At 44.0% G+C, this 55021-nt stretch carries 42 protein-coding genes and 1 pseudogene; 17 read left to right on the top strand and 26 right to left on the bottom strand.

Annotated features, from left to right (window positions below):
- Window positions 1–233: 233 nt before the first annotated feature.
- From dbpA to ACED45_RS15485, 9 genes are all read right to left on the bottom strand, one after another.
- Entirely contained in the window at window positions 234–1613 is a 1380-nt protein-coding gene (gene dbpA / locus ACED45_RS15525) for an ATP-dependent RNA helicase DbpA (RefSeq protein ID WP_017064348.1), read from the bottom strand.
- A 148-nt stretch (window positions 1614–1761) separates the two neighbouring features.
- Window positions 1762–2670, bottom strand: a complete 909-nt coding sequence (locus ACED45_RS15520) for an aldo/keto reductase (protein WP_146490890.1) — start codon at window positions 2668–2670, stop codon at window positions 1762–1764.
- 217 nt (window positions 2671–2887) lie between these two features.
- Window positions 2888–3475 carry a hypothetical protein gene (locus tag ACED45_RS15515; RefSeq protein ID WP_371714413.1) on the bottom strand — a complete coding sequence of 196 codons (588 nt, stop codon included), beginning with the start codon at window positions 3473–3475 and terminating at the stop codon, window positions 2888–2890.
- Window positions 3476–3684: 209 nt separating this feature from the next.
- Window positions 3685–4629 carry a PstS family phosphate ABC transporter substrate-binding protein gene (locus ACED45_RS15510; protein WP_371714412.1) on the bottom strand — a complete coding sequence of 315 codons (945 nt, stop codon included), beginning with the start codon at window positions 4627–4629 and terminating at the stop codon, window positions 3685–3687.
- Window positions 4629–5267 carry an OmpA family protein gene (locus ACED45_RS15505; RefSeq protein ID WP_371714411.1) on the bottom strand — a complete coding sequence of 213 codons (639 nt, stop codon included), beginning with the start codon at window positions 5265–5267 and terminating at the stop codon, window positions 4629–4631. The genes ACED45_RS15510 and ACED45_RS15505 overlap by 1 nt, the downstream gene beginning before the upstream one ends.
- Window positions 5267–6580 carry a TolC family outer membrane protein gene (locus tag ACED45_RS15500; protein ID WP_371714410.1) on the bottom strand — a complete coding sequence of 438 codons (1314 nt, stop codon included), beginning with the start codon at window positions 6578–6580 and terminating at the stop codon, window positions 5267–5269. Before ACED45_RS15500 ends, ACED45_RS15505 begins: the two co-directional genes overlap by 1 nt.
- Window positions 6581–6613: 33 nt before the next feature.
- The gene (locus ACED45_RS15495) at window positions 6614–7939 is read right to left on the bottom strand and encodes an HlyD family type I secretion periplasmic adaptor subunit (protein ID WP_371714409.1); all 1326 of its coding nucleotides are present in this window, start codon (window positions 7937–7939) and stop codon (window positions 6614–6616) included.
- A complete protein-coding gene (locus tag ACED45_RS15490; RefSeq protein WP_371714408.1) occupies window positions 7932–10091 on the bottom strand; it encodes a type I secretion system permease/ATPase in 2160 nt (719 codons plus the stop codon). The genes ACED45_RS15495 and ACED45_RS15490 overlap by 8 nt, the downstream gene beginning before the upstream one ends.
- A 34-nt stretch (window positions 10092–10125) precedes the next feature.
- Window positions 10126–19305, bottom strand: a complete 9180-nt coding sequence (locus ACED45_RS15485) for a T1SS-143 repeat domain-containing protein (protein WP_371714407.1) — start codon at window positions 19303–19305, stop codon at window positions 10126–10128.
- A gap of 252 nt (window positions 19306–19557) precedes the next feature.
- Between ACED45_RS15485 and ACED45_RS15480 the strand changes: the two genes are divergently transcribed.
- Complete coding sequence (locus ACED45_RS15480; protein WP_371714406.1) at window positions 19558–21405, top strand: M3 family metallopeptidase; 1848 nt, start codon at window positions 19558–19560, stop codon at window positions 21403–21405.
- A gap of 93 nt (window positions 21406–21498) precedes the next feature.
- Here the strand turns inward: ACED45_RS15480 and ACED45_RS15475 are convergent, their stop codons facing one another.
- From ACED45_RS15475 to ACED45_RS15465, 3 genes and pseudogenes are all read right to left on the bottom strand, one after another.
- Window positions 21499–21810, bottom strand: a complete 312-nt coding sequence (locus tag ACED45_RS15475) for a hypothetical protein (protein ID WP_146490899.1) — start codon at window positions 21808–21810, stop codon at window positions 21499–21501.
- Window positions 21811–21974: 164 nt separating this feature from the next.
- Entirely contained in the window at window positions 21975–23006 is a 1032-nt protein-coding gene (locus tag ACED45_RS15470; protein ID WP_146490900.1) for a porin, read from the bottom strand.
- Window positions 23007–23162: 156 nt separating this feature from the next.
- Window positions 23163–23240, bottom strand: a pseudogene (locus ACED45_RS15465) (DUF3187 family protein); the annotation flags it as partial.
- 219 nt (window positions 23241–23459) lie between these two features.
- Here ACED45_RS15465 and ACED45_RS15460 point away from each other — a divergent pair.
- Complete coding sequence (locus tag ACED45_RS15460; RefSeq protein ID WP_081090050.1) at window positions 23460–24254, top strand: response regulator transcription factor; 795 nt, start codon at window positions 23460–23462, stop codon at window positions 24252–24254.
- 71 nt (window positions 24255–24325) lie between these two features.
- Here ACED45_RS15460 and ACED45_RS15455 read toward each other — a convergent pair whose 3' ends face one another.
- Together ACED45_RS15455 and ACED45_RS15450 are read right to left on the bottom strand one after the other, a co-directional pair.
- Window positions 24326–25159: a RecX family transcriptional regulator gene (locus tag ACED45_RS15455; protein ID WP_371714405.1), complete on the bottom strand. Its 834-nt coding sequence runs from the start codon at window positions 25157–25159 to the stop codon at window positions 24326–24328.
- A 218-nt stretch (window positions 25160–25377) separates the two neighbouring features.
- Complete coding sequence (locus ACED45_RS15450) at window positions 25378–26982, bottom strand: mechanosensitive ion channel family protein (protein ID WP_371714404.1); 1605 nt, start codon at window positions 26980–26982, stop codon at window positions 25378–25380.
- Between the two features lie 252 nt (window positions 26983–27234).
- Here ACED45_RS15450 and ACED45_RS15445 point away from each other — a divergent pair, with 252 nt between their 5' ends.
- The 5 genes from ACED45_RS15445 to ACED45_RS15425 all read left to right on the top strand — a co-directional run bounded on the left by ACED45_RS15445 (window position 27235) and on the right by ACED45_RS15425 (window position 31880).
- Window positions 27235–27483 (top strand): hypothetical protein, encoded by a 249-nt coding sequence (locus tag ACED45_RS15445; protein ID WP_017062732.1) that lies wholly within the window; start codon window positions 27235–27237, stop codon window positions 27481–27483.
- 328 nt (window positions 27484–27811) lie between these two features.
- Window positions 27812–28300 carry a hypothetical protein gene (locus tag ACED45_RS15440; protein WP_371714403.1) on the top strand — a complete coding sequence of 163 codons (489 nt, stop codon included), beginning with the start codon at window positions 27812–27814 and terminating at the stop codon, window positions 28298–28300.
- A 95-nt stretch (window positions 28301–28395) separates the two neighbouring features.
- Entirely contained in the window at window positions 28396–30459 is a 2064-nt protein-coding gene (locus ACED45_RS15435; RefSeq protein ID WP_371714414.1) for a protein-disulfide reductase DsbD family protein, read from the top strand.
- 3 nt (window positions 30460–30462) lie between these two features.
- On the top strand, window positions 30463–31032 hold the full coding sequence (locus ACED45_RS15430; protein WP_137002327.1) for a protein disulfide oxidoreductase: 570 nt from the start codon (window positions 30463–30465) through the stop codon (window positions 31030–31032).
- A 128-nt stretch (window positions 31033–31160) separates the two neighbouring features.
- Window positions 31161–31880 carry a DsbA family protein gene (locus tag ACED45_RS15425; protein WP_371714402.1) on the top strand — a complete coding sequence of 240 codons (720 nt, stop codon included), beginning with the start codon at window positions 31161–31163 and terminating at the stop codon, window positions 31878–31880.
- A gap of 309 nt (window positions 31881–32189) precedes the next feature.
- Here the strand turns inward: ACED45_RS15425 and ACED45_RS15420 are convergent, their stop codons facing one another.
- On the bottom strand, window positions 32190–33209 hold the full coding sequence (locus ACED45_RS15420; protein ID WP_371714401.1) for a succinylglutamate desuccinylase/aspartoacylase family protein: 1020 nt from the start codon (window positions 33207–33209) through the stop codon (window positions 32190–32192).
- A gap of 377 nt (window positions 33210–33586) precedes the next feature.
- Between ACED45_RS15420 and ACED45_RS15415 the strand changes: the two genes are divergently transcribed.
- The 3 genes from ACED45_RS15415 (at window position 33587) to ACED45_RS15405 (ending at window position 36271) form a co-directional block, all read left to right on the top strand.
- A complete protein-coding gene (locus ACED45_RS15415) occupies window positions 33587–34540 on the top strand; it encodes a porin (RefSeq protein WP_060980515.1) in 954 nt (317 codons plus the stop codon).
- A 154-nt stretch (window positions 34541–34694) separates the two neighbouring features.
- Complete coding sequence (locus ACED45_RS15410) at window positions 34695–35585, top strand: DMT family transporter (RefSeq protein WP_371714400.1); 891 nt, start codon at window positions 34695–34697, stop codon at window positions 35583–35585.
- Window positions 35586–35653: 68 nt separating this feature from the next.
- Entirely contained in the window at window positions 35654–36271 is a 618-nt protein-coding gene (locus ACED45_RS15405) for a glutaredoxin domain-containing protein (RefSeq protein ID WP_371714399.1), read from the top strand.
- 158 nt (window positions 36272–36429) lie between these two features.
- Here ACED45_RS15405 and ACED45_RS15400 read toward each other — a convergent pair whose 3' ends face one another.
- From ACED45_RS15400 to ACED45_RS15390, 3 genes are all read right to left on the bottom strand, one after another.
- A complete protein-coding gene (locus ACED45_RS15400; RefSeq protein WP_279626256.1) occupies window positions 36430–36564 on the bottom strand; it encodes a hypothetical protein in 135 nt (44 codons plus the stop codon).
- A gap of 285 nt (window positions 36565–36849) precedes the next feature.
- Window positions 36850–37200: a hypothetical protein gene (locus ACED45_RS15395; RefSeq protein WP_017057980.1), complete on the bottom strand. Its 351-nt coding sequence runs from the start codon at window positions 37198–37200 to the stop codon at window positions 36850–36852.
- Window positions 37201–37300: 100 nt separating this feature from the next.
- A complete protein-coding gene (locus tag ACED45_RS15390; protein ID WP_371714398.1) occupies window positions 37301–38506 on the bottom strand; it encodes a multidrug effflux MFS transporter in 1206 nt (401 codons plus the stop codon).
- Between the two features lie 108 nt (window positions 38507–38614).
- Here ACED45_RS15390 and ACED45_RS15385 point away from each other — a divergent pair, with 108 nt between their 5' ends.
- Both ACED45_RS15385 and ACED45_RS15380 read left to right on the top strand, forming a co-directional pair.
- Complete coding sequence (locus ACED45_RS15385; RefSeq protein ID WP_146490910.1) at window positions 38615–39511, top strand: LysR family transcriptional regulator; 897 nt, start codon at window positions 38615–38617, stop codon at window positions 39509–39511.
- 161 nt (window positions 39512–39672) lie between these two features.
- Window positions 39673–41517, top strand: coding sequence for a putative bifunctional diguanylate cyclase/phosphodiesterase (locus tag ACED45_RS15380; protein ID WP_371714397.1), 1845 nt, complete (start codon window positions 39673–39675; stop codon window positions 41515–41517).
- A 106-nt stretch (window positions 41518–41623) separates the two neighbouring features.
- On the opposite strand, the gene ACED45_RS15375 is transcribed toward ACED45_RS15380, so the two are convergent.
- From ACED45_RS15375 to ACED45_RS15365, 3 genes are all read right to left on the bottom strand, one after another.
- Window positions 41624–42934 carry a peptidoglycan DD-metalloendopeptidase family protein gene (locus ACED45_RS15375; protein ID WP_371714396.1) on the bottom strand — a complete coding sequence of 437 codons (1311 nt, stop codon included), beginning with the start codon at window positions 42932–42934 and terminating at the stop codon, window positions 41624–41626.
- A 277-nt stretch (window positions 42935–43211) separates the two neighbouring features.
- The gene (locus tag ACED45_RS15370) at window positions 43212–43511 is read right to left on the bottom strand and encodes an isoamylase early set domain-containing protein (protein WP_009845720.1); all 300 of its coding nucleotides are present in this window, start codon (window positions 43509–43511) and stop codon (window positions 43212–43214) included.
- 124 nt (window positions 43512–43635) lie between these two features.
- Window positions 43636–44289 carry a hypothetical protein gene (locus tag ACED45_RS15365; protein WP_371714395.1) on the bottom strand — a complete coding sequence of 218 codons (654 nt, stop codon included), beginning with the start codon at window positions 44287–44289 and terminating at the stop codon, window positions 43636–43638.
- A gap of 32 nt (window positions 44290–44321) precedes the next feature.
- Between ACED45_RS15365 and ACED45_RS15360 the strand changes: the two genes are divergently transcribed.
- The 4 genes from ACED45_RS15360 (at window position 44322) to ACED45_RS15345 (ending at window position 49560) form a co-directional block, all read left to right on the top strand.
- Window positions 44322–44804, top strand: coding sequence for a GFA family protein (locus tag ACED45_RS15360; protein WP_170926836.1), 483 nt, complete (start codon window positions 44322–44324; stop codon window positions 44802–44804).
- A gap of 175 nt (window positions 44805–44979) precedes the next feature.
- Window positions 44980–45654: a YoaK family protein gene (locus tag ACED45_RS15355; RefSeq protein ID WP_017062746.1), complete on the top strand. Its 675-nt coding sequence runs from the start codon at window positions 44980–44982 to the stop codon at window positions 45652–45654.
- 228 nt (window positions 45655–45882) lie between these two features.
- Window positions 45883–47253, top strand: coding sequence for a YjiH family protein (locus ACED45_RS15350; RefSeq protein ID WP_017067418.1), 1371 nt, complete (start codon window positions 45883–45885; stop codon window positions 47251–47253).
- Between the two features lie 435 nt (window positions 47254–47688).
- The gene (locus ACED45_RS15345; RefSeq protein WP_102332673.1) at window positions 47689–49560 is read left to right on the top strand and encodes a methyl-accepting chemotaxis protein; all 1872 of its coding nucleotides are present in this window, start codon (window positions 47689–47691) and stop codon (window positions 49558–49560) included.
- Between the two features lie 118 nt (window positions 49561–49678).
- Here ACED45_RS15345 and ACED45_RS15340 read toward each other — a convergent pair whose 3' ends face one another.
- Both ACED45_RS15340 and ppiC read right to left on the bottom strand, forming a co-directional pair.
- A complete protein-coding gene (locus tag ACED45_RS15340; protein ID WP_371714394.1) occupies window positions 49679–51073 on the bottom strand; it encodes an alpha-amylase family glycosyl hydrolase in 1395 nt (464 codons plus the stop codon).
- Between the two features lie 283 nt (window positions 51074–51356).
- Window positions 51357–51638: a peptidylprolyl isomerase PpiC gene (gene ppiC / locus ACED45_RS15335; RefSeq protein WP_258185064.1), complete on the bottom strand. Its 282-nt coding sequence runs from the start codon at window positions 51636–51638 to the stop codon at window positions 51357–51359.
- 281 nt (window positions 51639–51919) lie between these two features.
- Between ppiC and ACED45_RS15330 the strand changes: the two genes are divergently transcribed.
- The gene (locus ACED45_RS15330; RefSeq protein ID WP_048662365.1) at window positions 51920–52834 is read left to right on the top strand and encodes a chemotaxis protein; all 915 of its coding nucleotides are present in this window, start codon (window positions 51920–51922) and stop codon (window positions 52832–52834) included.
- 72 nt (window positions 52835–52906) lie between these two features.
- Here the strand turns inward: ACED45_RS15330 and ACED45_RS15325 are convergent, their stop codons facing one another.
- The 3 genes from ACED45_RS15325 to hutX form a co-directional block, all read right to left on the bottom strand.
- Complete coding sequence (locus ACED45_RS15325) at window positions 52907–53464, bottom strand: ATP:cob(I)alamin adenosyltransferase (protein WP_146490918.1); 558 nt, start codon at window positions 53462–53464, stop codon at window positions 52907–52909.
- A gap of 162 nt (window positions 53465–53626) precedes the next feature.
- Window positions 53627–54157, bottom strand: a complete 531-nt coding sequence (gene hutZ / locus ACED45_RS15320; protein WP_060469343.1) for a heme utilization protein HutZ — start codon at window positions 54155–54157, stop codon at window positions 53627–53629.
- A 155-nt stretch (window positions 54158–54312) separates the two neighbouring features.
- Window positions 54313–54834, bottom strand: a complete 522-nt coding sequence (hutX, locus tag ACED45_RS15315; protein ID WP_371714393.1) for a heme utilization cystosolic carrier protein HutX — start codon at window positions 54832–54834, stop codon at window positions 54313–54315.
- Window positions 54835–55021: the final 187 nt, after the last annotated feature.

The following is a 55021-nucleotide window of genomic DNA, read 5'->3' as shown; positions in this document are numbered from 1 at the left end:
AGATGATCTGATCGTAGCTTTAAGCATTAGTTCCCTGATTTAGGAAACAAAGCCTGTTAGCGAAGGAAAACATATCAACGATCTTTATTCGATAAGACCCGATGAATAATGCTTTAGTATAGAGGACTAGGTCAATAAACCTAAGAGAAGAAGCTTGAGTGACATTTTGTGGAACACCCTTTACTGCAATGCCATTAATTAGACATATCGCAGCAAAGGGATTCAGTCTCGAATTACTTCAGGATTCGGGCGCGGAATTGACGACCCTTCATTTTACCTGATTCGATTTTGTTCAGTGCTTTCTTAGCCACAGATCTTTCTACCGCTACGTAAGCACGCATTGCGAACAGATTGATCTTACCTACTGATTTACCATCAATGCCGCCTTGACCCGTCAATGCACCAAGAATATCACCAGCACGAAGCTTAGCTTTCTTACCACCATCAATCTGAATGGTTACCATGTTTGAGTAGTACGGCTTAGCAATGGGTTTTGCTGGAAGCTCTGATGGCTCAATCGGCATATCCATGTACTCATCAATTTGAGCAACACGGTACATCTCTTTCTCGCTAAAGAAGCTGATAGCGACACCTTTACTTCCTGCACGGCCAGTACGACCAATGCGGTGTACGTGAACTTCAGGGTCGCGAGACAATTCAAAGTTAAATACAGCGTCTAGGTTATCAACATCAAGACCACGAGCCGCAACGTCTGTCGCAACGAGAATCGAGATCGTTTTGTTTGAGAACTGAACCAAAGCTTGGTCACGTTCACGCTGCTCCATGTCGCCATGAAGTTCGATAACGCTGAAACCACGGTGGCTTAGCTCATCGTTTACGTTCTGTACTTCTTTCTTAGTGTTACAGAACACAACCGCAGATTCCGGTTGGTGATGAAGTAGCAGCAACTCTAGGGCATCATCACGAGCTTCAGAACCTTCTAGCTTGTAGAAGTGTTGCTGGATGCTTGAGTGGTCGTGCGTTGACTCAACCTTCACCATTTCTGGGTTACGCATAATGCGATCTGCAACAGATTTGATCTGTTTAGGGAAAGTTGCACTGAATAGCAGAGTTTGGCGTTCTTTTGGCGCCGCTTCAATCACTGCATCCAAGGCGTCTTGGAAACCCATTTCTAACATACGATCAGCTTCGTCTAGCACAAGTGTGTTCAACTCAGACAGGTCGATACGGCCTTTCTCTAGGTGGTCAAGAATACGACCAGGAGTGCCCACAAGAATGTGTGCGCCATGCTCTAGTGAACCAATCTGTGGGCCCATTGGCATACCGCCACATAGTGTCAGCACTTTAATATTGTGGATACCACGAGCAAGAGTACGGATCTCTTTTGCTACTTGGTCTGCAAGCTCACGAGTCGGACATAACACTAAAGACTGAACACGGAAACGCTTAACGCGTAGGTTCTGCAGCACGCCTAAACCAAAAGCAGCTGTTTTACCTGAACCCGTTTTACCCTGACCAATAACGTCCTTGCCATTTAGGATAGTAGGAAGACTTAACGCTTGGATCGGCGTCATTTCAGTATAACCAAGAGAATCTAACGTATTTAGAAGCTCTGGTTTAAGGGCGATTGAAGAGAATTTTGAAGTGCTCAATGGAAATATCCAACTGGTGAAAAACAGAGTGCATTATGAGTGTTTTTGAAAATTATTCCACCTTAATCACAGTTTTGAAGAAACATGTTAGGCGAGCACAAAAAAGCCAGCTTTCTTAGCTGGCTTTTGCTTCTATACGAATTGCTTCCTATGGCACACCGTGGCCTTTAGAAGCTACCCACACGCGATACCATTGTTCGCGAGTCAGTTCAATTTTCAGTGCATCAACAGCTGTCTTAACGCGCTCAATCTTACCTGAGCCAATAATGGCAATTGGGTTAGATGGTAAACGGCGTACCCATGCGTAGATCACTTGATCAATGCTGTCTGCACTCACTTCTTGACGAATCGCTTCTAGCTCATCACGAACACGAATCGCTTGTGCTGAGTCACCACTGAAGATACTACCACCACCAAGACAAGACCACGCCATCGGGCGAATGCGGTTCATCTGCAGTTGATCTAGTGTGCCATCATGAGCCACTTCGAAGTTCAATGGGTTGATTTCAACTTGGTTGGTCACTAACGGCTTACCAAGGCGAGACTGAAGCAGTTCGAACTGACGCGGTGAAAAGTTAGAAACACCGAAGTGCTTAACTTTACCTACTTTGTGTAGCTCTGCGAACGCTTCTGCTACTTCATCGGCATCCATCAATACGTCTGGGCGGTGAATCAATAATACATCGAGTTCGGTTACACCCAAACGCTCTAGAGAATTATTTACCGATTGGTAAATATGGTGTGCGCTGGTGTCATAGTGATTGATCTTACGATCAGGAGTGTGGTCACCACATAGATTAATATCGCACTTGGTGACGATTTGAATATCATCACGAAGGCTTGGTTCAAGCGCCAATGCCTCACCGAATAACTTTTCACATTGGTAGTTACCGTAAATATCCGCGTGATCAACCGTTGTGATACCAAGATCAATGTGTTGCTTCAGGAAAGTCAGGCGTTGTTGCGGGGTCATACCCCATTCTGCTATACGCCAGTATCCTTGCACCAACTCAGAAAGTTCTGGGCCTTGTGGCGCTATCGTTACTTTTGCAACCATGGGTTGTCTCCTTTATCAATACTGAACGTATCCTAAGCTCGTTTTACCGAAGGCTCAACGTATAACAAATGGCAAAGGCAAACGCTTACTAAAAATGTGAGAGCCGCAGAAAAACGAACACTTAAATGAATTATAACTTGCCGTCTGCCCGCGAGCCGTTCTCCTGAAAGGCTTGTTTAGCCTAATAAATAACGAAACTATCTATAAATTTGAGCAATTAAAAGCGATTAAGTTCAACCGTTAAGTTGTCACCATCACTATGTAACTGAATCCAAGGAGAGGAAGATCCAGGAGAAGATAAGTTAGGAACATTCCATACACTCATTTGCTCTGATGAACCGTGTGGCGCGTTGATAAATTCGACCAGGTGTTTATCCACCTTATCGAAACCAACACCTTCATTTCGAGCTCGTTCGAGTTGAGCAGTAACATCGAATTCATCTTCGCCAATACGAATTGAACTGAGAGCAAAGCCATCTTGGCGAAGGTATGCCTGAAGCTTTGTGTAACTTAGGTTCGAATATGGCAGGTTTAAGCGCACTGTTTCAACACTTGAGTCCCCCAACTCCAGTTCAACATAAACGTCCAGATCGTAATATTGGGTTAAGTCACTACACAACAAAGTGCCTTCGGTCTCACCACAATCCATCAAGTCGATATCGTTAATATAGTTTTGAGAATTCGGCAGGCTTGGGCTGCTGTTAAATACTGTTCTTAGCCACCAGCTTTCGGTTGCTTGTGCGGAAAATGCAAAAGCATTAAGGGACAGCATTAAAGGCAAGATTAGAACTTGAAAGATTTTCATCGACTGGGCTTATTTAGCGCTATATGAAGTATCCATTATACGTGACCAATCGACAAACAACTGCTCGAGTCGCAAACTTTAGGCGAAAAAAAACGGGCATACATGCCCGCAGATAAATTCATCACCGAATAACGTAATCCGTCACGTTGAGAACCATTACGAAAGTAAGGATATCACTCCGCCAGCAAAATCACAAAACGCCGTACTCATTACTTATATCCACCTTCAATTGCAGGTTCTTCAAGCGACAATCTCACTTTGTTACGTTGAATCGCTTCTGGTGGTAAGCTGATGAAACCGTACTGATTTAGTACCTCTTGATGGTCTTCAGAAAGCGTTAGACCAATAAAGAACTTCTCTTGCTCAGTAAACCCTTTACGGTGTGCAGGGATGTTCAAGTATATGTAGTACACAGTCGCTAATGGGTAACGCCCAGAGAGGATTGTCTCTTTGTTAAGGTCGTAATTAACCCCTAAGTTATCGACAACACTCAACCATTTCACATCAGAAATTTTATCAGAGTATACGGTGTAACCAATAGCAGCTTCTTCATCTTCAATCTTATTTATAAGATGCGGTAAATCCGTTAAAAATTGAGTATGAGCGTATTCCCCGTCCGTTTCACACTCAACCCAACTTGAGAAGGTGGTGTGCCCCTTCAGGTTATGATCAATGGCGAAAGGCAACATGTGAGTATCTAGGCTTTCACCATTACGAGCATCACTACTAGCCAACCATTTCGGGTGTTTAGGATCGTTAGAACACCCAAACACATCGATGAGTTCAGCAACAGTGATCGATGTAGCAGGGTTTTCCTCATTGGCCAGAATCGCAATCACGTCAGCGGTAAACATCAGCTCTGTCGGTCTATAACCGTAGCGCATGTCAAACCTAGCCATCTCTTTGTCAGTCCATTTTTTGGAAGTGATACCAACACGCGAGCGCTGCATGATCATCTGTTCTGGGACGCTGTCACTCAACAAGATTTCTAAGTCGATCTCTTGGCTCTCAAGCAGGTCTTCAACAAGTCCCTGCATATTAGGCTCAATCGCGACCAAACCAATGTCACTGGCATCATTAGCTAATGTCGATGCAGATAGCAACGCAGGTACAGCAGCAAGCAGCAAGCCCGATTTATTAGATAGACGTTTCATTACTGGCCTCCTACTGGATCAATCGACGTTTTAGACTCAACATCGCTATTACTATCGAGCTGCATTTCTGAAGTGAAGATGTTCCAAGATGGATTCACTTCCATGCTTTCTGTTTTAATCACCGCAATCGTTCTGCGCTTACGTTTGTGAAGATGCTGAGTTAGGCTAGTGATCTGAGTAAACTCTTGTTCGAAAATACGCTCACCATCAACGCCTCTGTCAATCAATGCGTCTCGAATCACGCCAGTTCTTTTCTTGGCCAGTGCTTTGTTATAAACGTTTGTACCTTCAGAACTGGTATCACCTACCAAGGTAACCGAGGCGTCAGGTTGCTCTCCTAGTAAACGCACCAACTCATTTAATACAGCCGTATGATCAGGTTTAAGGTCATACTTATCAAAATCAAATGCCACGCTTAATACTTCAACGTCTTCGACAATTTTCCAATTGGCACACCCTTTAATGTCTACCGCTATACCTTCTGGCGTATCGGCACAAAGATCTCGCTGATTAATCACACCATCGCGGTCATTATCCGCTAAGTCATCAATTTGATGGCGTGTCATGGTCGTATCGGGCGTTTCTGCACATCCCATCAGCAAAATAGAACTAAGTAGCGCTAGTTTAAAATATCTCATTACTTGTTCTCCCCTTGCCACTCTTCTGGATGTTCAATCCTTAACGCATACGTCAACATGCCCATCGCATTCAATACTCGATAAGCCGCTAACGTTTGATCATATTCAGTGCTAATGAAGTTTCTTCGAGCCAAGAACACCTCGACCTTCGCATCAAGTACATCGAGTAGGCTTCGTCTACCAACATTAAATTGTTGGATATAGCCGAGCTCTGCAATTTTCGCTGCATCAACGTTCTGTTGAAGTAGGGATTTTTGCTGTTCTAGCATTTTGTATGCGTTCCAAGCCAGTTGTGTACCTTCTCTAACCTCACGCTCCGTTCGTAGTCGTATCGCTCTTGCTTCTTCAACTCGCCAAGCCGATGATTCAACTCTGGAATCGGTAGAGAAGCCATTAAACAGGTCATAATCCATCGTCAACATCAGTCGAGCATCTTCATCGACACCACCTGGAGGGTTAGATACGTTGTCATTCTTGTTAGCATGAAGCTCAAGTTTAAGCTCTGGGTAGTAATCTCCCTTCTCACGGCGCATCTCTTTACGAGCCGCGTCGATATCAAGCAAAGATGCCTTGATTTCTGGGTGATTCTCGACAGCCTGTTCAAGTGCGACTTGTGCTGAGCTTGGCAATAAAGCGTAATCAAAACGAGGATACACCAAGCTCACCGCAGGTTTACCAACCAAGCGTAGGTACTGTGTTTGCAAATCAAAAAGGTTGTTCTGAGCGGCAATGAGTGAGGACTGTGCTGTGGCAACACGGGCGGAGATCTGAGCCAAATCCGAGTTACTACTCAAGCCTTTGCTCTTTTTATCTTGGATATCTTGATAGATTTCTTGGTGCTCTTTTACGTTGCGCTTAGACAACTCAAGCAGCGTCTCTGCTTTAAGGATATCAAGATAATTTCTCACTACATCTAACGATACGTTTTCAGCGCGAGAAATCAGGGTTAATCGTTCAGCTTCAGCTTCGAACGTCAGTCGGTCGACATTCGACGTCGTTTTAAAACCATCGAATAGTAACTGAGAAACTTTAACGCCAATTTCCGTTCGCGTTAGGCCTCGATCATCAGTGTCGAGTTTGCTACCACTGTTGTAGCGCGTCTCTTCATAACCTGCCGCTGCGTACAAATTAACTTGCGGCATATACAAACCACTCGCCGCGTCACCGTCTCTAATCACCGATTGATATCGGGAGTATTGCGCCAATATCTCAGGGCTATAGTCGATGGCAAAGGCCACGGACTCTTCTAATGAAGCTGCTTGAGACAGCCCACTCATTAGTAAGCAAGAAGAGAGTAAGAATTTTGAATGCATTACACTTCCTTTTATATTCATGCTTAACGCACTTCATCGTTCGCGAAGTGAGTTTTCCTTAGCTCGTAAAATAGGTTTTAACCAATAACTCAATACTGTTTTCTCTCCGGTCAATATATCAACCGCGACTTGCATCCCTGGGATAATGCTAAAGGCAGAGTTTTGTTGCTGGTCTTCGTTTAACTGAATATGGGCGCGATAATAGGCGTTGCCGTCTTCCGTTTGTAAGGCGTCGGCACTCACGTAAATCACCTCGCCTTTAAGTCCGCCATAAATGACGAAATCATAGGCCGTAAATTTCACTGTCGCGCCCAGCCCCTTATGAACAAACGCGATATCTTGTGGAGAGATTCTCGCTTCAACAATCAGGTCACTGTTTGACGGGATAATCTCAATGATCGGCTCGCCGGGACGAACAACACCACCAATGGTACGCACAAAGATCTCTTTGACTGTGCCATCAACGGGCGCAACAATTTCGGTACGCTTGAGTTGGTCGGCAATTGCCTGCTGGCTTTCGTTCAGCTGTGCTATCTTGCTCGCCACTTCATTCAACTGACCTTGTACTTTGGTACGAAAATCTAAGGCAATGCTTCGATGATCCGCTATCGACTCTGAGTAGGCGGCTATCTGCTTCTGCGCTGCTACTTTTGAGCTAGCAATATCACCTTTGAGTTTGACCACATCACGGTTCAGTTTCAGCAGTTCAACTTCTGCTACAGCACCACTCGCCACCACGTCTTTCAACATGTTGTGCTCTCGAATTACAATATCTAGGCTGCTCTCTAACGTCTGAATATTATTAAGCGTATCGACTCGAGCCTGGTCTTGTTGTTCGATACGAAGTGCCGCCTCTTCCAGTTCAGATTTCAACTGTCCCAAACGCTCTCGATAGTTCGCCTTGGCATTCATTAACGCAGGGTGGCTTGATACATCAACAATGATATTTTGCGGTACTAAGACTACTCGCTCATACCACTCTTTTGCATCGTTATTTAAAACGACCGTCGACAGCTCCGCCTTTAATCTTAATTGCTGAGCAAGCAAGGTATCCGCTTGTTGAGCCGACTCTAAAAACGCCGCCTTAAAGCGTGTATCTTCTAACTTAGCGAGAGGTTGCCCTTTCACAACAGATTGGCCTTGTCGCACTATGATCTCTTGAACCAAGCCCCCTTCTAAGCTCTGAATCGTCTGTACTGAAAGGCTAGGCACCACCTTGCCCTCACCAATCACCACTTCTTCGAGAGTTGCCCACGTCGCCCAGCCAATGATCGACACAATCAACAGTGCACTTAGCCAAATCAGCTTTCGAGAGCGGAATGCTAAGTGGTTGTTGGTCCACTGAATATCGTTACTCATGACGGCCTCCCTTCACTACAGATACCGTCTTAAAACGACTCGCCCCTTTGGGTACACTTTTCTTCTGAAGCGAGAGAATATCTTTAGGCGCACCTTCCGCCACGATTTGACCTTTATCTAAAACGATCACGCGGTCACACATCATTAAGAATGAAGATTTGTGCGAACTGATCAGCATAGAAGTTTCTCTCGGCATACTTTGCAGTGCATTGAAGAACTGTATCTCAGCTTGGTTATCTAACGCGCTGGTTGGTTCATCCATGATCAATAACTTTGGACAACGGTATAGTGCTCTTGCAATGGCGACAGCTTGGCGTTGACCGCCAGATAACAACCGGCCACCTTCGCCAACTGGTGTCTCAAGACCATTACTCAAACGCCCCATATAGCCGTTCAAACCCGACTGTTGAAGCGCTTGTCTTAGTTTTACTTCATCAACATTGGTCGCACCAAGCGTAACGTTGTCGTAAACACTGCCAAAAATAAGATTGGTGGTTTGCCCCACCCAGCCCATGCCACTACGCAGAACACTGGTTGGCCATAATTGCCCATCAATCTCTTGATAGAAAGCTTGTCCTGTTGTTGGCATATACTGGCGAGCAACAATCGATAGTAGGGTTGTTTTGCCCGCACCTGTCGCACCAACAAGGCCAACTCGTTCACCCGGCTTTATCTCCAGTGAGATATCCTTCAATGCAGGGCTTTGAGTTTCTGGGTAAGTGAACGTCACTTCATCAAGCCTTACCCCACCGTCAAAATCCCCCTTGTCTATCACCTGATGTTTCGACTCTTCCTGAGGCAGTTCCATTATCTGGTTCAAGCCTTCGACTGCCGAACGGGTTTGTTGAAACCTCAGTAATAGAAGAGAAAGCTGATTCACTGAACTCGCTGCTCGCCCACTCAGCATCACCACTGCAATTAACCCCCCCATGCTGAGTAGGCCTTCAGAGATCTGATACACACCGAAGATAATCAAAGTGATGGTGACGATCTGTTGACTCGACTGAATAGAGTGCGTCACGATATTGGAGTAGTGTCGAGATTGAGTCTGCCATTGGGATAGCGAGGAAATCGTCTGCTCCCAACGCTTTTGAGTAATTCCTTCCGCGTTGTTTTGCTTGATATCCGGAAGGGTTGTTAAGCAATCAAACAGCTGTGCTTGTCTTTGTGTCGACAAACGTGCGGTTTCATCGAATGTTTTCTCGACTTTACCTTTCATCGCAATGCTCAGGACAATCAATACCAACATGATTGCGACTGGGATGAACATCATCGCGCCACCGAGCCAACCGATAAGAAACAGGAACAACAAGGTGAACGGTAAGTCGACTAACGTGACCAAAGATATGGAAGTGAAGAAATCTTTTACGCTATCGAAATCTTGAAGCTGCCTTGCGAATGCTCCCACCGATTGTGGTCGGTTTTCGAGTTTCATTCCGAGAACTTTTGAGAACAACTGAGAAGACAGCTTGTTGTCTATATAGCGCCCCGCCATATCAGTCACAGAGCTTCGTGAGCTTCTCAATACCCAATCAAAAACAACGACAATACCAACGCCTGCGGCCAGTACCCAAAGCGTGTTAAACGCTTGGTTTGGTACCACACGGTCGTACACGTTCATGGTAAAGAGTGGAACGACTAGCGCCAATACGTTGATCAAGAACGAAGCGATAAACAGGTCTCGGTACCAAGGTTTCACTTCTTTGACCACACGCCACAACCAGCGCGTGTTTGATTTACTGTCACTGCGTTCGTGCGATTGAACACGAGCATCATCGAGAGCTTGAGCGCCAACTAGCCAAACATAAGTTTCGACTTGTGCGACCAACTCTTTTAGCGAGATAGTCTGACTAGAATCACTTTCACAATCTAAAACATCAAAGTCATCACTAGCGCCTTGAGTAACAACTACGGGAGCTCCTGTCGCTGATTTCACAGCAACAACCGGAAACTGACATTGAGTCAGCAACTCTTTTTTTACATGACTCAGAGTCAAGCCTGATTTCTCAATCGCTCTTGGGAAAAGGGACTCATTAAGCCTTCCTTGGTCTAAAGGTAGGCCAGACACTATTTTGGACGGGTGGCTACGCACATTAAAATGCTCACACAACCACTCAACACAACCTAGCCAGCTGTCTTTTTGTTCTACCAATCTAAAACTTCCTTTTATAGACTGTACATCTAACTTACAGCGTTAAATTATTGTCTTCTATCATTTTTTGTAAAATTTGTGCTTCTAATGCACTGCTACTATCACCCTGATACAAATCATCATACGTCACCTCGGCGAGCAAGATATTTTGTTGGACGTCATCGTCTCCATTGGCCTTAATCGAAATCGTTACGCCTTCCGCTGATTCTTCTAGATCGAGGTACTGTGTCGCACCAATGCCCGTCGCGATACCTAAGCCACCCAGGATACCTGACAAATCAATCGCATCCGTGTCTGGTGAGGCATCAAAATCTTGAACCACATCGAAGCTCGGCGCATCTGCACTGCCTAAACCTGTAGATTCAAATACAAAGCTATCCGAGCCTGTACCACCAATTAGCAAATCATTGTCATCTGTTGCGGTAATCGTAGAGTCACCTTCAGCCACAAACTCAACCGATACGGTTTGTGGGAGCCCTACCGCTTGGTTATTACCGATTTCTGCTGATGGCTCAATCGTTAGATCAAATTGATCACCACTGTTGTAGCCCCCGGTAATCGCTACATTAGGCACATCCGCCAAGTTCACCACGTATTGTCCGCCGACCATCGAACCATGTGAGAAAGTCAAACCGGCAGGTATGTCATAGATGGTAATAAAACCCTCCTCAGAATCGGCAGGGTTAACGAGAGAAAGATCTAGACCAAGAGGAATCGTGCCGCTTGCTTCAGCGACAATTGATGGGTATTCGAGGCTTAACAACGGAGCATCGGGCTCTGGTGTAATCACCAAAGTCATATCTTGTGAACTTGGTTCGCCAGTATCTGTTACCAAATTACCAAGCACCGTATTTTGGTCAACCGTTTGACCAGTGAGCGTAATATCGAGGTTGCCCCAAGCGTCTCCAGCAAAGAACTCAAGCTCATCAACGGAGCTCGCAGTCACCAGAATAGTAGCGTGAACACCACCAACCCCATTAGAGATAAACTGCGCGGTTTCAGAGCCAATGCGAATTCTATCAAGCCCAATTAAACCTGAAGGATCCGAAGTCCCATTTACCGTGAGTGTAATTAATAAAAACTCGTCACTGTTGGTTTCAAAACTATTCGCATCGAGTGGAATAACAATACCTTCATCTTCACTACCAATCAGCTGTTCAGGTAGGTCGAAAAACTCAACTTTATCACCGATAGGATTCACACCGACGGTAAACTCAGATTCTGTATAACGAATATCTGTTGTACCAATTTCTTGAGTGATTGCCTCAAGAGCAAGATCCATATCTCCACTGAAATCCCTTGGCGGCAAAATAACTAGGTTCGCAAGCTGACTTGGATCCAACTGCCATTCATAGGTAGGGTTTCCATCGAAGGTACCGCCATCAGCGCCATTGTTTGGAACCAATTCATAGGTATCTCCTACTTTAATTGCGACAACTGCGCCTTCAGGAACTCCCTTTAATGAAAGTGACATATTTTCAGAGCCATCTTGGTCAATCAGCTCTGCGCTAAGTGATGACAATGAAATATAGTTGTCTTCGTCACCTACTATATTCTCCGTCACCAGGTTCGCCGCATCAGCGACAGGCTCAACAGTAATAGTCACCACCGTCGTTTTATCTTGCGTATCCGTTTCAGTCACACAATCCGCTTCATCGGTAATATTTGCTTTCACAGTGAGGGTAATTTCACCACTGTAATGTTCAGGTGGAGTTACCAACACGTCACTCAATCGGATAGGGTCTGTGACCGTCCAAGTGCCATCGCCATTGTCAACTAACAGCCCGGTGTCTGTTGGAGTTTCAGACAAGGTTGCTCCATTCGAAATGCTCACCGTTAGAGAGTTAACGGTTTCTTTACCAGTAGCGCTGTTACCTTCACCTGTTATTAACTGCCCTGTTTCAACGCTGTCACCAAGGACTAGCTCAAGATTAAGGTCTGTCGCGGTGTCTTCTTGAATGGTTGTAGCGTCAGTCACGACCGTAATGTCGTCCACAACGGGTAGAACTTGAATACTGATGGTTTGGTCTGTTGTAACGGTATCTCCGTTACAAGGAGAGGTCTCAATGGTTTCAATCGTAAAGTTGATACAGCCAGCAAAGTCTTCATCTAAGCCCGTTAACGTTAGTTTCGAGAGTCCATCTGCAGTAATTGAATAACCGACGATCTCACCAGAAGCATCGTATTCAGCAATCACACCATCACCGGAGATCTCAACGCCTTCAGGAAGTGAATCGGCAGGAATATAGAAAGAGATTTCATTGCCTGGATCACTGCCAACATCGGTGTTTAACAAACCAGTAAGATCAATATCTTCCCCTTCAGGTGTTTTAATTTCGCCATCGGGTTGAATCGGGCTTGGTGGACCAACAGGATCACAACTGCCGCCACCGCCATCATGACCAGTAATTTGCAGCGGGAAAGTCGCATCAATATATCTCGCATCTTCGCCATCAATCACACGAGCACGAACCACAATATCCAGTACCGGAGTATCACTTGGACTGGAAATCGTCGCATTATCTAAAATGTACGCTGCAAGCTCTTGGAAAGAGTCACTCGTTAGCCCATTCGCCGATATAATCCAATTCCCCGAGCTATCTTGCGCGGCACCATTAGGGTGCTCAACAATCAACGAATAGCCGTCGGGAATTTCGATCAAAATATAATCGAGGTACTCTGACCCATCGATATCCGCGTCGACGAATGTCACGGCGTTAGATATATCAACAGGCGAGCCATCTGTACTCTGTAAAAGCTCTGTAGAGCCTTCTAATCGAGTATCTAACTCGACACGAGCATCGACAGTCACGCTAATAGAACCAATAATATCTTTAATATCCGTGGCACCAGTTGGAGAGGTATCCGTGACTTCATAGGTGATAGGAATCGAGAATGTTCCGCTTAAATCTTCTGTCGCTGTAACAGAAAGCCTACCGCTGCTTAGAAGATCCGAAAGCGTTGGAGTTGTTGAGTCCAGTAGAGTGTCCAAATCTAAGCCTGAGGCTGGAATCTGAATAGCACTCCCATCAAAATAAAGAGTGAGATCTGCAGGTAGGCTATCAATGACATATCCCGTCAAGGATTCGCTGCCATCAATATCCTGATTCACTGAAGGCTCGAGGTTAAGGCCTATTTGACTATCTTCGATCCCTTGAGTACTCACCACTTGACCGTCTTTTTGGTCAACAATAGGGGCTAACTCTACTTTAAGTGTCATCAGAAACTCACCCGAATCACCATCGGGCTCAGTTGAGATAGCAATAACGGTGAGTTCTAATTCACCACTAAAGTCAGGAACCGGCTTGAGGTACAGGTCATTCAGTTGAGCGTTAGATACTTGGAATACAGGTCCTGTAACATCATCAACATACGCAATCGTCAGTGATACTGGCTCACCCAACGCATCCACCAGCAAAGTGCCTTCCGGAATGTTGGTAAGCAGTATGTTGATCTCTTCTGAAACATCGTCATCCGTCGTTTGTATGAGGAAGTCGAGTTGTATTAACCCATCTTCATTTAAGACCGATTGGTTGCTGATGACTTTACTGTCACTGTCGTATTGCCAATGACCATTACCGCCGTCTACCGCGATAGGTTCATCTACAACACCTTTCAAAAAGATGTTGATGGTTTTTGTATCACTTGACGCTTGCCCATTGATAGGAATAAGTGAATCGACCGTCGACTCGGTCGCTATCGCTGTTACGTTTATTGACAGGTCTTCAGTAAAGGAACTGATATCTTCTTTAGGCTGAATATAAGCAACACGATTGGCGATTGCTTCGGCAGTGACTGAATAGGAGTTGTTGCCTATCTTTGCGGTACCATCACCTTCAACAGACCAACCATCTTGAACTTGGATAATATAACTTAACGATTCAGAACCGTCGGTGTCGGTAAGAGTGCCTTCAATGACATCTTTGAGATAAATAGCTTCATCCTCTAGTCCCTTATAATCTTTCACTGATAAATGCGGAGTATCTGCATCCGGTGACATTTCGACCACTACGGTATTGACAATATCGGCTGTTTTATCACCTGGATCCGCGAAGGTATTACCCGATTCGGTTGCGACCGCAGTAATCTCAAATTCAAATCGACCCGCTAAGTTTTCATCAGCTCTGATTTCCATTTTGTCGATTTGATTCTTAGTGTACTCCTTACCCTCTTTAACGGCATTTCCGTTCAAGGTGATATTTAGCCCTTCTGGAATACCACTTATCGTATAAGTTAGTGTTTCCGACGAATCTTGGTCAACGAGTTGAGCGGTAATATCAAGCTTGATAGGGTCGACGTCATCTTCCACAGATTGATAAGTGAAAACCGAATCAGACCAATCTGGAGCGTCAGCTACAGGCAAAACAGAAACAGCAATATCAGCGGTAAGCTCTTTTGGTACCGTGTCGGTACTAATGATGGCATTGATTGCCAAAATAACCGTCGACGTAGTATTGGATTCATGAAGCGCAGGGCGATAGGTTAACTGCCCGTTCGGCCCCGTAAACTGGCTATCAATCATCGTCAGCTGGCTTCCAGATAAGGTGACCTTGCCGTCAACAACTTGAAGTAATACCCCATCAAGATACAAGCTACCACCATTTAATGATGCTTCGGAGAACTCGATAGCGGTAACGGTTTCACTTTGGTCAATATCACCCGTTGAGACACTGACGACAATAATCGCATCGTTATCTTCTGTGGTTTCAGAATCTTCATAACGAATAAAACCTTCGTTATCATCGAGGACAAGTGTCGCAGTACTATCGACTTCATCACCATCCGCATCTCGCACCAAGTAATCAATGTCATCAACGATCTTAGGATCATCTGGATCCGTCGTTACATTAGGATTTGTAGTTAGCTGGTAGCTACCATCAGGTGAAAGCGTAAACTGGCCGTAAGTTGACCCACCATCATAATCATTAATTAGATTAATCGTGATCGGTGTACCGACGTTATCAAAGGTATACGTGGCATTTCGATAAGTGAAACTAATGATTTCCGCGCCGTCTGCACCTGCGAACTCTTCGGTTAAGAATTGCCCTGTAAGGTTATCACCCTCCACCAACTCAATAGAGCCATCTCGAGCAGTCGGCACATCATCTTTTACGTTGACAGAATAGATAGCAGGGTCTGAACTGTCTCCATCCGCATCGTTAACCACCAGCTCGAAATTAAGAGCTAGGTTGTTTTCACCATCGCCATATGCGTGATCTAGTGGTGCATAGAGATCAAACTCAGTGGTCCCGTCAGTATTAAAGCGAATCCTAAATACGTTATTGCCGTCAGTATCTTGCCCGTAATACCAACCATCAGAATCAACAGCTTGGAGGGAGATCGCTTTCCCAGCGCTAGCGTAGCTTAGTGCATCAAATGCTGCGGTGTTGACCGTGACAGAGACAACATCATCAGAGCCCTCGATAATACCTAAAGATGGGCTGCTATCTTCTACTCCAACTTGCTGACCATCTCCTTGCAAACCATCTTCATCAACTGATATGCTTCCAGTCACCGAAATTTCAGGATCTTTACCGTCATAGATTTTAATATCAGACGCTTGCGTGTCTCTCGAACCATCGGAATCAATGGTGACGATAGAAGCAGGAATCGTCAGCTCGGTGTCTTTAGAACCTGAGCCATGATCAATGGACTGATACAGCTCAATAACGACATCAACGCTTGTTGAACCATTGGCTTCAAGGCTGAAGCTATCTGGTAGTTTGATTCTGAAAACAGCATCGCCATTACCAAGAACCGCATCAAAGGTACCATTGCCGTTATCACGCCAAGTAAGCGCTTCACCATTGCTGGTTACCGCTAAACCATCGCTATCAAGAACAGCTTGGCCCGTGGTCACATCCAGACCTAAGAAAACCAGAGGGTCATTGCCCGCGGTAACGGCTAAGCTCACGTTTGCTGTTGACCCAACTCCCGATGGAGTGTTATCAGCAACGGGAATTTCACTCAATTCCACCATTCCAGAGCCAATCGTTGGCTCACCACCATCAGTCACTGATACATTCAGGATTAATTTGGTTTCATCGTTATCATCATCTCTAGCGGTAACAACAAATGGAATTTGGTCCGAAGCAGAGCTTTGATCCAAGCCTTTGTTTAGAACAAATGTGTAAGTTACATTCGAGTCAACCTGGCTGTCGGTTTGAGGGAAACTAAGCGTAAAAGCAACGTTCTCCGCACTGACAGAACCAACGTAACCGGTGAGCAAGTTTCCGTTAGGGGAGACAGTGTAGACAATCTGTTCGCCTCCGCTAAATAACAAGGGTTGATCAGCTAAGTTGAAAAAAAGTGCCCCCTCATAGTCACTACCTAAATTGAGGCTGAAAACACCGGTGCTTGATGCAGTGCCACTTGAGAGATCAGATTCATCAATGACCGCATTGCTCACACTATCTAGGCTAGGATTCGCCCCATCTTTGACTACCCACTTAAAATTGCCGTCAGTTAATGCGGTACCATCCAAATCAGTCCCTTTAACGTTCAATGATAATGTGAGTGAATCTCGGACAAAGTCGTGGTTAAGCGGTTTATTCAACACTAAAGTAACGTCCGCCAAAACATCATCACCACTCGCGCTTGCTGCTAGCGTCAGTGTAAAAATAGTTTCGCCGCCAACTTGTGCTGTAATCACTTTACCGTTAGCTGACAAGGTGTAAGAGAGCGGTATCAGAATATCACTCGTAGTTATATTCAGTGCATCGAGTTGATTCAAAGTGCTAATATCAAAAACTAGTGAGTCTGGATCAGGGTTATCAGAACCTCCCAAAACGGAGAACTGACCCACTACCGTTTGGATACCATCTGCAACATCTGTTTCTATTGTTGTCGTACTACCATCTACAATGTGACCACCTGCACCATCAATAATATCGATAATAGCAGTACCACTACCAAAGTCGTTGCTGATATCCCCAGCGACGTAATTAAATGTAATATTTTGGCTGACCGTATGATCAAGGTTTCTATCAGCAACAAAATTCCAATGACCATTCGCAAATACAGTCAAGGTGCCTTCGCTAGTAGTAAATGAAACTGGAGAACCACCGACAATCGTCTTGGTCGTGCCATCAACTTCAACACTTTTTATCGTAAGTTGAGCATCTAGGTCTATATCGTTATTAAGGACGTTGCCAGATGCAACTTCCCCCTCAACCATTTGATAAGATTCATCAAAAATAAGTGGTTCAGAATCTTTAATGATAATAGGCAAATGGCCGATGACCAGCTCCGTAGTGCCATCAGCGTCCGTTTGCAAACCTTCAATAACCAAAGACGTTTGAATAGAATTTAAACCTGTCTCTTGGTCAATCGCCTTATAGAAGTTGATGTTTACGTTACTGCCAGAAATAGCAGCATCGAATACAATTTCGCCATCGCTTCTTGTTCCGGTTAGGCTTTGTTTGTCACCTGATACGGTAATCGTTATCGACAAGCCTTGAGAAGTTAGCGACTCAGCTATAGTTTGATCTTCGCTAAACGAGAAATCTGCAAAATCGATCCGAATATCAGAAGTTTGTGTTTCGTCTCCAAAAATACCGATGATGTTTTCCGAAAACACAACAGATTCAGGAAGAATAATCGTTGGCATATCATCGATGGCTTCGTTGCCGACTGTATTGAAAACTTTTGCGTCGATCGTCCATTCTGCCGACGAATCCAATGCAGAGATGTCAATGTTCTCCACCTGCCAATTACCCGCGGAATCAACTACGCCCTCAAAGACTAGTGTCTGAGTTCCGTCGCTTACTTCAATGTAAACCGGTAAACCTTCTGCAACATTGGTTGTACCCTGCATGGTGGTAAGTTGGCCACTACGAAATGCCAAAATACTAAAACCATCTAACGTATCAATATCAATAACAGACGAAACGGTATCAATAACAATGACCCCGGCACTATTTACTGCATTCGCTGGGTTACCAGCGATATCAATAGTGTCAGCCTCAATGGTAATACTGCCATCAGCAAAACTCGTTAAATCGACGCCTTCGACAGACCAAGCACCGTTCACAACCGTTGCCGTCAGCGCGATAACGTTGGTGGTGCTGTCTGAAATACGGATATTGACCGTTTGACCATCCTCAACATTTTGGACGGTACCGAAGAACTTGGCAGACTGAACTTCGAAACTGTTGAGAACACCATCGCCGCCATCATCAACACTTGCGGTGATGCTCGCTAACGTATCTTTGATTATGGTGTCTGTCGCTGTGGTTGGGTTTCCGGCAATATCGATGGTGTTAGCAATCACCGTCAACTCCCCTTCCGCAAAACTTGAGTAGTCTTGTAGAGTGAGAGTCCATGTACCACCCGATACGGTCGTTGTGTATTCTTGGGTGAGGCCTTGGCTATCGGTAATGGAAATGCTTATCATCTGACCATCTTCAACATTGGCTACGGTGCCGACTAGCGCTCCGTTGGCAATTTCGAATTGGTTGTAAAACTCATCACCAAAACCATCAAAATCAACATCGATTGTAACTAGGGTGTCTTTGATTGTAGAGTCGTTGGCCGCAATGCTGTTACCAAACTCATCAGCAATGACCGCATCGACCTTAAGATCCCCCTCAGCCAATGAAGAGAGATCAACACCGTTCACAACATAGGTTTCATCGCTTGTGATTGCTGTTGTGGTCACCGTATTACCATTAATGTCAGTGATCGTTAGCAGAACGGTACGCCCGTCTCGAACATCAACAGCGGTACCCGTTATCGTGACTGAAGGTACTTCGAACTGGTTTTCGTAACCGTCACCACCATCTAAAATATCTACGGTTAACGCAGCACTCGGTAAAAGTATGTCGAGGTTACCTTCATTCGATGTTGCGTCGTCTTCAAAGTATTCTGTTGGTCGAGTATCAAAACCGGCTTCTGCCAGGGTTTCGTTTAGTGTAGATCGGACATAGGCAATAAAAGAGGCACTAGCGCTAGGTTGGTCGTTTGAAGCACTCGGCTGTTCTGGCGAGCTTTCAATGTTGTTTACAAGCTGTGTCACAACCTTTTCCAACTGTTGTTCTACAGCTTCTATTTGTGGTTCTGTCAGAGGTTGAGTCTGGTCCAAGTTTTGAGGTTCAATACTCACCACTTGCACGCCCTCAACCTTCGCTTGCGTAGCGGGTAATGGCTGCCAAGTACCGTCAGGAAACACCTGCCAAATTACCCCGCCAACTTCGATATATAAAATAGGATCCATCCTAAACCTCTTCCTTACAAAAACGCTGACCTTGAGAACATCAATTTACTCAATAAAAGGCTGGAGAAATCAGCGAACTCTCTCATAAATACTAGCAAACAACAAATCATTAACAGTTAATTAATTACCATTGATACGCTGTAAAGTAAACCGATAGGCTGTGACTTGCATTCAGTTATATCTATCGTCACAAAATACATTCAATGAATGTGTCATAATGTTGAAATTACTGGTTAATTTTCAAGGAATGTCATGACTGCAACGAACTATCTCAACCAATTGAATCAAAAGTATCTTGCGACTCATAAAGCGAAAGAGGACTTCTTTTGGGATACCTATATGGGAATCAGTGACGACCATGATGGTTCGACACTCGCGCAGACTCAGTGGACCGAGTTTCTAAGCTCTGCCGAACAGATTACCGCTATTGAAATGCAACTTGCTGCTATCGATGAAATTCAAGACCCCCAAGAAAAAGAAAGTACGTTTACAGGCTTAAATGGCTGGTTGGCGACCTTTAGAGCTCACGCTATTGAGTCTGAGCAGTCACAGAAGCTTAAAACAGACCTCATAAGATTTGAGGCTGAACTGTTTGAGAAAAAACAAAATCACGTAATGACTTACGTCAATGAAACGGGTGAAGAAACAGAGGGCTCCTTGCCAGTTCTAGGCTCAGCAGTTAGAAGTAATAGTAATGAACAAGTAAGGTTTTCTGCACACCAAACACTATTAAATTTAGAGCAATGGCTGCTGGTTAACGGATTTATTGAGCTGATCAAAAAGCGTAATAAGTTTGCCCGATCTCTAGGGTTCAAAACATTTTTTGATTACTCAGTCGTTAAAACTGAACAGATGACCACTGAGCAACTGTTCTCGATTCTGGATGACTTTGAAACACGTACCCGTGATAGTCACCAACAAAGCTTGAAGAACCTAGCAGAGCAAAAAGGTCAGAGCGCCCTCGAAGGCCATAACTTCACCTACTCTTTTGCTGGTGACGTGATGAATGACCTCGACCCTTATGTCCCTTTCTCAAAGTCATTAAGACGCTGGATTGAATCTTTTGGTCGCCTGAATATCGAATATTCACAAGCCACACTGAAGTTGGACTTGCTTGATCGCAAAGGTAAATACCCAAACGGCTTCTGTCACGGGCCTATTCCTTCGTTCTATGACCAAGACACCTGGGTGCCTGCTCAAGTCAACTTCACTAGTAATGCTAAGCCCGATCAAGTAGGCAGCGGCTATGATGGGATCAACACACTGTTTCACGAAGGTGGGCACGCTGCGCACTTTGCTAACGTGAAAATGAACGCGCCGTGTTTCTCTCAAGAGTTTGCACCTACCTCGATGGCTTATGCGGAAACCCAGTCTATGTTCTGCGATAGCCTATTGAATGATGCCGATTGGCTAAAACAGTACGCACTTAATGCAGAAGGACAACCGGTGCCTAATGAGCTCATCAAAGCAATCATCGATAACAAACAACCCTTCAGAGCTTATCAAGAACGCAGCATTTTAGTGGTTCCCTATTTCGAGCGAGCACTTTACGAATTGGCAGATGAAGATCTGACGCCTGAAAAGATCACCGCTCTCGCTCGTAATAGTGAGAAAACGATTCTTGGATTGGCTTGTAGCCCTCGCCCATTAATGGCGATCCCGCATCTATTGTCGGATGAAGCGTCTTGCGCGTATCAAGGTTACCTACTGGCTCATATGGCGGTGTATCAAACTCGTGCATATTTCACCGATAAGTTTGGCTACTTAACGGATAACCCAGAGATCGGCCCTTTGTTAGCTAAGCACTATTGGTACCAAGGAAATAGCGTGAATCATAATGGAACAATCGAAAGCCTAACTGGGGAAGGTTTTAATGCCAAATACCTCGCTGACGAGTGCAACTTATCGCCAGAGGAAGCATGGGCTATTGAAGAGCAAAAAATCAAACAGCTATCAACAAGAGAGCGTGCACCAGTTGCTGATTTGAATGCGAAGATATCGATCGTTGATGGGTCAACCGAGTTGGCGAATAATGATAAATCAAACCATCATATGTGTGATGAGTTTGAGCACTTTATCGTTGGGCAATACGGTCGATAGATTGTGTTTAAGCCTCTGTAACAAAAATTGAGTTCAAAACTAAAATGAAAAAAGGACGATAAGTTATCGTCCTTTTTAGATCCAGCTTGGGATCTATATCGTGAAACATGCTGAGCGAATTTTGCTATTAAACTCAACATCAACAGAATCAACACTTCTTAGTGATTTTCGATGAATGCCGAATACCTGCCCCGTCAAAACAATATAAAACTTTTCTGTTTTGAGTAAATTCCAAGCTTCATCAAGAGATTCAGCATAAACCTTGTTCTTGAGATCTTGTGGGCGAGTACCTGCGACTCTTCCATGTTTACGTGCCAATTCAAATAGTCCGTTTCGATTCGGTTTACATGTAAACAGGGTATCATTTCCGTAAATAACACCCTTGGCAGTAATGCTTTCAACCATTACATTTCTCCAAATAATAATTCCACTCGTAACACTTGAGTGGCATACCACATGTCGATTTGTGGATGCTTAAACTGCGAAAAGAAGAGAACATGGTGTAACGACCGGGCAAGCTATTACACCATTACCATCAAATTTCTTAGAAGCTCTAAGAGTTCAAGTTCTTAGAAGTAGTAGTAAGCTGCTGCGAATACGTGAGTTTCTTCATCGTATTGCGCACTAGTTTTGCCTACACGGTAACCATCCAGGTCTTGCTTGATATCAATGCCCATGTCAGCGTTGTCAGCAATACGGTACATTGCCGCGATGTTGATGTAAGAAGCATCGACATCGGCTTGGCCATCAAGTTCATTGCTGCTAGATGCGTAACCCGCTGCGATTGTTAGGTCTTCAGAAAGTGTGTAGCCACCCGAAACGTAGTAACCCGTATTCTTAACAGAGTCACTCTCTTCAATCCAAGAGTTCACGCCTAGTTTAAGAGCACCAACTTTAACGTTACCTGTCACTGTGTAAACTTCGTAATCAGCATCGTCATCACGAGCTTCATAACCAGCGTATAGGTTGAATACTTCTTGCTCTAAACCGATGTAACCATTAATGCCTTTATCCGCATCATTATGATCGTCACCTGTTTCAAAGTAAGAAATACCGTAAGCGATACCATTGGTTGCACCCTGGAACTTAACCACGTTGAAGCCGTCTGAAGCATCGCCAGCAGAAGCACCAAACTCATAGGTGTTGTCGCCAGCGCCATCGACTTTGTCTAGTGCTGTATCATTTTCCCAACCGAATGAAGCGATACCAAAGCCAGTGTCGAAACCAATCCATGCTTTGTCTACGTCGGTTGCCGGGCCAGTATCAATACCGTTTGTCCAACCAGCAGTTGCTGCATTCGCTGAAACGTTGTTATCAGTGGTGTAGTTGACCATCATGTCAGTTTCAAAGTAACCAACAATACGGTTGTTACGGTAGTTTACCGCAAGAGTAAGACCGGTTGCCCAGTCATCGTAGAATGCTTTAGAACCCGTATCGTAGTAACCACCAACACCGAAAGAGCCTGATACTGAGAATTGATCTTTGTGCATTGAGTCAAATGCAAACATGTCTTCATTTTGGCTATTTTGGCTGCTTGTGTTTACAGCAAAAGCTGAAGTCGAGATGCTTGCAATCGCAAGTGCTACTAATGTCTTTTTCATGATAACCACTACCTATATATTGATTCGGCCTTGTTAGTCCGGCCTTTTGGAGTGGCGCTATTGTTCAAAAAAATACGTTATTGATATACCGTAAATTTACTGAAAATTTTATAGCTTTGGTGAATTAAATTACATAATGATATGTTGATATGGCTTTTATATTGAGAATCGCAAGCCGAGCGTAAACTCGATATCCGTGCTGTTATCCATATTACGGATGTTCTCAATCATCACGGGGTTTGTTAGGCAGAATTAAAAGCCTGAGCCTATAAAAAACATCGTTCAATTAATGCAGTAAATATACTGCTTATCACTCTGTAATATAGAACCAAGAGTTATAAAAAAACGGAGACTAGAACCTCTGATATATATCAGAATCTTATCTTGCACTGAGCTAGTTGAACGAATATCTTCTGTGCATTGACCCAATGAATGTATCGAGTAAGGAAAAACGTGTCTGCTTTAAACCTAAGTTTTGAACAACTATTAATGAAACAATCGACCTCACTTATTAATAGCGATCCTAAAAACTTTCAAACAACTTGGTCAGAAGCAAGTTTTGACGTACTCGATTGGTTTGGGATCGATCGTTTAACGCTATACCCTAATTCAATGGTTTTACTTGAAGATGGGAAAACGTGCTCGGTTTCCAAAGCAAACATACCTCCTGTCGATAAGAAAAGTTTGGTTGGCGGTAACTATCTTGATTACCTAAAGCTCTTGAAAACCAATGAAACTTATCTCACTTTTACCAGTGACGAGCTCGTTTCAACCAAAAACTATGTGTTAAAGAAGATCTACAAAGAAGGAGGAAGGTGGCATTGCATCATTCCTTTACAGCTGTTTAACCAACGCTGGGGAGCATTGTCTTTCACTAACTTTCACGACAACGATACCACCTTCGATCTCGAAGATATCCAGCGCTTAAAGTTAGTCTGCGAGCTTTGGCTCTGTTATTGGCAACATTCAACGTTAGCCAGAACGCTAAAACAAAATGAGAACTTGTTAGAAGATGATAGTGAGAAGCTATTGTTACTCACAAAAAAACAAACCAAGGTTCTGGCTCTGATTGCTCAAGGGTTTAGTGCAAAAGAGTGTGCCGATAAGCTTCACTTAAGCTCGAGAACCATTGAGTCACACAAGTACCGCATGCTAGGTATGCTGAATCTAAACAGCCATAATGACCTTATTCAGTTCGCCTTACGCAATGGTTTAGGTATTGCAGAGAACCTGCATACAACACGTTAAAACAAGGTATTCGATGCCCTTCTGCTCTTTATATATTAACGTTCGATGTTTCTTGAGATCAATAATACCAGTTACTCGTTACCTTCACTCAGAGCAAATTTGATCTCGTCTGAAGAGAACCCCTTTCGACTGAGCATTGCGTAAGCCTTGGATCGTTCTTTATGATCATTTAGATCGTAAGATTTCTTCTGTAACTGTTCTAAACACGAAGAATAGAAGTCTAGTTGCTCTTCGTTAATCAATCGTTCGATTAGCGATGACAGTTCACTTGTGTCGATTTGTCGCTGCCTAAGCTCTTGCTGAATGGCAGTCAGGCCCTTGCCTTTACGAGCATACTTCAACACCTCTTTTTCCAAATCGGCTTTCTCGGCCTTAATTTGAATGTTACTTTTCAGTTGATGCGCTTGTGGGTGCTGGTCAATCGCTACCTTAACTTGTTGATAGCTAAAGCCACGCTTTTGCAGGGTCGCGACTAGCTTTTCACGGCTCATAGTAAAGCTTGAGTAATAGTGGTTGATTCGTTCTATCAAGATGGTTTGTTCATCAATAGACTTTTCGAAGGACACCTTATGAATCGCATCAGAAATCACAGAGTCCGTCAGACCCTTCTTCTTCAGTTTTTCGACAATATATCGAGAACCAAATTCACCAGAAAAAGCTTGTTCCACGAATTGTTCTGCAAACACTTGGTCAGACTTGAGATACCCAAAGCCTTTCAGAGTCCCTAAAGTTTCATCGATCCATTCTTGATTGTCGGTTTTCACTTTGAGCTTCGCAACCAACTCACTTTCCGTCATATCCCTCTGAGTTAAATGCCACATCGCAGAGTTCATAACACTTTCAATTCGCGTCGCTTTTCTTACCGTTGTATTTCTACTATTCGTTTTTTGCTGTGAATCATCCATTCGCTTTCAACTGTCCAGATTGAGCCTACTCCATCATAACTTATTCTAAGATGGGTGGAATGACATAAAGAATGAGGCTCAATATAAACGACAGCCAAAAAAAATGGACGCTTATTCAGCGTCCATTTGATATCACATTAAGAATGATGGCTCGAAGCCACACTTAGCTTTTACGTAATCGCTCTTTTCGAAATTGCTTCTCGTACTAGCTCTTTCGCTTAGTTCTCTTCGTGATTGTAAATATGTACATCTCGTTGAGGGAATGGAATCGTGATGCCTTCTTCATCGAAGCGTTTCTTCACGGTTTCCGTCACATCCCAATACACATCCCAGTAGTCATCAGTCTTAACCCAAGGCCTTACGACAAAATCTACAGAAGACGTATTCAAGGTATGAAGCTTGATCATATGCTCTGGTTTTTTCAACACTAGAGGGTGCGCAACAATGATGTCGTTCAATACCGCTTTCGCTTTATCGATATCATCTGAGTAACCAATACCGAAAACCATGTCAACACGTCGCACACGCTCTGCCGTGATGTTGTTGATCACGTCACCCCAGATTTTGTTGTTTGGGATCACCAAGCGTTGGTTATCGATAGTTTGAACGGTCGTCGACACTAAGCTCATATCTTTTACCGTGCCTTGCACGCCCGCCACTTTAACCATGTCGCCCACATCATAAGGACGGTAGATCAAGATCATCAAGCCAGAAGCAAAATTAGATAGCGTATCTTGCAATGCGAAACCAATGATCACACCGGCAACACCGAAACCTGTTAGTAGTGGTGCTAGCTCTATCCCGATTTGCGACAGCGCGATAAGCAAACCAATAAACACGACCGCTTTAGATGCGATTGATACAAAGAAGTCCTGCATCAATACACTAAAGTCCATTTTCGAATGCGAAACGCTCTTACGAACGGTTTTGCGTGCGACGTTTGACAGCAAACGAGTCACATACAAAATACCCAAGAACAGAGCCAGTTTGACAATGAATGAAGGGGTATTTTCAAAAGCCCATGAACTGAACGAACGAAGCCAACCATCCAACAACTCAAGTGCAACATCAACATCCAATACATCGGCGTTAATATCTCCCGTCGTTGCCAGCAACACTCGCTTGTAAGAAGTCACGTCGACGCCAAACGGTTCCATTAGTGTGATGGTTTCTTCTAAGCTCGCCACCATTACACTAGTACGCTCGCTGAAACGCTCAAGCTCCTTTTTAATGGTCGCTTTCTCTTCTTCATTCACGAAAGACAAACGCGCTTCTAGATCTTGTCGCTGTGTGTCTGTGTAAAGAATGGCATTAGTCAGGTATTTAGAGCGAGACACCAAGTCAACTTTTAGAGCTTTTTCCGGTACAGCTACATCAACACCACGCTCTTTTGACCACTCTAATGTTTTAGCGAGCTGTTGGTAATAGGTGTCCATCATTCCGATTCGTTTCTGAATGCGTAATTCAAGACGTTTCTTAACATCACCTTCAGCTGAACGATTTTCTTTGCTCAATGTAACGATTTTAACTTCATTCAATGCCAACAGTTTTTCTAAGAGTTCAACCTGCTGAGAAAGAATGACATCAAGTCCATCTTTTTTGTCAGATGATAATTGAGAGAATATCTCTTCACGTAAGGCTTGATTCTTACGCCTTAATATATCCTCAAGAAAGGGCTTCTCTGCATCATGCGCCGTTTCTAATGTTGCCAGATCGAGCATTAATTGATCTTGTACTTCTGCTATTTTATCGACACTTTGTGCAAAACTTCCAAATGCAACAAACGCCAACATTAACAATAGACAACGCCAAACCTTCATCATATTAATTCCTATTACTGTCTAAATTGACCCTATAAATAGTAGTAAAAAGAAGATGGATAACAAGCATTTAAACGTATGTTATGTTAAAACTTCGCAAATTATCAGACAGCTTCTAATATTTGAGAGTTCCAATCCCCACTTATGACCTGTAGAGTACGCATCCAACAAAGAACAATGGCCAATATCTTCACTCGGGCACATGCACTAAAGCGCCTTAAATACGATGTTGGCTCACAGCAAGAGAGCATAAAAATGAACAACGAACTTGATATTATTGAGTCTCTAGAAGAACTAGAGCAATTCCTAATTTCAGTGGAAGCTGGCGGTTTAGGCCTTGAAGGCGTTGAAGGTGTAGGCATGGCAACCAATAATTCTGATGGCCGTCACTTCGTTGCTGTATTCAACAGCAGCCATAAAGTTCTACTTGCTCGTTGGATCACCAAAGAAGTCTTTGATAACGGTAAAGACTTGGTACGTAACGGCCCTCGCCGCACTCACTAAGTTTTTCCAATAGTCCTAATGATTAAAGCCCAACACGTTCATCTACGGCCTGTTGGGCTTTTTTGTATCGCCTCTTGGAAAATAAACCACTCGATACACAATAAATTCGCGATAACTGCCGATTGTTGTGAACTTTAACTAGAGCTCAATGTCGTATTCGCGTGAGTTGGTGATTATACGGCGTTTATCCTATATCTGCTGTTTCCCGCACTAATACATAGTTTCACTTTAACAATTTTATGACTTGTGGCGCGAAGAGAACTTATCTAAGCTAGCCACAATCCAACGAGCTCGCTTTAGCTACTAACTGATTCGATTACTGACTGATTTGCTAAATACACCATTACTTTTCTTATCTACACAGAATCGCCGACAAAAGCATTCGCTTTGGGCGCTCTTTCTTACCGGACTGGTTATCGTAACCTGTCTGGCAAGTACGCTATCTGTAAAGAAAGTATCGATTTCAACTTCTCTCATTGGTCAATCTATCCTAGTTGATGCACAAACTCACACGGAAGCCAGTAACCCTCAAACCGACATCGCTTCTTCAGAAAAAATGACCGCTCTATACGCCAGTGTTTTCGGTTTAGAAGCTTTTAAAATGTTAACTTCACCCAATTCAAGTTCATGCAGCCTAAGTTCAAAAATGCTGACCTTTGCCGCCCCAAAAACCGGCTGGCTGATCCCACTCGTACTTATTATTGCTGTTGCATTTAATTTACCGCCTCACATCTCAAGGTTATCTAGAGATAATCATCGCTCTACTCGACCTACAAAACACCGATTGCATCTAAAGCACTGTATATTTAGAGAGTAAATAACCGGGCTACTACACCCTTTTATTTATTTTTTGGAGATACATTTGTGTACAACACACTACTAACTAAGTTTGTCGATTCATTGGCATTCTCTATGCGTACATGCGCGAAAACCTTAGTCACTGCCCTTTTGGTTATGACGTCATTTACCGCCTTGGCACAGACAACGGGCTGGCTTAGTGTGCCTGAGCATCCGCCTGTTAAGATGCGAATGATGTCGACAGGTGAACAGTCGGATGACGGCTCTAAGATCCAAACCGTGCTCGATGTCGTGCTCGACGGCGACTGGAAAACCTATTGGCGTAGCCCAGGCGAAGGTGGCATTCCGCCAAGCTGGGACTGGTCTGGTTCAACAAACATTGAGTCAGTAGATTGGCATTGGCCGATACCTAAGTATTACGAGCAGCTTGACGTCATGACGTTAGGTTACAAAAAGCACGTCAGCTTTCCTGTCACGTTAACCCTGAAAGACAACACAAAGCCTGCAATATTCAGGGCGTCGTTTACCTTTCCGTCGTGTACCAATATCTGTGTGTTAACCGATTACGATATCGAACTGCCGATTGACCCACAAACTTTAGCGCTCGATGAAGAAGCGATGTTTTTGTTCAACCAAGGCATGAGCCAGTCGCCACGAGAAGCTAACCGCACTGCGGTGAACGGTCTGTTTTGGGATAAGAGCAAGCAGCAATTGGTTACTCAGCTGACAAGTAAAGATGGCTGGGATAAGCCTATGGTGTTGATTGACGGGCAAGAAGTGATTGATGACTTCTTCTCTCAACCAAGCGTCCACATCACAGACAATACAATGACAGCCGTATTTGATGTGAGCAACTGGATCGGTGAAGTCGACTTAACGGACCGTACAGTGAGTGTCACTGTTTCAGACAGTAATTTTGCCGAAGAGATGACGGCTCAAGTTGGGTCACAACCGATCACTTATCAAACAAGCAACAACGGTTTTCTGGCAATGATTGGCTTTGCTTTAATTGGTGGTTTGATCCTCAACATCATGCCATGTGTGTTGCCAGTATTAGGAATGAAGTTAAACAGCATCATTCAAAACCAAGGTGCATCTAATCGTCATATTCGACTGTCATTCCTAGCTTCTGCTTCAGGTGTCATTACATCATTTGCGCTGTTAGCCCTAGGTATGACAGCTCTAAAAATGGGTGGTAATGCGATTGGTTGGGGAATCCAATTCCAAAATGTTTGGTTCATCGGATTCATGCTGTTCATCACTTTGCTGTTCTCGATTAACCTGCTTGGGTTATTCGAATTCAGACTACCATCAGGCTTAAACACTTGGATGGCAACCAAAGGCGATGACTCACATTCAGGCCACTTTGTTCAAGGCATGTTTGCGACGCTGTTAGCAACGCCGTGTAGCGCGCCATTCCTAGGAACCGCAGTCGCGTATGCACTCGGAGCAAGCTACCAAGAGTTATGGGCTATCTTTATCGCGCTCGGTATTGGTATGAGTGCGCCTTGGTTGATCTTTGCGCTATTCCCAAGCCTAACCAAGTTGCTTCCAAAACCTGGGGCGTGGATGTTCAAAGTTAAGCTGGTATTTGGCTTAATGATGTTCATTACCAGCCTTTGGCTAACAAGCCTTCTGAATCCATTCATTGGTAAATTCCCGACTATCCTGCTGTCGCTATTTATCGTGATTTCAGTGCTAGTTTGGATTGGCATGAAACTGGGTCGCAAGGTACTGATTCCTATCATGGCAACCACAACCTTGGTGTTTGGTGCTGCATTGATCGTCGGTAGTGTCACCGCTGATAACTGGGCGACACCCATTGTTGACGATCTCACTTGGCAAAAGCTGGATGCGAAGCAAATCCCTCAGCTCGTTGATGAAGGCAAAACGGTCTTTGTCGATGTGACGGCTGATTGGTGTATCACCTGTAAAGCCAACAAGATCGGTGTCATCCTTCAAGATCCGGTCTACAGCCACCTACAACAAGAAGACATAGTTTTGATGAAAGGCGATTGGACGACACCAAGTGAAAGTGTCACCCAATACTTACAAAGTAATGGGCGATTTGGTGTGCCATTTAATATCGTCTACGGTCCAAGCTATAAAAGCGGTATTCCACTTCCTGTCATTCTCAACAGTGACACTGTCGTGCAAGCCATCGATGCTGCGAGATAACTGATGAAGACTCCCAACAATGAAGAGAGATCTAACACGGCTGAAGACAGCACTATAAAGAGTGAGGCCAAAAAGCCAAGTCGTCTTAAGAAGTGGGGAAAGGAACTGGTTTCAATGATACTTATCGTTGGCGTGGTTTCATTTGCCATGGACTTTTATCACAGCAGAAGTATGCCTCAGGGCGATGCGATTCCAATTGTGGGTCAATCGCTCCAAGGCGAAGATATTGATGTTATCGAGCTAAGCAAAAATGGTAAGCCAGTCATTGTCTATTTTTGGGCGACTTGGTGTGGTGCCTGCAAATTTGTGAGCCCAACCGTCAATAGCTTCAACGACTCCCATCAGGTGGTTTCGGTCGCTCTATCGTCTGGCCCAGACGAGCGTGTCCAGCGCTACTTGGATGCAAAAGAGTATGACTTCCCTGTTATCAATGATCTTTCTGGATCAATCAGCAGAAGTTGGGGCGTTAATGTCACTCCAAGCATCGTCATCATCAAAGACGGAAAGATCAGCAGTATCGCAACAGGCGTTACTTCTCCTATAGGGCTGTGGTTAAGAACCTACTTTGCCTAACTCGCTCACAAAGAAAAAACAGAGCAAAGCTAAGTGAATAAAGCGATTCAGCCCGTTTAACAAACAACATTAATGTGAGCGCAACCCAATAAGCGCTCACGATTATCACGAATTTGAGAAAAGACAATATGAAAAAGCATCTGATAAGCGCACTGATTTTAGGCTCACTATTGAGTACTAATGCCTTCGCAGAATTAAACAAAGAGCAAACTCAACAACTTGAAGAAATTAATCAATTCCTGAAAGATAACCCTTCAACAATCTCTGGGTTGCATACCAGTTTAGAGCAGTACGTAGCAGGTCAAGAGCAAGCGAAGAAAGCCCAAGCGGAAAGCCATGATTGGTTATACAACAATGACGCTCACCCAATCACGGGCAATCCGGATGGCAAATCGGTCATTATTAATTTTACAGACTATAACTGTCCTTACTGTAAGCGCTTGGAAAAAGGCTTGGTTCAATTAGCCTCTGAAAACAGCGATATTAAAGTGATCAACGTGTACTTATCGTTTAAGCAGCAACAGGTTTCGGGTCTAAACACCAACGCAGCGCTATACGCGATGAAAGTATGGAAAGATAACCCAGAAGCATTCCCTGAAGTTGATAGATTGCTGATGGCGAAAAGCGGCATTCACTCGAAAAGCTCACTAGAAGCAGTCGCCAAGAAGACGGGAACAGAGGCGGAGCTAAAAACAACTCAAGAACAAAACCAGGTTCTAACCACTAACCATCAAACGTTCAGTGCTCTGGGCTTAACGGGCACTCCAACCATGATGATGAACGGAAATGTTTTACCAGGATATGTGCCTTATGACCGACTTAAAGATATCGTGGACGACGCTTTTTAATCGAGTTTAGATAGAGATAAAAATTCGAAAGAGAAGTGAATAAAAAGCCGACTCGTAGTCGGCTTTTTGATGAGCTTAAAATAATGTTTTCAATATTATTTTTGAAACAGAAAAGCAGTCGAAGTGTCACTATCTTGCAATGGATTCTTAATCTACACTCGCTACTCTAAAAGCAGTTCTGTCGATGAGTCCAAGACGTGCTTACTCTAGACAACTGTCTTTTGACCGAGCCCCTTGCTCGGTCTTTTTTTTGCGTGTTTTAGATGGCGACACAGCGCCTTAACACGGAAACGTCCAATCAACTGAACCCTAACTCAGCAAGCGACAAACAAGTGCACCCGGTTCCCTTAACGCATCCACGTTATAGCTAAGGACACATCCAGCAGATGGCGCGTGATAGCGGCGACACTCATTACCAAAAGCGTCATATTGAATTGCTAACAAATCATCTTGCTCCACGCTTTGTAAAAGCTCGATCTGAGGCAGAACAAAACCACCAATATCAGCACGAATAGACACCACATTATTACCTTCAATCCAATCCATACTCGGCAACTGGCTTGTCCCCAACGGATCTTTTCCCTCAACTTCAAGCATCTCGTAATAGGAGAGCATATTCAAAACGCCGCCTACTGCTCTTTGAATCATTTCAGGCTGAGTAAACTTACCCATGCCTACTTCCACCGTGATACTTGGTATTCCACTTCGATTCCAAACCGTTTCAAGAATACCCGGGTCGCCAGGATCATTAAGCACACAATCAGGTTGCATCAACCTTGCCATCTCCAAACATTGTTCAATTCGGTAATCAGCAAACACATAAAGTGGGTAGACCGCGCCACGAGTTTGAGTATGGAGATCAACAGCGAATGTCGCATTGAGCTTAAGTAAGCGATCCCACAGAGACGCAACAAAGCGCTCCGCAGCTAAACCATGTGCATCACCCGGAAAGAGTCGATTAAGATTCGCAGGACATGAGCCAGGATCTGAAGAGACGAAGTCACGACTATGGTTCAACAAACCTGACAAGTTCACCGTAGGCACAATCGTTACCGAGCCTTTTAGGGTTTTACCCACTAAGTCACGGATAATTTGCTGAGCAGCCAACACACCGTTTAGCTCATCACCGTGAATGCCGGCAGTGATCATCAATTTAGGGCCATCTTGGCTGCCTTTGAAAACAGAAACCGGCATATTCTTAGGCTGCCCTAGTCCATCACTGGTTACTTGAAACCAAAACTGATGCTCTCCAACGGGTAAGTCTTCAACATTCAAAGAGCCAATAACCTGTCTGCCTTGTAAAACATCGCCTAAGTACTCTGTTTTCATCCAACGTCTCCATCTTGTTGAGCAAAATCTATTCTCTTCTAAGTTTTTGCATCATAGAGGATATCTTAACCAGTACAAGCAGTTAATCAGATTAACAAGCTCTAAAGCGCTCCCAAAATTCACCAGCATCGACATACGTGATTCCAAGGTAAAACTTGTCAATGTGACCTTTGAAATACACGCAACTTGTATAACTATTCACAGAACACTCAGTCTCATGAAATAAAAGTGCAATAAAATCAACACTTAAAAAAGTTCCCCATTCACGAAAATGTAATTTTATAGAAATGAAAGCTTAATTTAGCTGTTCTAAATTAGCTTCATATCGAAACGGAGAGCACATTGCTCACGGATTTTAAAATACAAGGTAAGTGATTATGAAAAAGGCAGTTCTAGCTTCTGCAGTGGTAGCGGCACTAGTTTCAGGTTCATCTCTAGCAGCAACAGTTTACAGCTCGGATGGTACGGAACTTAAAATTGGCGGTCGTGCGGAAGCTCGCTTCAACGTCTCTGATAACAACGAAAGTGCGTCTGACAGCTCTTTTAAAGACAAGTCACGTGCCCGCGTAAATATCTCAGGAAAAACTCAAGTTTCTGATGAACTATACGGCTTTGGTAAATATGAAGCTGAGTTTACAGGAGACACAGCTGTTGGTGTTAACGGAGAAAAAACTGACTCACTTACTAACCGTTACTTCTTTGCTGGTCTTGGTACCAACTTCGGAGAATTTTCTTACGGTAAGCAAGACTCAGCTCAAGTAATGTTGACAGATATTACAGATACGATGGCTACATTTGGTGCAGATGCCGCTGATGCTGTCGCTGGTAACAAAGACAAACGCGAAAACAACTTCCTTTACTCTGGCGAATTTGACGCGTTGACAGTTCAAGCAAACTACATCGCAGCCGATGAAAAAGATGCGGACAGCTTTGGTCTTGCTGCTATGTACAACCTAGGCGCTTTTGACCTTGGTGCTGGTTACGTTTCCCAAAAAAATGGTAACTTCGATGATGACCAGATTAACCTTGTAGCTCAATTCTCGATGGATGCGTTTACTGTTGGTGGCTTATACACAATGGCTTCAGTTGCAGATGAAGATTACACTGGCTACGAGCTTTCAGCTATCTTCAAAGCAACTAAGCAGTTATCACTAATTGGTGTATACAACTACGGTGAGTTCGATAAAGCGGCTGACGAAGAAGCAAATAACTTTGCTATTGAAGCAGTATATAAGTTTAACGGCCACATCCGTACCTATGCTGGTTACAAGTTTGAACAGCTAGACAATAAAGATGACCAGCTACAAGCGGGCATCCGTTACGACTTCTAATCTAAATCGACTTTAGATAGAGACTAAAAAGGTTGGGCAATGGCTCAACCTTTTTCTTGTTCAAATATTCTGACTAACTTCATCGATGCTTTTTCTGGTTAAGTCTTGCTAAATCCGTATCATAGGTGGACCATATCAAATAATTAGAAGCATCATGTCACAACACCATCCGATCCAAGGCGCTAGCTGGATGCTAACCGCAGGCCTAGCCTTTGCCATTATTAATAGCCTAACCCAAATAGCTAGCATTCACTTCGGACTGACTTCTACTACCGTTGCCGTCATTCAATACGCTATCGCGTTGTTCGCGATTCTTCCTTATCTGAAAACGCTGGGGATTCGCCGCGCACTAAAAACCGACAACCTAAAATTGCACGTATTTCGTGTCTTCTTGTCTGTTATTGGTATTCAACTTTGGATATGGGCACTGGCTTACCCAGTACCTATTTGGCAAGGCATTGCCCTTCTCATGACATCGCCACTATTCGCTACCATAGGTTCAGGGCTTTTTCTCAAAGAGAAAGTTGGGGCTGCTCGTTGGGGAGCGACCTTAGCAGGCTTCGCTGGTGCGATGGTTATTCTCGAGCCATGGGCTGAAGACTTTAACTGGGCAACACTGTTACCAGTTGGTGCCGCTTTCTTTTGGGCATGCTACTCACTGATGGTTAAAAAGCTCTCTTCACAAGACAGCCCTTCAACCATGGTGGTCTACCTTTTACTATTGATCACGCCATTTAATATCCTACTTGCCGCGCCTGATTGGCAGACTCCAAGCGGCGGTACTATTTGGGGAATATTAGTTGTTATTGGTGTAATGACAGCACTCGCTCAGTGGGCAATTGTAAAAGCTTATTCCGTCGCTGATGCTTCATTTGTTCAACCGTTTGACCATGCGAAATTGCCGCTAAATGTTCTAGCTGGTTGGGTTGTATTTAGCTGGGTTCCACCAGGTCGCTTATGGTTAGGGGCTGCTATTATTATTGCGTCAGTTGCGTTTATTACCCACTGGGAAACTAAAAAGCCTTCGAAACTGAAGAAAGTTTAGGGGTGGTGAAATAAATAGTTCGACTGTCCGTTCTATATGGATAATAGAATTCAAACGAGGCCGTAACCATGAAGAAACCAGTCAAGATTATACTATACCGTTGGGCAGGCAGCTGGGGTCCATTTACAGTGAACATCCCATGTGGAGAATGTACTTTGACCAAAGATATTCTTAAAGATACTTTTGAGAATGAGTTGGCCGATGTCGATGTCGAATTGGAAGTGAAAGATTGGTTATCTCACTGGTGGGAACCTTTAAAGCTGGGATCTTGGCATGCTCCGATCCTTGTTGTTGAAGGCAAGGTAGTAAGCCAAGGCGAAGCACTAAATCGCGGTGTTCTGATTCAATCGGTCATTAAAGAGTGGACCAAAAGAGATACCCTAACAGGCAATATTGTTTATGGTAAAGCAACCTGCCCATTCTGCGTTAAGGCGAAGAAAATGCTTGATGAAGCGGGTGTTGAATACCAATACCATGATGTCGTAAAAGACAGCGCAGCTTTGTATCGTATGATTCCAGAGGTAAAAGCGCACATTGGTGAGAAAACACCAGTAACTGTCCCTCAGATCTGGCTCGATGGTAAATACATCGGTGGAGCAGACAACTTAGATGCATGGATGAAAGAGAATGGCTTAGATAGCATCCCAAATAATGTTGTCGATCTGTCCAACCAATCAGCAGGCTAAACTCACACAGAGCTATAAATCCAATCGTGAATTAATCAGTGTTTTTTGTGTCCATCCACAACAAAACAGGGCGATGAACTTCATCAATCGCTAAAACGACAAAGGCCTTAAACATCATAGATGTTTAAGGCCTTTTAAAATTCCGTTTTTTAAAATGCTTATTTAGCCATTTTCTTCATCATTCGCTTAAGGAATGATGTTTTTTTTGGCTTTGGCTTGCCATACAATGCTTCGTGCATCATGTTTTTTGCTGCCATTTGACCAAGGTATGCATGGCCTAGTTCGTAATTCATGCTTATCTCCGCACATAATCAACTTTCCTTAGCGCGGATTTTACACTTAAAACGCCCAAAAACAAGACTCACATCACACTTTAATGCAATAAAATCCATTGATTTGCAACAAACCTAATTTTGTCTCTGTGCTAATCAGCACTGTCTATGTATATCAATGAGTTAACCTGAATTCTGGTTTGAGCTTAATGCTCCATTCCTAATAACAGTCCAACACATTGATTTAGACGCTTATAAAAAAAAGCAGCTCAGAGAGCTGCTTTCTAAAATACTTTACTAAGAACCCTAGCTGCGCTTTGGCTGTCTGTAAGTTTTACCAGCAATTTGGTATGTGTCTTTTTGCTTCAATTCAAACATTGTTTCAAAGAACCAAGCTGCAAATTTGATTAAGTCATCGCCTTCATTCATGACATGTTCGATGTACTCTTGCTCTTCGCCTTGTTCATTTTCTTGAAGCGTCACGTGGTAAATACGCTTTTCGCCTTCCACTTCAGCTAGTGCAAATTGACCAGTCAGTGATGCAGCAGCCTCAGCGACTTCTGTATCCTCATTGGATTTCAATAGCTCAAGCGCTTGAGGCAGGCCATCTAGTGCGCAGATAGCTTTTACCAGTACTTCAAATTCATTTTGCTGCATTTTGTTTTTACCTATTCAATGGACCGAAGCATTGTAGAAAACCATCAGCACAAATACAACGTATTAACGATGGTGCATTGGACGGTAGTGGACTAGGCATTTAGCTATATTCCACTTCAACAGTATCATCTTTCTTGTTCATTTTGGTTGAAGACCAAAGCACGCCCCCCATAGCTCCTCCTATAATCAAGTAGAACACACCTAACTGTAGGTAAGTCGTCACCCAACTCTCGACGAGATACCCACCAAGTAAACCCGCCAAACACATCTGAATTGAACCCGACAATGCAGAGACCGCACCAGCTTGTTTCTTATGTGGTTCCAACAACATACTAATAGAGAGAGGAAAAGAGATACCCTGCGCAATAGTCAGCCAAGTAAACGCCCAAACTAAGTTAAAGATGGATAACTCATGAGTCAAAAGCCAAGTTCCCGACGCCAAGATAATCAAGATAGCTAGGCTCATCAGTTGAGGCGTACTAAACCTACGATTGAGCAAGTTTAAAGCGACGCTACCTACCAGCAAGCCTGCCGAAGGGACAATCATCAATGTGCCGTATTCTGCGGCAGTCAGCCCTAACTGCTCTTGCATTAAGAATGGAAACAGCGATAAAGATACCAAACTTGCCATGTAGCTCATCCAGTTGTAACTGGCGCTGGTTAACACTTGTCGATTGGTCAACAAACGTCCGTAGTTCTTCACCACTTGGCAGGCATCAAAGCGACTCTTTCCGTATGGCAATGTTTCATGAAGAACAAAGTAACCTAGCGTAAATATCGCCAATAAATACATCAGAACAAACAGGAACACCGCTTGCCACCCGAGGTGAAATGAAATCCAACCACCAAATACAGGCGCAATGATAGGCATGATCGAAGCGGTGATCGAGATATAAGACAACGCTTTGGTCAGTTGAGGGCCATCATAACTGTCGCGGAGCACACTTCGTCCGAGAACCGAAGCACTACCCGCTCCTAAACCTTGCAACAAACGGCCAACCTCTAGCGCCAGCATGTTGTCAGAAAACACGACACAAACGATAGTACCAATCAAATAAACGCCCTGGCCTAACAAGAAGATAGGCCGTCTTCCCACCGCATCAGACATAGGTCCATAAAATAGCTGAGACAGGCCAAAACCCACAAGGAACAGCGTGACGATCAGCTGTACATCTACCTGAGTCACACTTAAGTCAGAAGCAATTAACGGCAAAGATGGCAAATAGATACTCACACCTACCTGCCCCGTAGCAATAATCATCATTGCTAAGAGTAACGGCGTTTTTTTAAAGGTCGATTGGCTCAAAAAATTCCCTATTCGTTTGATATTTGTTCATGATATAAGTTTATATTCAAAACCAGTAATTGATAATTAACCAAATTGGAATTTAATTAAGTCCTAATAGGAAACAATATGGATTGGATTCTCAACGTAAAGAGCTACGTTAGAGTGGTGGAAGAAGGCAGTTTCAATGGTGCTGCGCGTAAACTCAATACCACCAGCTCAGCGATAAGCAAAAGGGTAAACTGGCTCGAAGAACGCATCGGGACTCAGCTACTGAAGCGTACAACCCGCTCGATTAGCCAAACCGAAGCGGGCGCGCTGTTTTACCAACGAGCCAAAGATCAGCTCGATAACTGGCAGTCAATCATTGATGAAACTCGCTCAGTTAACCAAACTCCCGCAGGCTTACTGAAGATAGGTGCGACCATCGCGGTCGGCTCTAAGTTTCTGGTTCAGCACATGGACGACTTCCTTGAAAAGTATCCGGATATTAAGGTACAGCTCATCACCACCACTTCAGGACAATTACCTGAACTTGGATTGGATCTGGTGATCAGTCGAGAATTGGAACAGCTCAACTCTTTAAGCTTCAAGAAAACGCCCTTGTTTGAGCACAAAGCGGGGTTCTATGCCGCACCGAGTTACCTCGCCAAACACGGTTACCCCACCTGCGAACAAGATTTAGAGCAGCATAATTCTTTAATCTGGGGAGAGCGTCCAACCCGTGAAGTCACGCTAACCAAAGGGCAACGCATCACTTTAAACGGCAACTTTGCTACCACTAATCCAGAAGCTTTGTTTCATGCTGCGAAGCGAGGAATGGGAGTGTTGTTAACCATCAAAGCGATGATCAAAGAAGATCTTAAACAAGGGACGTTAGTTCCAGTATTACCAAATATAACCGCCGACGAAGTGATGGTTTACGCGTATTACCCTAAGCTTGATTACTCACATACGCGAACCAAGTTATTTCTGGATCATTTAAAAGAGAGGCTAGACAAAGAGCGCAGCACTCAGGCTCTGTGAAATAAGTCACATTTTAATTTGAAAAGTTATACAACACGAACAATAATAAACTAGACGCATATAAGTACTAAAACTTAAGACTGCGTAGTGCCAAAATCGTATAGACAAGATCATACACATACAGCTTACACAGTGAATCTGGTTAACTAAGGATGGTGACTATGACTCAACATACGCATAACAGCATGATAGACACAGAGCGCATTGGTCGTTTACTGAAATTGGAAGGTATCGACCTTTTAGAGTCAGCCGTACTTACTTTACATCAAACCTTTGGTACTCAGTACACCAGCATCATTGAGAAGAAGCATTTCCCAGATCAAATCGTTCCTTTGGTGATCGCCCACTCTGACCATGTACTGCATGATAAAATCAACGCACGTCATGGGCAGATCTACCAACAAGCAGTCAATCAAAGGCACCCGGATTGCTCGTTTGCTCAGCATGTCGTCCAGTCATTGCCAACATCGGCATTTAGGCAGGAAATCACCTCACAAAACTCCATCGCGATCCCTACTCGTACTCAAAGTGGTGAAGTGATGGGGGTGTTGTTCTCAACGTTTACCTCGCCTCTAAGTCCAGTTCAACAACAAGACGTGATAAAACACCACCAATTGTTCGCTGACATCATCATCCACACCTTGCGTGAAATGTGGTTCAACGACCGTTCTGAACAACTGGTTAATCAACTCAGTTACGAAGTATCACACGACAGCTTAACGGGGGTACTAAACCGAAGCTGCTTGTCTGATACCTTGGAATCGATCACTCAACAGAGCGTCACTCCATTCTCGCTCGCCCTGCTCGACATCAATAGCTTCAAAGCCATCAATGACATGCACGGCAATTATATTGGCGATAAGGTACTTCAATTTGTCGCAGAAACATTGCGTAGAACCTTACCCGAAAGCAATCTGACTTTCCGGACTGCTGGCAATGAGTTTGCTTTCATTACCTATCATTCGGACCCAATAGCAGTTTGCGAGCAAATCCTAGCCAAGATAAAACAAGGTTACAGTAATGTTGATATTAAAATCGATTTCGACGTTAGTATCGGCATCGCCCGTTCAGATGGGGGTGACAAGGATGTAGAACAGATCATCTTCAACACTAGCTTGGCACTTAAAGAGTGTAAACACAGCCAAGATACACACATTCAATGTTACGACACTCACTTGAGGGTCCGTTATCAAAGGAAAACCGAGTTAATCACCGCCTTACGAAGTGAGCTTGAGAGTCCTATTTCAGGCAGTTATGTACCCAATGGTAATGGAATGTACGTAGTGGTACAGCCGATTGTGGGTCAAGGTGAAACGCAATGGGAATATTTCGAGGTACTGACTCGCTGGAAAACCGCCAGACATGGAGACATCTCACCCGTAGAGTTTATTCAAGTGGCAGAAGAGTCAGGGCTGATTGTCGAATTAGGTGAACGCATTATTGAATTGGTGTGCCGCGCTAAAACCACACTAGAGCAAGGCTTGGGCTACAAGGTTAAACTTGGAATCAACTGCTCTGCGCACGAGCTTACTGATTCGAAACGTTATATATCCTACCTGACTCGAACCATTGAACAGCACCATTTTAAGGCGAATGAGTTTGTTATCGAGTTAACCGAAACCGTTCTGTTATCGCCAACACAAGATACAAAATCCGCGCTTAACTTTCTGAGAGGACAAGGCTTCACGATTGCACTCGACGACTTTGGTACAGGCTACTCCAGTTTGAACTACATCCACAGCTACCCTATCGATTGCATTAAAATTGATGCGACCTTTATTCGAGACTTGTTAACTAGTTCGACCTCAGAGAGCGTAGTATGGCTGATTGTTCAACTGGCCCATAGACTCGATGTATCTTTGGTTGCGGAAGGTGTTGAGAAGCGTGAGCAATTAGAAAAGCTGCACGCGATGGGATGTGACAAGATCCAAGGTTACCTCTACTCACCTCCAATGCGACCTGAAGCTATCGTTAGCTATGTCGCGCACTCAGAGCCTTTAGTTTAAACCCTTACCGAACCTTCTATTGAGAACTAAAAAGCCGCAAGAGCATCACTTAACACTGACTGTGCTTTGTGATGCTCTTGCGGCTTTAAAACAGTTTAATGGCTAGCTACTTACTAGCATTATTAACCATTGCTAGATCGCGCGTTTCTAACGCTGCCTTCAATAGCTTGTCGGCTTCATCTCTCGCGGCTGTGAATGTCGCTTTTTCCTTTTTAGGCACAGAATCGGCCATTGGGATATTCGCTTTCATCGCATCAACAGGGCGACCACGTTCGATCAGTTCATAGTGCAAGTGAGCACCTGTCACTCGACCCGTTTTACCCGTTAGGCCAATACGTTGACCACGAGATACCGTTTGTCCTTTACGAACAAGGATCTTGCTTAAGTGCAAGTAGCGCGTTTTATAAGTGCTACCGTGTTGAATCACCACATAGTTACCCGCATAAGGGTGTTTACGCGTCATGATCACTTTGCCATCACCCGTTGCTTGAACAGGTGTGCCAATTGGTGTCGCGAAATCCGTACCGTTGTGCGGTGAGATTCGGCCAGTCACAGGGTGTAGACGTTTAGGGTTAAATTGAGAACTCTGACGCCAGCTGCTGCTTACAGGATAACGTTGGAAAGCACGTTGAAGGCTATCGCCATTAGCATCGTAATATTGTCCGTCAGTGTGTAAGTATGCTGACACAACGCGGTTACGATTCATGATCTTAATTGCTTCAATTTCACGTTTTCCGGTTGCAACACCATCAACATATTGCGCTTTTTGAAGCACTTCAAACTGATCGCCAGCACGTAGGTCGCGGCTGAAGTTCAGCTTGTCTTTAAGAAGAGTCACAATATGGTCAATCTCGAGGCTGTTCAGGCCAGCTTTATTCGCCGACATTGAGAAGCTGCCATGAATATCACCCACGAGAGGTCGCTGCTTCCACTCGCCCGGAATAGAGATATCTTCAAACTCGTATGTACCATCTTCAAGCAGTCGGTAAACCACTTTATCTGCAACACTAAATTGAAGTTCCATTTTGGAAAGGTCGCCCGTCGCTTCATCACGCCAAAAGCGTAATGTATTACCCGGACGAAGCGTATCTAAAGCAAGGAAGTTCAAATCAGTTTCCATCACGCTCATCATCGATTTATAAGAAAATCCAAGTTGCGTGAAGATGCTACTCAAGTTATCGCCAGATTGAATTTGATACTCAAATGTCGGCGGCTCAATAACGGTAACAGAAGATGGTGACAGAATTGACTCAATAACGGTTGAGTCTGGTAGATCAAGCTCGATCGTTTTCGTCAGATTTGATTGCGAAGATTGCAGAGCAACTCCAATCGCTGCAATAAGTGGCAGTCCTAAAATAGCTACTTTTTTTACAGGTGAAAGCTCGGCAAACGGAGAGGAAAATATTTTTGAATACACGGTAAACAGGTCTTTCTACAATATAAAGGCATAGGATATGCTTTTCAAACGCATAAATCATCAATGCATTGTCATAATATGATGTGAATCTGCCCAACTTAGCCTAAGTCATTGAGTTGCCGTAGATGAAGAGCCACTAGATGAGAAATAAAATTAACCGCTAAATTTAAAAATAAAAAAGCAGAAACGGCTAGTTTCTGCTTTCTATTGGTTGACGTTATCCCGTTTCGAATAATTAATAAACGAAGCGAATTAGTCGCTGATTTTAAGACAAAGACTATGCGTTAACCGTCGACACTAAGCAGTTGTCTTCACCAAACTCATTTGGGATGTAACGGTCAGCATTCGCATCGTTCACCCATTGTTGGTCATCAACTAGGTAGCGGAATTGAAACTCGCCATCTTTAGGTAGACGAGTTTTAAACTTGTAAACCTTCCCTTTGGCCAGTTTTTTCATTGGGGTGGCTTTCCAATCAAGAAAGTCAGCAACGATGGATACAGAGTTCGCTTCTTGAGCTTCTAGCTCGAAGGTCACTTCAACTTCATCTTTCGTCTTAAAAAAACGTTTATTAATCATTCGCAAGCTCCATTTGTAATAATAAGCGGACACAAAGCTAACTGTGTCTAAATTTCATTCATCTAACTAAGATAATATGTAATTTGGCTCACATAAACAACAGATCCTTACATTCACGAAAACGTTATTGCTTACCAATTGATTGCGTATCAAAAGAAAAACTCATTAACACCTTTTCAGAAGGGGGTTCTGCAAATGATTGTTCCGCAGAATGCTGAGTAAAGCCGATAAAACCTTCCCCAGTAAGTTTATTCTGTGATTGCGAACCTGGCTGCTGAGCTACCTCCAATGTCTGAATTTGTATACGATCACCCAGTAAAAGTTGGTCGACTAACACCACACGGCTTCGTTGCTGGTCATGCTTAAACAGGCCTAGATAATAGAAAACACCGCTGCCTTGGTTAGATATCCAAATCGGCGCGACAAAGAAACTCGCCTTGCCCAACGTGGCGGCTGAAAGATTATTGGTGTCTACCGTTACCACACCGCGCTCAACACCTGAGTCATAGCGTCCAAACGCGATGGCTCTAGGCTCATCAACTTCATTGATAAAAGCGTAGGCGTTAGTCTCAGGAACTTTAATTGTCCATGGATTGGTCGTCTTCAAATCAAAAACGGTTTCTACGACTGGGTCATAACTCACTTGAGAAGAAGGAAACTTCGCCAAGATCTCTTCATCACTTAAGCTAAAGCGATAAACACCCGCTACTATCACCACAACCAGCATGACAATTGGAATCAGTAGAATCAGAGGGATAGGTAAGATTTTCGTTTTCATGGGCAATTATATTCTTTTGTTTTCATCCAGTTGTGCAGACCATAAAGGGCTTTAGTATAATTATCAATACAGGGTTAACCAGAAGTGGAGCATGGATGGATATCAATCATATTAAAGATAGAAATATCAGAAGTTGCGAATGCCGCTGTGGAGCAGTCAACCTAGTATGCCGAGGTGAACCTCAACGTACATCTGTCTGCCATTGCTATGAGTGTCAGAAACGCACCGGAAGTGTGTTCGGCGTTCAGGCTCGGTTCCCAATAGAACAAGTTACACTCAGCGGTGAAGTGACCTCTTTTTCACGCATCAGCGATACGGGTAATGAAGTCACCTATCAGTTTTGTCCCAAGTGTGGCACCACCATGCTTTTGCAGTCGGTTGCCGCCGCTGATTTTTATATCGTCCCGCTCGGATTATTTAAAGAGCAAGACTTCCCACTGCCGAGCTTTTCGGTTTATGAAGAACGCAAACACGGTTGGGTTAAGTTCGACCACCAAATGAGCCATTACAACTAGTTCGTCATTGAGCGTTATCTTTATCTCGTTATTGACCGTTATCTTTATATAGCAACAGTATTAAAACAAACTGCAATACTGTTGCCTAAGATCAAATATCAACGCTTCACAGCGCTAGCGTATCTTTTGTCTAGCGTTATAATCTTGCTCCTCTATTTAACCCAGGGTGAACCACATGATTTCTAAGTTACCTCGCTGGGTTGAATACGGCGCCCTTTTGTTAGCTGGTCTTGCTGGCAGTGTTAATGCTATCGGCTTACTTGGCTTCCAACATCAAGCTATCTCCCATATCTCCGGCACCATGTCTTTGCTAGGCAGTAGCCTGCTTACACCGACCTCGGCTTCTGTTCACCTCCTATTGGTGATCATGAGCTTCATGTTAGGTGCGGCGTTCAGCGGGTTCTTTATTGAAAACCAAGCATTGAAGTTAGGACGCCGTTACGGTGTTGCACTATGTATTGAGGGTGGATTGCTGTTTTTGGCGCTGTGGACACTGTTGCAAGGCTATACTTCAGGTCAGTATTTCGCTTCAGCCGCGTGTGGTTTGCAGAACGCGATGATCACCACTTACAGCGGGGCAATCATTCGAACAACACACATGAGCGGGATCATTACCGATCTTGGGATCATGATTGGCGCTCGCTTAAAGGGGATGCCTTTTGACCGCCGTAAAGCCAAACTGCTAATTTTCATTGTGGTTGGCTTCCTGTTTGGCGGCTTAATTGGCGCTTGTCTGTTCCAACGCTTCGAAATCTTGGCATTGGCTTTCCCTGCCTCTTTTGCTTTCATTATTGCGTTTAGCTACTGGTTATACTTGACCTATCGAACTGAAACCCCAGTCAATTTATAAATATCTGGCAATATAACCTCAAACTACGTAACATCCGCAACACTTTATTCTAAACTCTTAATACGTTGCAGAATAACCAGTATGAATATTTAGCGATATTTGATGAATAGTATTGCAAGCGATATTAATACTGGGTAATCTTGCACCCAATGAGAAAATACGGACGTTTAGTAAATAAAAATGCCAAGGATGTGGCTTTTTTACGTGTAGAAATTCGAGAACAATAACATGTCTAACAACAAGAATACTGCTCAAACAGAGAAATCTAAAGGCAGTTTCTGGGTTTTCTTAATCCCATCATTGATTGGTTTATTCCTTTTCATGGCGCCAATCAGCTATCAAGGTGATCTAACCATCCCTGTAGCTATCTTAGCCAAATCAATTCAAGCGGTTTTCGGTGAATATCTAGTCCCTATCATCACTGCGATCGTTGCTTTCATGTCTGTAGCTTCAGTTTTAAGCACCATTTTTAAGCCTACATTCATTACATCAAATTCATTTTTAAACGGCCTTTTCAACCCATCTCCACTGTGGTTGCTGGTTCGTTTAATTGGTGGTGCTGCAGCCGTTATGGCTTTCTTCCAAGTTGGCCCTGAGGTTATTTGGGAAGAAAATACTGGTGGTCTGGTTCTAGAAGGCCTGCTTCCGACACTGTTCTCAGTATTCATCTTTGCTGGTTTGCTACTTCCGCTTCTACTTAACTTTGGTCTACTAGAGCTGTTTGGCACGCTACTAAGTAAAATCATGCGTCCAATCTTCAACCTACCAGGCCGCAGTGCTATTGACTGTATGGCTTCTTGGTTGGGTGACGGCAGTGTTGGTATCCTGCTTACAAGCAAACAGTACGAGAAGAAATTCTACACTCAGCGTGAAGCTGCGGTTGTTGGTACGACTTTCTCAGCAGTATCTATCACATTCAGTCTTGTGGTTATTGCTCAGGTAGAACTAGAGCACCTGTTCCTACCTTTCTACGCAGCAATCTGTTTAGCGGGTATTGTGGCAGCGGTGATCATCCCTCGCCTTCCACCACTAAGCATGAAGAAAGATACTTTCATTGATGGCAGCAAGCCGCACAAAGACGCTGACGCGATCCCAGCAGGTCACTCAACGTTCTCTTGGGGTCTTGAGCTAGCGGTAAATAAAGCATCTCAAGTAAAGTCGGCTAAATCTGTATTTGGCGAAGGCGTTCGTAACGCCGTAGATATGGTATTTGGCGTACTGCCTGTTGTTATGGGTTTAGGTACAATGGCACTGGTTATTGCGGAATACACGTCTGTGTTCTCAATCCTAGGTCAGCCTTTCATTCCATTCCTAGAGCTACTTGGTGTTCCTGAAGCGGTTGCAGCATCTGAAACGATTGTTGTTGGTTTTGCGGACATGTTTATCCCAGCAATCCTTGCGGCTTCTATCGACAACGAGATGACTCGCTTTGTTATTGCAGCAATGTCGGTAACTCAGCTGATCTACATGTCTGAGGTGGGCGCTCTACTTCTAGGCAGTAAGATTCCAGTGAACATCTTAGAACTGTTTATTATCTTTATTCTACGTACGTTAATTACGCTTCCAGTTATCGCTGGTGTAGCGCATCTAATATTCTAAATTAGATACTACTTATGTAACTCAATAAAGATTCAGTTTATAAAGCCTCACTTTTGTGGGGCTTTTTATTTGCGAAAATATATACACAGTATTATTTGGAGTTCAATTAATTTATAAGCTCTGCATGTCATTTGATTTCATATCGTTTGTTCACCCCGCCTCTTTTTAATAGAAAACTGAACGCATAACTATCAAATTAATACATTCTTAATTCCTCCTTAAACTCCGTCTAGCCCCATTCCCCAACTCATTGAACCAAATACTAAAAGCAACAAATATGCGCTTTAGTGAATTCTGTATTGTTTAGGTTGTTGTATTTTTGTAGTCTATTTTGTGAAATTACATTCAAGTAAAATCCAATCTAGTCGATATATATAATTACAAAAACACGATTAACTTTAGTCTTCGCAAAGCCTGTGAGAAGGGGAAAACTCAATGAAATTTAGCCATAAGGTGGTTGCTGCATCATCAGCCTTGCTGCTAGTGACAGTATCATTGCTTTCAATACAACAACTTTACACTGTAAGAAGTGCAGTAGAAAACCACGTCAATGCGAGCCTGAAAGAGATGGTCTCGGGCGTGAAAAATACCGTCGTATCGGAGATGAACGCCAAGAAAGCGTTGGCTCAATCGACGACTGAAGTCATCGAGATCAACCCTGAAGATCGCGCTTACGTTAAAGAAATCTTAGAAAAGCCAAAGCTTAAAAACAGCTTCCTAGCGGTTGGTTTTGGTTATGAAGCAAACGGTTTCGTTATTGAAAATGATGATGGTTGGGATGCCGGTCCAGACTACGACCCACGAATTCGTCCTTGGTACATTGATGCTAAATCCAAAAACAGTTTAGTTGTTACCGCTCCTTATGTGGATGCATCAAGTAAGAAAGTCATCATATCAGTAGGTACTCCAGTTAAAGACAACGGCCGCTTTACTGCGGGTATGTTCTACGACCTAGAATTGACGAACCTTGCTACCTTGGTCAACCAAGTGAACTTGTTTGATGCGGGTTACCTGTTCCTAGTAACAGCCGACGGCACCACGATTGCTCACCCAAATGCGAAAAACAACGGTGAAACGCTATCAAGCTACATGCCACAAGCGACTATTCGTGAAGGCTCTCAAGAAATTGAAGTCGACGGCAAAATGTTCCTAGTTAATTTCACCCACATCCCTAGTGAAGATTGGTATATAGGTGCAATCCTCGATGAAGAGATCGCGTTCCAAACCGTTGAAGAATTGAAGAACAGCTCAATGATCTACTCGTTGATTGCAGTTATTCTCAGCATCATTGCACTGACTGTTCTGATTCGTGTGTTAATGCGTCCACTGGATGCGCTTAACCAAGCCATTCAAGATGTGGCGAGCGGTCAAGGTGATTTAACTAAGCGCCTAGATACCAACACAGACCAAGAGTTCTCTGACCTAGCGAAAGGTTTCAACACCTTTACTGAAAACCTGCAAAATCAGATCATTCAATCGAAAGCGATTGGTGTTGAAATTAAGCGTGGTACTGAAATCACGGTTAAAGGTGCAGGCGAATCAGCGAAAGCGATGAATACCCAACTGGAAGAGCTTGAACAGTTAGCGACTGCAATGAACGAGATGGCGGTTACTGCAACTGAAGTTGCAAACAATGCTCAAGGCGCAGCAGCGGCAGCCCGTGAAGCAGACGAAGCAACGCTAGACGGCACTTCTGTAGTTAGTGATACTACTCAAGCCATTGATAACCTCTCAGCGCGTATCGATCAAGCCGTTGCAGAAGTACAAGTACTTGAATCAGCAACAGCAAACATTGAAACGATTCTTAAGGTAATCAACGACATTGCAGACCAAACGAACCTACTCGCATTAAACGCAGCGATTGAAGCGGCGCGTGCTGGTGAATCTGGTCGTGGTTTCGCAGTCGTTGCCGATGAAGTTCGAACTCTAGCGCAACGCACTCAAGAGTCAACCACTGAAATCCGCAACATGATTGAGCAGCTCCAAGCGGGTGCAAGCTCAGTATCGAACGCGATGAACCAAAGTAAAGACACAGCTACTGACGCCGTTGAACGTGCTCAGCAAGCGAACTCTTCACTTGACCGTATCCGTGACGCGATTCAGCGCATCTCTGATATGAACATTCAGATTGCTTCAGCAGCAGAAGAGCAGAGCTTGGTAGCGGAAGAGATCAACAACAACACTGTTAAGATCAAAGACCTTTCAACACAAGTATCAAACGCGGCTCAAGAAGCGAACACAGCAATGCAGGTACAAACGGACAATGTTCGCCAACAAGACGAGCTACTGAACAAGTTTACGGTTTAACCGCCTTACCGTTTAACTAACACTCTGTTTAGTAAAGAATAAACAGCTTCATATTAAAAGCCCCGCTTACTGATTGTCAGTAACGGGGCTTTCTTTTCAATCTTTTCTTTCTAACCGATTAGACGTAACTCGTGGTCGTCAGCATCATGCACTGGTTAGGCTCAACCTTAATGGTTAAGTCCTTACCAACACAGTCGAACACCTCTCCAGACAACAAATCGGTCACTGCGCCAGTCCAATTTAATGAGGCTGTTTTGCTTCGTTTCGACTTGTTGATCACCACAATGCCTTTATCACCACGGACAAACACCAGTAAATCATCATTCGCTTCAACCACACGCATCGCTTCGCCATGAACATGGTTATGGAATTGAATCATGTTTTTCATGTAAGGCGCTTGCCAGTCATTAAGCCAGCGAGGCTGGCCGTTCTGATCCAGAATACCACTGGTGCTCAGCTCACTGTAAACAAGCGGCACACCGCCATCTCGACCAAGAATGAAAGCATGAGCCAATCGCTCATCCACTTCATCCATCACATGCTCCAGAAACACCTCGTTGTTCGGAATATCATGGGTTACCGCAAACGTGATGGCTCGCATGTTCGATAGTGCTTGACCGAAACAGTAGGGGTTGATCAGTGATTTAAAACTACCCTGCGCCGCAAACGCTTTGAAGATAGTATTGAACAGCGGGAAATCATAAGCGCCTAAGCGAGTGTGTTTGAGGTATGGTTCAAGGAACAGCTCATACTCTTCTTCCGTCGCACCGCCATCAGTAATGATCTCGCCAAAGATGTGCATTTCTTCGCAGATATCGTCAGTCCACACCTTACGCAAGTGTGACAGTGTCATGTGTTTCGCTGCATCAATACGAAAACCTTTCACACCAATCGCTTTTAGAGCTTTTAGGTACGCTCGCTGCTGTGCAACCACATTATCGTTGTCTAACAGTGTTGGTAAGCCCGGATCACTAGCTCCACCAGTAATACGCCCGTTCTGAACTTCCCATGTGTCTTTCCAGTTCTTGATACCAAACGCTTCCACGAAGTCGTTTTCATCAAATAATGGTTTAGAAAGATCACCAAACAAGCGGATGGATTCGTAATAGTCAGCCTCTTTTTGATAAGACGCCATGTCTTGCTGATTGGGATACGTTAAATCGCTGCGGATACCTGATTCGTTGGCCATGTGATTAAACACTACGTCTACATAGGTACGAAGCCCGTGTTGCTTTAACGTGTTCACCATCGCAGTGAAGTCTTGCGTGTCACCCAACTGATTATCAATCACACGATAGTCTTGTGGCTGATAGCGTTGCCACCATTGAGTACCAGAATCTCGGTCGTAGCCTTTAGGGCCGCGCAGCGATTTCATCGCCGGTGATACTAAAACAGATTTATAACCCAACTCTTGGATAAGAGGGGCGTTCTTCATTACGTCAGCGTAGCACCAGTCAAAGGCATGCAATATGACATCCGTCGCTGGGTTGCTTAACATAGCTGAACTCTCCATGTTGTTCTCCTACCAAACTCGTTTACAGCTTTCTAGATAAATACAAAGGCTAAAAGGCAAAGCTGCATAAATTTCCTCAAGAATGGCATTTATTATATGAGTTACTCATTAAAAACCCTCCTCCTCCTACCAATTACTCACGGTGGATAGTTGAGGGCGTAGCACCAATTATCGCATAACGTCTGGGATGAACACTCAGCCATTGTGCTTTTAAATGCGCAAAAAAGTCACAAAAAAGGAGCGTATATACGCTCCTTTTATTCAATCTATCACATATTTATTGCTAAGTTCTGTAAAGAACTTTAACCACATGCCAACCAAATTTTGTTTTTACAAGATGTGGTACAAGCGTCTCGCCAGAGAAACACACCTTATCAAACTGAGGCACCATTTGACCTTTTTTGAACTCGCCTAGGTCGCCGCCCTTTTTACCAGATGGACAGGTTGAATGTTTCTTTGCTAGCGTTTGAAATTTAGCGCCCTTTTTAAGCTGCGTCATGATGTCTTCTGCTAGTTCTTTATGCTTCACCAAAATATGAAGCGCTGCTGCTGTTCTTGCCATGATAATTCTCAGTTTGTTGCTGCCAGTTTACTTACGACGGTTGCTTAGAACATCGCTAATGAACTGACTGTTGTAAATCTGTTTGCCGCTAGCGACTTATCGAAATAAATTCATCGACAGCCAGCGTTTAGCGTGATTTTAACCCAAGAACAGCGATTCTTCACCCTATAACCGAAAACAACTGCCTTAAAGGCCATTAAAAACAGCATCGCGACTTGCTGCGGCTTCCATTTCCCTTTAAATTAATCCTTATAAATTAAGCGCGTATTAAGTAGGAGCCACTTATGGCCAAACCGATCAGTAAAGCGAGTCAGTCACAGGGAATGTTGATGTTCAAGTTATCCCTTACTCAAAGTTTTGCGATTGGCACACTTAAGGTCAGAGAAATCGTCCCTTTTCAACCGATGACTCAGATCCCCTACTCCCATCATCACGTGATTGGTACGGTGACTATCCGCGACCTTACGGTTCCAGTCATTGATATGTCCGCTGCGATTGGCTTCCGCCCGATAACACCCGCTGAATACCAAGATTGTGTACTTATCGTCACCGACTGTTTAAGAACAGTTGTGGCGTTCTTGGTTCGTTCGATTGATAAAATTATTGAATGTGACTGGAAGAGTATTGAATCTCCACCCACCAGTGTGGGTCGCAATGTCTTTGTAACGGGAATTACACGCTTTGAAGACCGTATTGTACAAATGCTCGACGTGGAACTGCTGCTTTCTAAGATCTACCCAGATTATGAGAATGCGCATATCCCGATGCTGACCGATGTAGAGAGAGAGCGCCTCAAAGCGTTGAACATCTTACTGGTGGATGACTCTTTGATTGCGCGTAAACAGTTATCTGATGCCTTAGACAGCATCAACATCCCTTACAGCATTTGTAACAACGGCTTAGATGCCATTGACCTAATGCGACGCCAAGCCAGTGCTGGCAATGCCATTGATCTCCTCGTGAGTGATATCGAGATGCCGGGATTAGATGGTTATGAGCTTGCATTTGAAGTGCAGAACGACAGTGCTCTAAGTCACGCTTACTGTATTTTGCACACATCACTATCCAGTGAGATCTGTGTTGACCGTGCCAATCAGGTGGGGGCACATGAAGCGCTTGAGAAGTTCAATGCGGGTGAGTTAATCGAAGCCATGCTACGCGGCGCAAAAGTCTTAAACGACGCCTCCACTGCTGCTTAAACCCTGTCTTAAAAGCTAAACCACCTTTCACTTTGGTTTAGCTTCCTACATGCCAAATCATCTAACGCTCGGTTAAGACTTTTTCGGCATTGGGCTCTTTGGCATGGAATAGCTCTTACTCACGAACTCCACTTCCTCAACCTTTTTGACGTGATTGGTATAAGACGCCAAGGCATAGAGTGTATTCGCAACTAAGTTAGCGTATTTAAAAAGAATCGGGTCTGGCGACTTTTTGCTTTCATGATGTTCAATACTGACCAGTGCTCGCACGACCTTTTTAGCCTGACAACGACACAAGTGAAGTTCGCTCGACACTCGGTTCCCACCAGGTAAAACAAACCCTTTGAAACCACCTTCTAGCTGATCGCGAATGTGATGATAATCTTGCTTGAGCTCGACCAGTTCGGATTCAGTGATCGCTAATTTCCCACGTACTGAACCATTTAAATGATAGATGTTCGGTTGTAGGCGTTGCAGGATCTCGCGAACTTGTGGTTCCAATTCCAATGAAAGAACCAATCCAACTCGGCAGCAAAGCTCGTCCGACAGAATCTCAAAATCACAGACAGGACTGTCTTCATAAATAAACGGGTAGCAGAACTCGTCCCAATCTCGACTTACTGGTTTCACGTATCGATCCTTACACATAAATATTAATCAGACGCCAATATACCAAACTCTTTGATTGAGTCTGAGTTTATTAGCTCAAAGACCCGCAGTTTCCCTGCTTGATAATGAGATAGCAAAAAGCCCTCACATTGGAGGGCTCCTAAAGAAATCGATTAAACGAAATTATTCGTTAGACACTTTTTTGTGGCCTTCTTGTAGGTGAACGAAATCCACCAAATCGTCGCCTGACACTTGATATGCTTGACCAAAACCTTTCACGAACAGTCCGTTCTCTGCTTTAAGGTTGAATAGTGAGAAATCTTGAAGCTGGCTCAAACCATCGATGATCTCGCCAAAACGCTCTTGCATCTGGCCAATCACTTGAGTCCAAAGTTCTGTTTCACGCGCTACAACACTTGCTTGAGCATCAAACGTTAAACGCTTACGTGCGTAAAGCTGCTTCGAACTCTCTTCATCTTCAATCATCATCAAAGAGACTTGAGGGTTCGCTTTCAAGTTACGGGCATGACGAGCAATATCAGAAATTAGAACAAAGTAACCTTCTTGGTTCTGAACGAAAGGTGCGTAACTTACGTTCGGGCGACCTTCTTCGTCAACCGTTGCAAGTTGAAGGGTACGGCGCTCTTGGCGAAACTCTTTAATTTCTGGACCTAGGCGACCTTGTAGACGTTCTTGTTTTACTTGCTGTTCCATGGGTAATTCCTTTCTTCACTTTCTCTGATTTATTATTTTTGCCCGAGGTTGAACGATCATTAGCGAACTAAACGATCCTCGAGCATTGATGTCTTGCTTAAGCTAGTTGGCAACCCTATGTAAGATTGCTGCTGATTATTTGCTATTGACTGTACTTAAGCTTGTTCTTTTAGCGCTTTGAAGCGTTCTACTTGGTCGGCAATAAGCTCACGCTTTTCGTTGCGGCCTAGGTAAATCTTAAAAATGTTCTCGCCCGTTTCACTGAAAAAGCCGAAGTAATGACTTTCACGCCCCATGAACGCTTTGCTCACCAAACCGATATGTTTAACGTTATCAAATTTTAGGTGGCCATGAAGCTCGCCCTCTTTGCCCATCAGGTTGTAGTAACCACGCGCTACTTTACCTTTCGGGAATGGTGCTTTTACTTCAAAGATAGAACCAAATGAATGCACGATAGTGGTCACAGGGCCCCAACCAACTAAACCTTCTAGAATTTCTTGAGCACGGCTGCCATCTAGCATTACCGTCATGTCGTTTGGAAAAGCAGCAACCACTTCAACCTCTGAAACACCTAGCTTCTCAGCAATTGCTGTCGGCAGTAGTTTTGGCTCTTCTTCTAGAATGCGAGCTACGCGTTGTTCTAGAGTTTCTGTCATTTCTAATGTTGTATCTGTCATTGAATATGTTCCGTATAAGCGAGTAATTGACATTAGGGCGTGTTGATCTCTCGAGCTGATTTTTGCAGCGAGTTGCTGGGTATTTATACAAGGCAGAGGCTTTGATGTGTAGCTAGCCTACATGAGAAGCCAATAACGCAGTAGAAATGACCAGCAAACGCTGCCCGAAGGGTTCGGCTAAAAGCGT

Origin of the sequence: Vibrio crassostreae, assembly GCF_041439375.1 — a bacterium.
Lineage (GTDB): Bacteria > Pseudomonadota > Gammaproteobacteria > Enterobacterales > Vibrionaceae > Vibrio > Vibrio crassostreae_D.
Note: the sequence above shows the minus strand (reverse complement) of the source record. Positions and strands in the feature narration are given on the sequence as shown.

What these genes read in the sequence shown, in the direction of transcription:
- ACED45_RS15520 (WP_146490890.1), bottom strand. Translation starts at nt 2,670, where the DNA reads ATGGTTGCAAAAGTAACGATAGCGCCACAAGGCCCAGAACTTTCTGAG.
- ACED45_RS15515 (WP_371714413.1), bottom strand. Translation starts at nt 3,475, where the DNA reads ATGAAAATCTTTCAAGTTCTAATCTTGCCTTTAATGCTGTCCCTTAAT.
- ACED45_RS15510 (WP_371714412.1), bottom strand. Translation starts at nt 4,629, where the DNA reads ATGAAACGTCTATCTAATAAATCGGGCTTGCTGCTTGCTGCTGTACCT.
- ACED45_RS15505 (WP_371714411.1), bottom strand. Translation starts at nt 5,267, where the DNA reads ATGAGATATTTTAAACTAGCGCTACTTAGTTCTATTTTGCTGATGGGA.
- ACED45_RS15500 (WP_371714410.1), bottom strand. Translation starts at nt 6,580, where the DNA reads ATGCATTCAAAATTCTTACTCTCTTCTTGCTTACTAATGAGTGGGCTG.
- ACED45_RS15495 (WP_371714409.1), bottom strand. Translation starts at nt 7,939, where the DNA reads ATGAGTAACGATATTCAGTGGACCAACAACCACTTAGCATTCCGCTCT.
- ACED45_RS15485 (WP_371714407.1), bottom strand. Translation starts at nt 19,305, where the DNA reads ATGGATCCTATTTTATATATCGAAGTTGGCGGGGTAATTTGGCAGGTG.
- ACED45_RS15480 (WP_371714406.1), top strand. Translation starts at nt 19,558, where the DNA reads ATGACTGCAACGAACTATCTCAACCAATTGAATCAAAAGTATCTTGCG.
- ACED45_RS15475 (WP_146490899.1), bottom strand. Translation starts at nt 21,810, where the DNA reads ATGGTTGAAAGCATTACTGCCAAGGGTGTTATTTACGGAAATGATACC.
- ACED45_RS15470 (WP_146490900.1), bottom strand. Translation starts at nt 23,006, where the DNA reads ATGAAAAAGACATTAGTAGCACTTGCGATTGCAAGCATCTCGACTTCA.
- ACED45_RS15455 (WP_371714405.1), bottom strand. Translation starts at nt 25,159, where the DNA reads ATGGATGATTCACAGCAAAAAACGAATAGTAGAAATACAACGGTAAGA.
- ACED45_RS15450 (WP_371714404.1), bottom strand. Translation starts at nt 26,982, where the DNA reads ATGATGAAGGTTTGGCGTTGTCTATTGTTAATGTTGGCGTTTGTTGCA.
- ACED45_RS15445 (WP_017062732.1), top strand. Translation starts at nt 27,235, where the DNA reads ATGAACAACGAACTTGATATTATTGAGTCTCTAGAAGAACTAGAGCAA.
- ACED45_RS15435 (WP_371714414.1), top strand. Translation starts at nt 28,396, where the DNA reads ATGCGTACATGCGCGAAAACCTTAGTCACTGCCCTTTTGGTTATGACG.
- ACED45_RS15430 (WP_137002327.1), top strand. Translation starts at nt 30,463, where the DNA reads ATGAAGACTCCCAACAATGAAGAGAGATCTAACACGGCTGAAGACAGC.
- ACED45_RS15425 (WP_371714402.1), top strand. Translation starts at nt 31,161, where the DNA reads ATGAAAAAGCATCTGATAAGCGCACTGATTTTAGGCTCACTATTGAGT.
- ACED45_RS15420 (WP_371714401.1), bottom strand. Translation starts at nt 33,209, where the DNA reads ATGAAAACAGAGTACTTAGGCGATGTTTTACAAGGCAGACAGGTTATT.
- ACED45_RS15415 (WP_060980515.1), top strand. Translation starts at nt 33,587, where the DNA reads ATGAAAAAGGCAGTTCTAGCTTCTGCAGTGGTAGCGGCACTAGTTTCA.
- ACED45_RS15410 (WP_371714400.1), top strand. Translation starts at nt 34,695, where the DNA reads ATGTCACAACACCATCCGATCCAAGGCGCTAGCTGGATGCTAACCGCA.
- ACED45_RS15405 (WP_371714399.1), top strand. Translation starts at nt 35,654, where the DNA reads ATGAAGAAACCAGTCAAGATTATACTATACCGTTGGGCAGGCAGCTGG.
- ACED45_RS15400 (WP_279626256.1), bottom strand. Translation starts at nt 36,564, where the DNA reads ATGAATTACGAACTAGGCCATGCATACCTTGGTCAAATGGCAGCAAAA.
- ACED45_RS15395 (WP_017057980.1), bottom strand. Translation starts at nt 37,200, where the DNA reads ATGCAGCAAAATGAATTTGAAGTACTGGTAAAAGCTATCTGCGCACTA.
- ACED45_RS15385 (WP_146490910.1), top strand. Translation starts at nt 38,615, where the DNA reads ATGGATTGGATTCTCAACGTAAAGAGCTACGTTAGAGTGGTGGAAGAA.
- ACED45_RS15380 (WP_371714397.1), top strand. Translation starts at nt 39,673, where the DNA reads ATGACTCAACATACGCATAACAGCATGATAGACACAGAGCGCATTGGT.
- ACED45_RS15370 (WP_009845720.1), bottom strand. Translation starts at nt 43,511, where the DNA reads ATGATTAATAAACGTTTTTTTAAGACGAAAGATGAAGTTGAAGTGACC.
- ACED45_RS15365 (WP_371714395.1), bottom strand. Translation starts at nt 44,289, where the DNA reads ATGAAAACGAAAATCTTACCTATCCCTCTGATTCTACTGATTCCAATT.
- ACED45_RS15355 (WP_017062746.1), top strand. Translation starts at nt 44,980, where the DNA reads ATGATTTCTAAGTTACCTCGCTGGGTTGAATACGGCGCCCTTTTGTTA.
- ACED45_RS15350 (WP_017067418.1), top strand. Translation starts at nt 45,883, where the DNA reads ATGTCTAACAACAAGAATACTGCTCAAACAGAGAAATCTAAAGGCAGT.
- ACED45_RS15345 (WP_102332673.1), top strand. Translation starts at nt 47,689, where the DNA reads ATGAAATTTAGCCATAAGGTGGTTGCTGCATCATCAGCCTTGCTGCTA.
- ACED45_RS15340 (WP_371714394.1), bottom strand. Translation starts at nt 51,073, where the DNA reads ATGGAGAGTTCAGCTATGTTAAGCAACCCAGCGACGGATGTCATATTG.
- ACED45_RS15330 (WP_048662365.1), top strand. Translation starts at nt 51,920, where the DNA reads ATGGCCAAACCGATCAGTAAAGCGAGTCAGTCACAGGGAATGTTGATG.
- hutZ (WP_060469343.1), bottom strand. Translation starts at nt 54,157, where the DNA reads ATGGAACAGCAAGTAAAACAAGAACGTCTACAAGGTCGCCTAGGTCCA.
- hutX (WP_371714393.1), bottom strand. Translation starts at nt 54,834, where the DNA reads ATGACAGATACAACATTAGAAATGACAGAAACTCTAGAACAACGCGTA.